Genomic DNA, 56,109 nt, shown 5'->3' with positions numbered 1-56,109 from the left:
AAAGCTCGCTTTGCGAAAGACCGGCCTGGTACAGGTCGTTGAGCCCCACCAGCGCCGCAGCTGCGTCCGAGCTGCCGCCGCCCAATCCCGCCTGCATGGGAATGTTTTTGATGATCTCAATATGGACCGCGGGGTTCTTTATTCCCGTGTGCTCGAAAAAGAGCTGGGCCGCGCGGTAGGCGGTGTTGGTGGTGTCGCAGATCAGCTGCTCCCGGTCGCAGTCAATGAAAATTCCCGGAAACTCGCCGGGGCCCAGAATCAGATAATCGAACAGATCCACCGTCTGCATAACCGAGCGCAGCAGGTGATAGCCATCCTCCCGCACCCCGGTAATGTCCAGCGAAAGGTTGACCTTGCAGGGCGCGCCCACAATGACTGTCTTTTTCATCCGCTCTCGTTCCCTCCACCTCTTTTGTCTGTCTATATATCGAACAGTTTCAGCCTCTTGATCCCGATCGCCCTGGGCGGGCACATCTCGTGGCAGCAGTAGCAGCGAATACAGTTTTTGTAGTCGATGACCGCCTTGCCATGATCAATTTTTATCGTGTGCGCCGGACAGGACTGCGCACAGCGCCCGCAGCCGATGCACTGCTTCATTTCGACCTTCGGGCTGGGCTTGGCAAAACGCCCGGCGAGGCTGCGCACCACGGGGCGCAGCGGGGCCGGGACCGAACCGAGGAAGTCCAGCGACTTGGAGCGCGGGCGGCGAAAGTCCTTGATCACCGCGGGCGGCTCCCCCGCCCTTTCAATCAAATCCTCCGGCGGCGCAAGGGAGCGGACGGCGGCCAGGGAGAGCATCTTGACCTCCCCAAGATTCAGCACCCGTGCAAGCTCCACATCCAGCGCGAAGAGGTCCCTGCTCCCGGCGAGGAAGCCGGTCCCTCGCGGCGTGCCGCCCGAGGGGCCGTCTCCCTCCATCGCGACGATCCCGTCCACCAGGGTGATGGCGGGACTGACGGTCTGCGCAAGGTCGAGGAGCATCTGGCAGAAGCGCTCCTCCTCCACAAAGCGGTAGTGCAGCTCCGGCTTTTGCAGCCCCGGCACGCAGCCAAACAGGTTCTTGATCCCGCCCGAAAGGGTGGTCATACAGTGCGTTTTGAGCTTGGGCAGGTTCACCACCAGATCGGCCCCTGCCACGGGGTCAATGATATTGAAACCCGAGCAGACCCGGTAATCCTCGCATTTGATCTCCCGCCATCCGGTGTCGAAATTGAGCTTCGCCCCGGTGAGGGAGGCCGCCTCTTTCATCCCGCTGGCCGAATAAATGCCCTCGAGCGCGCCCTTGGTATAAGGTCCGCCCGGGCTGTCGGCAATGGTGATCTCCCCGGCCCCCAGCTCCTGCAGCGCCTCTATCACGCAGCGCACCACCATCGGGTGGGTGGTGGTGTGCTGCTGCGGCTCCCGCTTCATCAAAAGATTCGGCTTGACGGTGACCCTTATGCCGGGCTTCACCAGCTCGGCCGCGCCGAGCAGCCGGAACTGGCGGCGCACCGCGTGGAGCACCGCCTGGTATTCATAATCCTCCACCCGGGTGAAGGCGACCAGGTTCTTCACTGACATGGGCTATCCTTTTCTCTCCTGCAAAAATTCTTCGATCCGCTTGATGGCGTTGACCAAATAGCTCACCGAATAGGAATAGGATACCCGCACATATCCCTCGCCCGCCGCCCCGAAGGCGGTGCCGGGCACCACTGCCACCCGCTTGGAATAGAGCAGTTCCTGGCAGAACTCGTCGCTGCTCATCCCGGTGGATTTGATCGAGGGGAAGACGTAAAACGCCCCCTCGGCCGGGAAGCAGTGCAGGCCGATCCGGTTAAACTCCCCCACGCAGAGCCGGCGGCGCACGTCGTACTCGTCCGCCATTTTGCGGATTTCGTCGTCGCAGCTGCGCATGGCCGTGACGGCGGCGTATTGGCTGGTGGTGGGCGAGCACATGATGGCGTACTGGTGGACCTTGAGCATCTGAGCGGTGATCGGCGCGGGGGCACAGACATAGCCGATCCGCCAGCCGGTCATGGCATAGGCCTTGGAAAACCCGCTGACCAGGATGGTCCGCTCGCGCATCCCCTCGATCGAGGCGATCGAGACATGCCGCCGCTCGCCATAGGTCAGCTCGGCGTAGATCTCGTCCGAAAGCACGATGATGTTGGTGTCCCGCAGTACCCCGGCGATCTCCTCGAGCTCCTTTTGACGCATGACAGCGCCGGTCGGGTTGTTGGGGTACGGGAAGATCAGCAGCTTGCTCTTATCGGTGATCCGCTCCTTGAGTGCGGCGGCGCACAGCTTGAAGTCGTCCTCCTCCCGGGTTGGGATCGGGACCACCTTGGCGCCGGTGAGCAAGGCGATCGGCGCATAGGCGACGAAGCAGGGCTCGGGTACGAGCACCTCGTCGCCGGGGTTAATCAGGGAACGGATGGCAAGGTCGATGGCTTCCGACCCGCCGACGGTGACGATGACCTCATCGACCGGGTTATAATCGAGCTCGAAGCGGCGGCGCAGGTAGTTTGTGATCTCCACCTTGAGCTCTTTGAGCCCGGCGTTGGCGGTGTACCAGGTGCGGCCCTTTTCCAGGGATTCGATCCCCGCGCGCCGGATGGAATAAGGGGTCTTGAAATCCGGCTCCCCCACCCCGAGGGAGATCACACCCTCCATCTCGCTGGCGAGGTCAAAAAATTTTCTTATTCCCGAGGGGCTCAGCTCCTGAACCCGTTCGGAGAGGACAGACGAGTAATCGATCACAGTACCGTTACCTCCCTCTCGTCCCCTTCCTCCCCGCAGAGAACCACGCCCCGTTCCTTATAGCGGCGCAGGACGAAGTGTGTCGCGGTGGAGAGCACCGAATCCAAAGGAGAGAGGCGGTAGGCGACAAACATGGCGATGTCCTTAAAGGATTCGCCCGAAACGGTCACCGCCAGATCATAGCCCCCGCTCATCAAATAGACCGACTCCACCTCGGGAAATTCCATGATGGTCTTGGCAATCTCTTCAAAGCCGCAGTCCCTTTTCGGGGAAACCCGAAGCTCGATAAGCGCGCTGACATAATGCCTCTCGGTCTTGTCCCAGTCGATGATTGCCCCGTAAGAGCGGATAATCCCCTCCCGCTCATAGCGCTCCAGCTCGGCCGCCACTTCCTCGGCCTTCATCCCGGTCATGGTCGCCAGCTGTTCGAGAGAGAGTCTGGAATTCTCCTCCAAGAGACGTAAAAGCTTCATCGAGCACAGCTCCTTTTCATTTTGATTTCTCTCATTATAGCCCATCCGTTTTGGGAAGTAAACCGTTAATTTCCCGATGCGCCTTTTGACCTTTTATGATATAATATATTTTTAAAGCAACTATTTACATCATCTTGGAGGTTCTTCCATGGCCTATAAGCTGGATTTCGGCATCTGGGGAAATATTTTCGCGGTCCCCACCCAGATCGTGGACAAGCATATCAAGACCTGCGGCTCCGCCTCGCTCAAGGTTCTGCTGGTGCTGCTGCGCCACAATGAACAGTCCCTGTCCCTGGCAGAGCTCGCCGCCCTCGTCGGCCTCTCCACGGCGGACGCACAGGACGCTCTCAACTACTGGATCGCTTCGGGCGTTCTCATGGAGGAGACGCTTGGAGGGGACAGCCTGCTGCAGCCCGCGAGAGCGGGCCAGGAACCGCAGACGCCCGCTCCCGCGCCTGATACCGTCCCCCTCAAGGCCGGAGAGCCGCAAACGCCGGAGCAGAAGATCGTAAAACCCCCAGTCCGCGGACGGCTGGCACCCGAGGAAATTTCCTCGTTGGCGGCCAAAGACCAGCAGGTCTCCACCCTGCTGCAGGAGGCGCAGGAAATTCTGGGCAAGACCATCTCCCCCTCTGGGATGGAAGCGCTCGTTTCGCTCTACAGCTACGGCGGGATGGAGGTCGAGCTGATCCTGATGGTGATCCAGTACTGCGTTTCGATCGGCAAAAGCAGCCTGCGCTACATCGAAAAGACCGCCTACGACTGGATCGACCGGGGAATCGACACCTTTGACAAGGCGGAACAGCACATCCTCTCCCTCACCCGCAAAAACGACTATGAGGGCAAGATCAAATCGGCCTTTGGGATCTTTTCGCGCAACCTGACCGCCAAGGAAATGGACTATGTGACCAAATGGTTCGACCAGTACGGCTTTGAGCTGCCGCTCATCCAGCTGGCCTACGAGCGCACGGTGGACAACACCGGCAAGCTCTCCTTCCCCTACTGCGACTCGATCCTCTCCCGCTGGCACGAAAAGGGGATCAAGACCCCCCGCCAGGCGGTGGACGAAATGAACGCGCCCCAAAGGGCGGCGCAGAGCGAATATCAGCCAAAGGCGCGCACCTTTGGGAGCGGCCCCCTCGCCCCGCCCTCCCCGCAAAAGGAGCGGTACGACAAGGCCCACGCCGAGCTTCAGCAGCGGCGCAACGCCGCGCGGGAGATCGCGGCCAAGCGTAAGGAGGAGGTCTATGGGAAGCTGCCGCGCCTCAAACAGATCGACACGGCGCTGGCCAAGACCGGGTTCGAGGTCTCCAAGGCGGTGCTGCTGGGCGGAAACACCGGCGACCTGATCGCCCGCCTGCGGGAAGAGAACCTTACACTGCAGCAGGAAAAGGAAGCGCTTCTGGTACATAACGGCTATGCGCCCGATTATCTGGAAATCCCCTATCGCTGCAAGAAATGCGAGGACAAGGGCTACCGGCCCGACGGAGAAGCCTGCGACTGCCTCAAGGAATTGGTGAGATAAATTGAACCTGCTGACTGCACAACAGATTACGAAAAGCTACGGCGTGACCCCGCTGCTCGATGGGGTTACGCTGGGGATCGGCGACAATGAAAAGATCGGAGTGATCGGGCAAAACGGCGCGGGCAAGAGCACCCTGCTCAAAATCATTGCCGGGGTGGAGGAACCCGACGCGGGCGAGATCACAAAAATGAACGGCCTGCATATAGGGTACCTGCCGCAGAACCCCGACTTTCGCGGGGAGCGAAGCGTCCTTTTGCAGGCCATGGCCGGGATCGAACAGCAAAACCGGGAGGCCGCCGAATATGAATGCAAGGCCATCCTCACCCGGTTGGGGGTAAACGATCTCGGCCAAAAGGTCGGCGAGCTTTCGGGCGGGCAGAAAAAGCGGGTGGCGTTGGCCGCCGCGCTGGTCACGCAGGTGGACCTGCTGATCCTCGACGAGCCGACCAACCATATCGACAACGAGATGATCGAGTGGCTGGAGGACTACCTGCGGCGCTACAAGGGAGCGCTGCTGATGATTACCCATGACCGGTACTTTCTGGACCGGGTGACAAACAGGATCGTGGAGGTCGCGGGCGGCAGCCTTTACTCCTATGAGGCCAATTACTCCGGCTTTCTCTCGCTCAAGGCACAGCGGGAGGAGAGCCTTGCCGCCAGCGCGCGCAAGCGCCAGGCCCTGCTGCGCAAGGAGCTCGCCTGGATCCAGCGGGGCGCGAAAGCCCGCGGAACCAAGGCGCGCTTTCGGGTTGAGCGCTTCGAGGAGCTCAGCGCCCAGCCTGCCCAAAAGAAAGCACAAGGGTTGGAGCTTCGCTCCCTCTCCTCGAGACTGGGGAAAAAGATCATTGAAATCGAAGGCATCTTTAAAAGCTACGGGGAACGAACCCTGATCAAGGATTTTTCCTATAACCTGCTGCGGGACGACCGGCTCGGCCTTATCGGTCCGAACGGTTGCGGGAAGAGCACCCTGCTGAAAATCATCCTCGGGCTGGTATCCCCCGACAGCGGCCAGGTGGAAAAAGGGGCCACGGTGAAGATCGGATACTTCTCACAGGAGTGCGGGGAGATGGATCCCTCCCAGCGCGTGATCGATTACATCAAGGACACCGCGCTCAACATCCAGACCCCGGACGGGGTGTTGAGCGCCTCGCAGATGCTCGAAACCTTTCTCTTCACCCCCGATATGCAGTATACCGCCGTCGGCAAGCTGTCGGGCGGTGAGCGCCGGCGGCTCTATCTGCTGCGCATCCTGATGGACGCGCCGAACGTGCTGCTGCTCGACGAGCCCACCAACGACCTGGACATCGAAACACTGACGGTGCTGGAGGACTATCTGGACACCTTCCCCGGCGCCGTGATCGCCGTCTCCCATGACCGGTACTTCCTGGACCGGGTGGCGAGGCAGGTCTTCGTCTTCGAGGACGGCAGCGTCCTCACCGGCTATGTCGGCGGTTACAGCGACTACCTGAGCTGCCGCAAGGAGGAGGAGCCCGAGCGCGGCGCGCCTGCGAGAAAGGTCCCCGCCGCCGGGCGCCAGCGCGAGAGGAAGCTGCGCCTGAGCTTTAAGGAGCAGCGGGAGCTGGAAACGATCGACGGAGAGATTGCGGCGCTCGAAGAGGCGCTGCAAGAAAACGAACGGCAGCTGGCCGAGCAGGCAAGCAACTATGCCGCGCTGCAGGGGCTGACCGCCGAAAAGGAGGGTCTGCAAGCGCAGCTCGATGAAAAAATGGAGCGGTGGGTCTATCTAAACGACCTGGCGCAGCGGATCGCCGAGCAGGACTCCTAGCATTAAAGCGGCCGGATGATTACAATCATCCGGCCGCTCTTCTTTTAATGAGCAGGACCATGGCAAGGGAGGAGAGCAGTGCGCCGCCGGCCGCCTTCCCCCATTCCTTCCAGTAGAGCAGGTCGGGGATCAGCTTTTCACTGCGCAAAAGCTCCACAAGGCTCTCCCCCCAAGAGGAAAAGAGCCGCTGCCAAAACTCGAAGTCCGACCAGCGGGTGGGCACCATGCTCTGGGGAAAGCTGATCCGCACCCCGGAAAGCCAGAAGGCCAGAACCAGGATCAGGACCAGGGCGCCAAGATCGAGCGCAAAGAGGAAGGGCGTGTGGCGCAACCGCCAGAGGGCTTGCAGCAGCAGCCAGAGCAGCACGCACGCCAGGATCAAAAACGGCAGAAAGAGCAAAAACCGACCCAGGGAGTTAAAACCGCCCAGCAGCAGGATTGCGTCCGCCTCTTCGAGGGCATGGCGCACCCGAAATTCCTCGGCCGCCGCGCGCCGGTCCTTCCCGGGCGGCGGCTCCAGCGCCAGGGTGGAGAGTACCCGCTGCTCCGCCGCGGCCGGGAGGAGCACCACCCCGCCCGCCGCCTCGCTCACCCCACGCACGGTATAGTCCTTTCCATCGTAGCGAAGGGTTTCCCCCGTCACCTGGCGGCTGCCCCAAAGTCGATAAGCCGCGCTCTCATCCACCACGCACCCGTCGCCCCCGGCGGCCGGGTAATACCCTGACAGCAGGGGGGCGGACATCGCCCGGTCCATCCGGCCCCAGGTCCAAAGCAATGTCAGCTGCGCCTCCCGCACAGGCGCCTCTGTGGACACCTTCTTTTGCTCCTGCTGCCCAAAGGCCGTCAGGGGCAGGGCACCGCTCCCCTGTTGCGCCTCGCTCCCGGCGATCTCGTCAAGCTCCCGGGGAGAAAAGGCCTCCTCCCGATAACGCAGCTGTACGGTGGCGGGCACGCGTTCCAGCCGCCCGACGCTTTGCAGGGTGATGAGCCAGCCCGCCGCCAAGGAAAGAAGCAGCAGCGTGCCAAGGCAGAGCTCTTTTATCCGCCCGCTCATGGCTGCGGCTCCTCTAAGCGCACACGGTCCCCGTCATAGATGCTCTTGCTGGAGGAGACGATGATCTCGTCCTGGCCGCTCAGCGCGCCGCTGACGGCTGCGCGGGTATCATTGCTGTCCTCCAGCGTGACGCTCACCCGTTCGGCCGTCTTGACCCGGCCAAGCACGGTTTCGCTTTCCGTGAGGCGCAGCACGTATTGGTCGCCCTCGGCGCCGTGCAGCGCCCCGATGGGCACGCAGACCGGGTAATTGTCCCCCTTCTTGCTGATCTGCATGGTTGCCGACTGCCCAAGCTCCCCCTCGGGCACCAGGGCGACCACCTCCACCGCGCCCGGCTCCTGCGAGGAGGGGGCAATGGTCTCGATGACGCTCTGTATCTCCTTTTGCTTGCCGGGCAGGAAAACCGACACCCGGTCCCCGCGCGCGGCGTATTTGGCTTCGTCGCTGTCCAGCGTCACGCCCAGCCGCCAGCCCTGTGAACTCTCGGCGATGACGACGCTCGCTTCCCCGGTGGTCTTTTTCCCGGTGCTGATCCCGAGCTCGGTCACCACCCCGTCGAGCTCGCTGAGCACCTGCCCTTCCTGGGCAAGTACGGTCTGCAAATCGGCGATCTGTAAATCCAGAAGCTGGATGTCTAGCGCGAGCACCTGCGCCTCAGCCCCCTCCGGGTCGGTGAGCGCGGCGTCCTCGATGGCCCGCTTGGCCGCCAGGACCGCCTCGTCCCGCGCGCGCAGGGCGTCGTTATAAGCGCGCTTCTTTTCCTTGGCGCGCTCCTCGAGGGTGTCCAGCTCGCTGCGGGAGGAGCCGATGGACCAGTCGTCGTCATCGTCCCTGTCGTGGTCGTCCCAGAATTCATCGACCCGGTCCTCAGCGTCTTTCCAGTCGCTTTTCGCTCGGCGCATCTCGGACTGCGCCTTTTCCAGGGCGTATTCATAGTCCTCCTCGGCGCGCTCCTGCGCGCGCTCGGCGGCCGTTTCCTCCTTCTGCTGCGCACGCTGAGCCGCCGCCAGCTGAAGCTGGTATTTCTGCCGCTCCAGCCGTTTTTCGGCCAGCTGGCGCTGCACGTCGGCGGTGTCCAGGGTAAAGAGCAGGTCCCCTTCCTTGACCAGGCTCCCAAGGTGTACCTCCACGCTTCGTACCAGGATTCCTCCCACTGCCACCGCGGCCGACTCATGGTTGGCGCCTAAGATTCCGTCCTTGCGCACCTGGTGCTCAATGGCGGCGTTTTTGGGTCGCTCGGTCGTCACCCGCGCCACCGTCAGGGAATCCGCCGCCCGGGACAGGAGGGTCAGCAGCAGCATAAGCAGGAGAAAGCCGAGCAGCAGCCGCACCAGTTTTTGCTGGCGGGAGAGCGGCTTCCCCGTATCCAATTGATACTTTATCAGTTCCCGAAATTTCATCTTGCTCCTACTCCTTTAGCCCCGCGGCCTTAATCCCGGCCTCCAGATAGCGCTGGCCGAGCATGAATATGAGGATGGCCGGCAGCAGGGTGATCACCGAGGCCGCCAGGGACAGCCCCGCCTTGTCCGCCACGATGGTGGGCAGGAAAAGGGAGAGCGGCCAGAGGGTACGCTCATGCAGGAAGGTCAGCGGCTGCTCGATCATGTTCCAGTACTCCAGAAAGCCGAGCACCATCGCCGACATGATCCCCGCCCCGCCCAAAGGGACCCCGATGTATAGGAATACCTGCAGCTCGTTGGCCCCGTCGAGCGATGCCGACTCGAGCACCGCGCCCGGTATCCCGCAGAAAAAGCGGTACATGATAAAAACCGGAAAGGTGGAAAAGGCCGCCGGCAGGATGATCCCCAGATGGGTATCCAGGAGGCTCAGGCCGTCCAGTACCAGGTAATTTGAAACCATCGTCACCTGGAAGGGCATGAGCATGAGCACGATGTAGACGGTGAAGAGCAGGTTTTGCAGCTTCCCCTTCCACCTCGCAAAGCCCCAGGCGGCGGGCGCGCCCACCAGCAGTTGTCCGAGCAGGATGCCGCCCGCCAGCTTGACCGAATTCCAGAACATCACAAAAAATTGGGGCGAGTCGAGCAGCAGCTCGACATAGGGCCGCAGGGTCGGGTACTGGGGCAGCAGGCTCCAGCGGGCGAACCCCTCTTCTCCGGCGAGCACCGGCCCCAAATCCTCGAGCAGCTCGGCCACCCCCATGAAGGAGCCGCCCACGATCAGCAGGATCGGCAGCCAGACCGTGAGGGAAAGCAGGGTGGGAAAAAGCAGCGCCAGCGCCTTTCTGAGCGTTTTCACAGCTCGCCCTCCCCCTCCCAGGCGCGGCGCAGCAGCAGGATCAGCCCAAAGATGATCAGTCCCACCAGCACCGCCGCCGCACACAGCTTATCCATGTCTAGGTCAGCGAACCAGTTGTTGAAGAGATGCTGCAGCAGATACATGCTGCTGTGCGGATAGTCCCCCGCCACCAGGTAGGCCTCGCGGAATACCTTAAAGGAATTGAGAAAGGAAAGCACCGTGATGGTGTAAAGGGTCGGAAGCAGATTGGGCAAGGTTATCGCTGTAAAGCATTTTAGCTTTCCAGCTCCATCCACTGCCGCGGCCTCATAAAGGCTGGGGGAAATCCCCGACAGCCCGGCCAGCCAGAGGATCATGTCGTAGCCGAGGTTTTTCCAGATATAGCTGACCACCAGCACCCAGAAGGAAAACCCGGTCTTCATCCAGTCCATCCCCTGCAGCCCCAGCCCGTCGAGGAAGGCGCTGAGCAGGCCGTTTTGATGAAACAGCACCTTCCAGAGCAGCACCACCGAGGCGACCGGGATCGCCATCGGGATCAAAAAGGTGGTCTTAAAGACCCCCGCCTGCTGCGGGTGGCCGTAAAGCGCCAGCGCGACGAGCAGCGAGAGGACGATCAGGGCGGGGATACAGATCAGCACAAAGCGCACTGTGTTGCCGCCCGCCTGTAAGAACGCCCCGTTGTGCAGTACGGTATCGTAGTTTTGCAGCCCGACGAATACGCCGTTCATGGTCTGTGAAAAGGAACGGCGCACCACGTCCGTGAACGGAAGGAGGACGAACCATGCCACTCCCAAAAGGCTTGGCAGCACGAACCAAAACCAGGTCCATTTCCTCCTGCCGCTTCTTTTGCTGCCAAGCATGGCGCTCCTCCCTTCCCTGTTTTCGCAAGGTAGCCGCCCGCCCCGATGGACGGACGGCTGCCTCGCTCATAATTAATTTTGCTTTCTTACTCCGCCAGATAAGCCTGGGTGCGCTGCACCAGGGCTGCGGTGGCCTCCCCGGCCGTCTTGGCGCCGGCAAAGAAATCCTTTGTCTCATCCAGGATCATCTGCAGCAGCACCGGATCGGCCGTGGAGGGGGTGGAAAGGCCCTTGATCTTCTCCATGATCCCGGCCATCGTCTCGTCGCTCGGCCAGATAATCTGGAAAATTTTCTCTTCCCCATCGATGTAAAGCGGGGCCTGCATCCCGTCGTCCCCTTCTTCATACGGGGTCAGCGCGCTTTCGTCGAGCGCCTTGATATTCAGGCAGTAGCCGTCCTCGAAGTCGTTCTTCTGCACTTCGTAGGAAAGGACGGTCTCGATCAGCCCAAGAGCGTTTTCCTGCTGGGTGGAATTCTGGTTGATCCCCAGCAAGGTCTGCGGCACATAGACGTTCTGCGCCTGCCCGGGCAGGATGGCAAATTTTCCGTCGCCGCGGTAGGTCGCCGCCGCATCGGGCGAGGCGAGGTCTTCGGTGGTCTGGGAAAGGCCCAGCACGGTGTTGACCAGCCCATTGGCCCAGTAGACCCCTCCCCAAAGGAAGTTGGTGCCCTCGTCGTCAAAGGGATACGGATAGTCGGCGGGGATCTCCTGCACGGCGTCGGCGATCCGCTTGATATCGGTCAAAAACTTCTCAAACTCGGCTTCCTTGATGCTCCCGTCCTCGTCCCGCCAGGCCGGCGCGCAGGTATAGTAAAAGTCGGAAATCAGCTGCTCGGGCTTCATGCGGATAAGCGCTCTCGCTTGCGGATTCCTCTCATGCTCGGCGACGACCCAATCGGCGAAGCTGCTTAGATCCTTCGCACTGTCGATCAGCTCGCTCGGGCCCCAGAGCTCGGGCACCCCGAAGCGGGCAGGCACGGCAAAGAGCTTGCCGTCCTTACTGTAGGTATTCGCAATGTTTTCGAGCAGCTCGCCGCTCTGCGCCAGCGGCGAGACGGCGGAGGACAGGTCGCTGAGGACCCCCTTCTCGATATAGCTGTCGATCGGCAGAGAGTCGAGTACCAGCAGGTCGGGGCCCTTGCCCGCGAGCAGTTCGGTGTTCAGCGAGCGGATGGCGTCCGAGGCGGTGATGGCGGTGTCCGGATCGAGCGCGACGGTAAAGTTGATCCGAAGCTCCGGGTGCTCACGCTGATAAAGCCCGATGGCCTGGCGCAGGGTGCTGCTGTCGCTGAGGGAATAGACGTTCATCTCCTCGGTGGGCACCGCGGGGGTGTCGGCCGAGAAGGTATAATGGAGCAGCTGGTAGCCGTCGTCCCCGGAGGAGCGCACCAGGAAGTCCCCGTTTTCCATCTCGAAGATACTGCCGATATGGACCGAAGGCATACCCAGCGAGGTGAGGGAGCCTTCGACGATCTGTTCCCAGACGCTGCCGTCGAGCAGATAGCGGTAAATGCCGGTGCTGTCCGCCCGCACGATCGACTTCTGGTCCTCCCCGACACTCAGCGCGCCGCCGCCGGAATACCCTTCCATCGGGATGGTCTCGCCGGTGGCCTCCCCGCTCTCCAGATCGTACAGCACGATCTCATTGCCGCTGACGATATAGACGGTGCCACCGATGAGCAGGTAGTCGTCCACTCCGTTTTGGGGGACAAAGGAATTTTTCTTCTTCCCGCTTGCCAGGTCATAGGATGCGAGGGTGCCGTAATTCTCCACCACCATGTCGCCATTGTCCGCGATCTGATAGCCGGTGAAGGCATCGCGCCCCATACTGTCCTTGTCCATCTCGATAGAAAGCTCGGTCATCGTGCCGTCGGGCGCGACCTTCATATGGTGGTCCGGCGGATAGGTCAAATCCTCGGGAATCTCGCCGGTGCTCATCGCTTCGTTGAGAATATCCTGGAACTCCTGGGAGTAGACGGTGTAGGTAAAATAGAAATTTCCCTCTCTGTCATAGGTTGCCGCCTGGATAAAGGCGTCGCTGTCAAGGTTGGAAAGCGGGCTTTCCTCCTCCTTCTGCCAGCTCTTCCCGCCGTCCTTCGAGCTGTAGAAATACCAGGGGTGGAAGGTTCCGGGATCGAAAATGCTCCCCAGCACTCTCAGCGAGCCGTCCGAAAGACGGAACATGCCCGCCGAACGGGTGACCTCCTGCGGCCAGGCGTATTCTTCCTCTATGTATCTGCCCATCGCGGTATTCCCGGCCTTCGGGACATCCCCAGAGCTCGACTGCGCCGGCGTATCCGAGCCGGAGCAGGCGCTGAGCAGCCCCAAACTTCCGGCCAGCAGAAACGCAAGCAGACGTTTTCCAAACTTTTTCATGCCGTTTCCTCCAAAAAAATGTTATGATGTACTCTGGAACACATGGTATCATCCCAATCTCTAAATTTTCTCCAAAGGCTCAATCGTCTCGATATTGAAAAGCCGTTCAACGTGTCTTTTTTCAAGGAAGGTTAGAGGAAAGGGTGGTAGAGTAAGGATCAGAACAGACAAAGGAGGATAAGCGCCATGCGAATCCTGATGATCGAGGATGACGAAGCGCTCTGTGAGGCGGTCATCTTTCAGCTCCGGCAGGAGGGCTATACCGTGGACGCTTGCAGCGACGGGGACGACGGGCTGCGCTACATACTCGAAGGGGCGTACGACCTGGTAATTTTAGACCGCATGCTCCCCCGCCTAGGCGGGCTCGAAATCCTGCGCCGGGCACGCCGGGCGGGAAACACCACCCCGGTGCTGATGGTGACTGCGCTCGACGGGATCGGGGACCGGGTGGACGGGCTGGATGCGGGAGCAGACGACTATCTGGTCAAGCCCTTCGCCATCGAGGAGCTGCTTGCGCGCATCCGGGCGATGGGCCGCCGGCCCCGCGCCTGGGAGAGCAGCCAGGTTATGAGCTTCGGGGACGTCTCCTTCGACGGGATGGAAAAGAAGCTCATGCGCGGCGGGAAGGAGTGCTCCCTCTCCAAGCGGGAGGCGGACCTTTTTGAAATGTTCTTCAAAAACCCCAGCCAGACCCTCCCGCGGCAGACCCTGCTCTCCCGCGTATGGGGCCCGGACGCCATGGTGGAGGACGGGAACCTCGACAACTACATCCACTTTTTGCGGCGCAGGCTGCGCGCGGTCGGCAGCGCCTTGCAGATCAAGACGGTGCGCGGCACCGGCTACCGGCTGGAGAAGAGCGATGTTTAAAAAGCTGCATTTGCGCCTGACCCTGCTGTGCACCCTGATTACAGCCGTCATTCTGACCTCGATGGCGGCCGGAGTGCTCTATATCGCCCAGCGCCAGCAGGAGGAGAGCGACGCCGTCGCACTGCGCAGCGACCTCAACTCCATCCTGTACCATCTGCAGTTCCAGTCGGTGATCGACCGCTCCTGGCTGGCGCAGACCGAAAACGGAAACCGTCTGCTCATCCATATCGAGGACAAGGGCTCCCCCCTGCGCTTCGAGGGCAGCTACCCCACCTCCACCGACCGCGCGCAGCTGATCGCGCTCGGCAAGGAGGCAGCCGCGGCAAAGGGGTTTCACTGGTCAGAGCCGCCCTCCTCGACCATCGAGGCGGACGTCGTCACCTTCTCGCTGTCAGGAGAGGCGGGCGAGCCCTATCTCGGAGCCGCTGCGGCCACCTCCACCCCGATGGGCTGGCTCAACCTCATCGTGCTCAAAGATATGCGCCTCCCCTATCTCCAAGGGATCTGCCGGCTGGAGCTCTTCGCCGCATTGGTGCTGATGGGAACCTTGCTGCTCGCCCTTTTCAGCTGGTGGTTCACCGGCCGGGCCCTGCGCCCGGTGGAGGAGAGCCGGGTGCGCCAGACCCGCTTCATCGCCGCCGCCTCGCATGAGCTGCGCAGCCCGCTTGCCGTGATCGGCACCAGCGCCTCGGCCATCCCGAAGGCCGCGCCCGAGCAGGCGAAGCGCTTCGCCGCCGCCATCGGGACCGAATGCCGCAGGATGTCCCGGCTGGTGGACGACCTGCTGCTTTTGGCCGGCCGGGATGCCAAGACCTGGAGTGTGAGCTTTCAGCCGCTGGAGGTCGAAACCCTGCTGCTGGACACCTGCGAGCTCTATGAGAGTCTGGCCGCCGAGCGGGGAATCTCGCTGCGGCTGCTCCTGGAGGACGAAGAGCCGCTGCCCAAAATCCAGGGGGACCGGCAGCGCCTGGGGCAGGTGCTCTCGGTGCTGCTGGACAACGCGCTGTGCTATACCCCCAGAGGCGGCAGGATCACTCTATGCGTCAAGGTACCCCACAACGCTTTGCAAATCCTGGTTTCGGACACCGGAAACGGAATCCCGGACGAGCACAAGGCGCATATCTTCGAGCGCTTTTACCGGGTCGAAAGCTCCCGCTCGAACAAGGAGCACTACGGTTTGGGACTCTCGATCGCGAAAGAAATCGTCGAGCTGCACAGAGGCCATATCTTTGTGCGGGATACTCCGGGCGGCGGCGCCACCTTCGTGGTGGAGCTGCCTTCTGAACGGCATTAAAAGAGCCCCTCCGGCTTCGTTTTACGAAGCCGGAGGGGCTCTTTTCAGCGGTCTTCTTCATCGAAATCCCGCTCAAAGCCCCGGATCCAATCCAACAGGGTGTGCGCCACCGCAACCTGCTGGCCGAGCACCGCGCGGCCCACCAGGGGAATATGCTCACGCTGCGCGGCCATCTCCTCCATAAAATCCCTCGTGCCTGCGATGTTTTCCTTGATCTCCCCGATCAACCGCCGGGACTGCGCGGGCGGAAGCTTATTGAGGTTGGCCACCACAGCGTTGAAATCGAAAAGGATGGACACCGACTGCCGGGCGATCCCCTCCATCAGCTCGGCAAAATATTCCCGTCCCAGCGGGGTGATGGAATAGACTGTCTTTGCCGGCTGGCTGCCGCCCGGCTGGCTTTCGCAGGAGAGGAAACCCCGCTGTGCGAGGCTCTGCACCTTCTTATAAATCGAGGGGGTGCTCACCTTGACCCAGCGGTCGAGGTTGCGGTAATTGACCGCCTTCTGGATGTCATAGGCGCTCAGCGGCTGCTCATGCACCAGCCCCAGGATGATGAGATCGACGGTGGACATCAAAGCGGTTCACCCGCCTCGTCAAAGGCCTTCAGCGCCGGGGCGAGCGACCCGGTGATCACCAGCCCGACCGCGGGCAACCCCGCGAGGATGGCGCTTTTCACTTCGTCCCGGGTGGCGCCCAGCGCCTTTGCATGGCGCACATGGAAGTCCATGCCGCTCCTTAGCCCCACCGCTGCGAGCACCGAAAGGTAGCACAGCTCCTGCACCTTCGGCCCGAGCGCGCTGGCGGATGATATCTTCATCACCGACTCCATGTAAGCCTTGCCTACCTCGCCCGATTCATCCATAAAAACCTGGAAATCATTGCTGACATGCTCCATAAAATAACCATTCCTTTCTGGACGTTTCGTGCCGGTTTCGCCGTGCGAAATTGCCGCTACCGGCGGTATAGGCACAAAACTCTGCGTTTGAAATACCCTCTGTATAGCAGTATAAACTATAGTACTATATTTTATAGTTCAAGTCAATTGGGCGTATAAACTTTCAATGCCGGCCAGGAACCGAAACAGAGAAAAAGAATGCCGTGAGGTTTCCTTACGGCATTCTTTTTCAGATACGATATAGGTCACAGCACCTTGGAAAGGAAGTCCCTGAGGCGCGGATTCTTCGGATTGCTGAAGAACTCCTGCGGCGGGGCCTGCTCGACGATCTGCCCCTCGTCCATGAAGAGCACCCGGGTGGCCACCTCGCGGGCGAAGCCCATCTCATGGGTGACCACCACCATGGTCATCCCCTCCAGCGCCAGCTCCTTCATCAGCTCGAGCACCTCCCCCACCATCTCGGGGTCGAGCGCGGAGGTGGGCTCGTCGAAGAGCATGACGTCCGGGTTCATGGCCAGGCTGCGCACGATGGCGATCCGCTGCTTCTGCCCGCCCGAGAGCTGGGGCGGATAGGCCTCTGCCTTATCGCTTAGCCCGATCCGCTCGAGCAGCTTCATCGCGTTTTTGTCGGCCTCTTTCTGGCTTTGCAGCCCGAGCTGGACCGGCGCTAAAGTAATATTGCGCAGAACCGTCAGATGGGGAAAGAGGTTGAAGTGCTGGAAGACCATCCCCATCTTCTGGCGCATCTTGTTGATGTCGCACTTCTTGTCGGTGATGTTGACCCCCTCGAAGGTAATCTCCCCCGAGGTGGGCTCCTCAAGCAGGTTGAGGCAACGAAGGAAGGTGGACTTGCCCGAGCCGGAGGGACCGATCACCACGACCTTTTCCCCCTGTGCGATCTGCTCGTCGATCCCCCTGAGGACCTTGTTGTCGCCGAAGGACTTATGTAGGTTATGAACGGAGATCACCCTTCTTCAGCCTCCTTTCCAGCAGCCCCAGGAGCTTGGTCATGCCCACAACCAGCACCAGGTAGATAATCGCGACCACGAAAAGCGCGGTCCCGTCAAAGGTATTGTTCTTGATCATTTCCCCCGCCTTGGTCAAATCGTGCATGGCGATGTAGCCCGCGACCGAGGTCTCCTTAAGCAGGGCGATGAATTCGTTGGCCAGCGCAGGCAGAATGTTCTTGACCGCCTGCGGCATAACGATCAGGCGCATGGTCTGGATCCGGTTGAGCCCGAGCGAGCGTCCCGCCTCGGTCTGCCCTTTGTCGATCGAGTCGATCCCGGCGCGGATGATCTCGGCGACATAGGCACCCGAATTGATCCCGAAGCCGATGATCGCGATTGGCAGCGCCTCCCGAATTCCGGTCAGGATGACGGTGGACCAGATCAGCAGCTGGACCACCACCGGCGTGCCCCTGATCACAGTGGTATACAGGTCGCACACCCATCCCAGGGGCGTCAGCTTTTTATTCCCCTGTGCGAAGTATTTGATCACCGCCACGATCACGCCGATCAGCGTGCCGATGATGGTGGCGAACACCGCCATGAGCAGCGTGTTCTTGAGACCCGTCAGGATCAGCTTGTACCGGTCCTGTACGAGCAGCGCGGTGTTCAGCTTATCCAGAATATCGCCGAATAGGCTGAGCGTCATTGCGTTCATACTCTTCCCCTTCCCTTGCAAAACAGGGCAGACAGCAGGATATTCTGCTGTCTGCCGAGGATTCGCATTCGGTTTTATCCCGTTTTACTGGTTGGACGTGTGCTTGACGATCATCTCTTCGATCTTGCCCTCGTCGGCCAGCTTCTGCAGGACGCTGTCCACCACCTGCTTGAGGGAATCGTTGCCCTTCATCATGGCGATGGAGTAGCTCTCCTTGTCATAGCCGGGGTCGTAAGCCTGCATCTTGTCAGGGTTGTTGGCGACGATCGCCTTGGCGGGCATCTCGTCGATAATCACGCAGTCCACACGCCCGAGCGCCATGTCGGCGGCGGCGTCAACCGCGCTCTTGTAGCGCTTGACCTCCTTGGGCTGCATGACCTCCGGATCGGAAGCGTAGTAATTGTCGCCCGTGGTGCCCTGCTGCACGCCGATGATCTTCCCGTTCGGGTCGAAGGTGGCGCCGTCCACGCCGGTGGGCAGGATCATGTACTGGGTGGTGGTGATGTAGGAGGTCGAGAAATCGACCGCCTTCTCGCGCTCCTCGTTGGCGGTGATGCCCGCGATCCCGAGGTCGCCCTTCCCGGTCTTGATGTAGTCGATGATCGGGTCGAAGTCCATGTTGGTGACGGACAGCTTGACGCCCAGCTCGTCAGCGATTGCCTGGGCGATCTCGACGTCCACGCCGGTGATCTCAGAGCCGTCGACATACTCGAACGGCGGGAAGGCGGCGTTGGTCAGCATGACAAGCTCGCCCTTCTCCTTGATCTTCTCAACGGTCGGCATGTTGCCGGTGTCGGCCGGAGCCTCGGATTCTTCGGAAGAAGCCTCCGAGCTTTCGGGAGCTTCGGCCTCGGAGCTCTCGGGCGCCGCCTCAGAGCTTGCGGGCTCGCTCGTCTCGGACGAAGTGGCGCCGCCGCCCGACGAGCAGGCGCCGAACACGGCCGTCATCGAAACGGCCAACAGGACTGCCAGAATCTTTTTCATATAAACTCCTCCAGTAATTGTTCGTTGTTTTATGTACCTCGTTTGAGGCTATGCATTTATTATACACTCAACGCCAGTAAAATCAAGAGTTTTTTGAAAAAATATTTATATTTATTCATCTTTATACAGTTATATCAGTTTTTTCTCCCCGTCCGGGCGTTATTTTTGTATCAAATGGCCGAGCTTTTCCCATCCTTTTCATATTGATGTATAAGACAAGAGAAAAAGATTGTGTTATAAGCGCGAATGTGGTAGAATAAATAGTTGTAAAAAATGAGTCGGAAAGCCCGCCGGAAGCGGGCAAACATTGGAGGAATCAGTTTTGATGAGAGAGGATTTGCGCAACGTCGCGATCATCGCGCACGTCGACCACGGCAAAACCACCCTGGTGGATGAAATGCTCAAGCAGGGCGGCGTGTTTCGGGAAAACCAGGTGGTCGAGGACCGCGTGATGGACAGCAACGACCTTGAGCGCGAGCGCGGAATCACCATTCTGGCCAAGAACACGTCCACCTATTATAAGGATGTCAAGATCAACATCATCGACACCCCCGGGCATGCCGACTTCGGCGGAGAGGTGGAGCGGGTGCTCAAGATGGTCAACGGCGTCATCCTGCTGGTGGATGCCTCGGAGGGCCCCATGCCCCAGACCCGGTTCGTGTTGCAGAAGGCGCTGGAGCTCGGACACCGGGTGATCGTGGTGATCAACAAGATCGACAAGCCGGACGCCCGGCTCAAGGAGGTGCCCGACGAGGTGCTCGAGCTGCTGCTCGATCTGGACGCCTCGGAGGAACAGCTCGATTCCCCCGTCATCTTCTGCTCGGGGCGGGACGGCACCGCCTCCTATTCCCCCGAGTTCCCGGGGAGCGATCTGTGTCCCCTCTTCGACAAGATTCTCGAGCAGATTCCGGCGCCCGAAGGCGATCTGGAAGGGCCGTTTCAGATGCTCGTCTCCTCGATCGACTACAATTCCTTTGTCGGCCGGATCGCCATCGGCCGGATCGAACGCGGGCAGGTCAAGCAGAATCAGGAGATCGTCGTCTGCGACTACCACGACCCGGAAAAGAAATTCAAGAGCAAGGTCGTCAACATCTATCAGTTCGACGGGCTCAAGCGGGTCCCCTGCACCGAAGCCAAGATGGGCGACATCGTGTGCATCTCGGGGATCGAAAATATCAGCATAGGCGACACCCTGTGCGCGACCGACGCGGTGGAGGCACTCCCCTTCGTCAAGATTTCCGAGCCCACCATGGAGATGACCTTCTCGGTCAACGACAGCCCCTTCGCCGGGCGCGAGGGCAAGTTCGTCACCTCCCGCCATCTGCGCGAGCGGCTCTACCGCGAGCTGCTCAAGGACGTGTCGTTGCGGGTGGAGGACACCGAGACCACCGAGAGCTTCAGGGTCTGCGGCCGGGGCGAAATGCACCTGTCCATCCTGATCGAAACCATGCGCCGCGAGGGGTACGAGTTCCAGGTCAGCACCCCGAAGGTGCTCACCAAGACCGAAAACGGCCAGCTGATGGAGCCGATGGAGGAGCTGGTGATCGACGTGCCCGAGGAATACATGGGCTCGGTCATGGAGAAGATGGGCCAGCGCAAGGGTGAGCTCACCCATATGACCCCCCAGGGCAGCCGGATGCGGATCGAATTCAAAATCCCTTCCCGGGGCCTGTTCGGCTACCGCAGCCAGTTCATGACCGATACCAAGGGCGAGGGGATCCTCAACACCATCTTTGCCGGATATGAGCCCCACAAGGGGGATATCCCCCGGCGCAACTACGGTTCACTCATCGCCTTTGAGACGGGCGAGTCGATCACTTACGGGCTTTACAACGCCCAGGAGCGCGGAGAGCTCTTCATTGGCGCGGGCGTGCCGGTCTACGAGGGGATGGTCGTCGGCCGCTCCCCCAAGGCGGAGGACATCGCGGTGAACGTCTGTAAGAAGAAGCAGTTGACCAACACCCGTGCCTCCGGCTCGGACGACGCGTTGCGCCTGGTTCCGCCCAAGCGCATGAGCCTGGAGGAATCGCTCGAATTTATCGGGGAGGACGAACTGCTCGAGATTACTCCGGAGAACATCCGCATCCGCAAGCGAATTCTCAATAACGCCCTGCGCATGAAGGCAAACTCCAAGAAATAATATAAGTTAAAAAACGGATGGGCCCGACGGGCCCATCCGTTTTTTTGGTTTCTCCGGCCTATTTTGCCTCTTCGCTTTCAGCCGGTGCGCCGGGGAACCATTTGGCGATCAGCGTCCCGGTAAAGCCGTCGGCCTCCATCTCGTCCATCGCCGCCTCGACCTGCCCAAGCAGCTTGTCGTTTCCCGACTTGAGAGCGATGACATACTGCTCACCGGAAAATTCCTCGGGCAGTATCAAATATCCCGGCTCCTCCTTTGCGAGGTAGCGGGCCGTGTCCCCGTCCACCAGGACCGCGTCCACCCGGCCTTCCCGCAGCCCCGCAAGCGCGGCGGCGCTGTCGGAATACTGCATGAGCTCGCCGATCTGCGACGCCGCCTCGTCTGCGCCGAGCGCGCCCTCGCCGGCGCTCCCAACGCAGAGACCCAAGCGCTTGCCTGCCAGGTCCTTCTTGCGGGTGATCCCACTGTAATCGGTGGTCATAATTACTTGAGAGCCGGAGCGGTAGGGCTTCGTGAGGAGCAGATCGCCCCCCTGCGAGGCGGTCAGGCCCCCGATGAGCAGCTCCACCTTGCCTTCCCCGAGCGCTTGCGCCTTACCCTGCCAATCCACCGTCTCGATTTTAGCTTCCATCCCCATGCGGGAGGCAAGCTCTCTGACGTATTCCACGTCGAAGCCGGTGGCCTCGCCATTTTCCTCGAAGCTCAGCGGCGGCAGTGAGGCGTTCACCCCGACCGTCAGCTTCTTTGACCCGAAGAGCCCTCCCCCACCGGCCTGCTGCGAGCCCTGGCAGCCTGCCAGCAGCCCTGCGGCGGCGACAGCCGCGAGCAGGAGCACCGTCCATTTTTTCATTGAAATCCCCCACTTGTAATTTTTATCCAATCTGGTGGCGAATCCACCTCGCCTGTGTTAAGCTATATTATAACAAAATAATCTGTAATTTGCTACCAATTCGCCGAAAAACCTGATTCGGGGGATATTTGATGTCCTATTCGGTCAAACGCGACAAGCTGGAGCCCTTCCCGGGCCTTTCAAGCTATCCGCACAGGGCCTATCTTGAGCGGATCCTGGTGGTGATCCTGCTGATCTTTAAACGGAAAAAGTGGTTTTAAAAAAACCGGCTACTACCAAGGAGCGCCCTTCTTTTCTTCCGGACAGGGGTGGCGTTGCGCCCCTCCCAAAGTATGGCAGACTTTGCCTGCCATACTTCCTTATGCGTGCTCGCGTAAAAGGGCGCATTTTTTCTTCAGGGCGGAGATTGAAGCTGCGCCCTTTCCAAAGTATTGAAAGCAAGGCTTTCAATACTTCCATACGAGTGGTTCCGGAATGGCTGCAGCCGGTTTCTCAATTTTTGATGAAACGGTAGTGTAAGGAATCGAATACTCCCTTGTCGGTAATCCGGATTTCTGGAATGACCGGCAGCGCCAAAAAGGACATGGTGATGAAGGGCTCGAATCCCTCGGGGACGCCCATCCGGTGCGCCTCGAGCGTCATATCTGCAATGCGCTCCTTGACCGCCGCGGGCTCCTCATCACTAATCAGCCCGCAGATGGGAAGCGGCAGGGTATCGACCACCCGGCCGTCCTGTACCAGGGTATAGCCGCCCTCGCAGCGGCACAGCTCCCGGATGGCGCAGAGCATGTCACGGTCGTTGTCCCCGATCACGATCAGGTTGTGCGAGTCGTGGGCCACAGTCGTGGCGATCGCTCCGTGCACCGAGAAGCCCTTGACGATCCCGACCCCGACCCGGCCGCTGGCGTGGTGCCGCTCGACGACCGCAATTTTCTGATACACCCGGTCCGCCTGGAAGCAGTCCCCCTCCTGCCCGACCTCTTCAAGCAGACAGGAGGTGCCAATCTGTCCCGGGATCAGCCCGATCACCGGGGTGGGATTCCGGCCCAGCGGCAGGCGCAGGTCCTGCTCATTCACGGGCGCGACCTTGACCGTGTCCAAAAGGGCGGCGGGGCAGGGTGCGCCGGTGAGGCGCTCCGCGCTCCCCCGCTCGCTGACCAGCTTTCCGCCGCAGTAGACCGAATGGATTTTGACCCGCTCCAGATCATCCAGCACCACCAGGTCGGCCCGACAGCCCGGGGCGATTGCGCCCAGCTGGCGCAGGCCATAAATCTGCGCGGGGTTTAAGGTTGCCATCCGGTAGGCCTGCACCGCCGGTACCCCGAACCCGATGGCACGGCGGATGTTGTGGCTGATATGCCCCTCGCGGCTGATGTCCTCGAGATGCTTGTCGTCGGTGCAAAACGCGAGGCGGTCGTAGCCCAGGCCGTTCTTCTGCACGGCGCGCAGGATCGCCTCCAGATTCTTTGCCGCCGACCCCTCCCGCACCAGGAGATAGAACCCTGCGCGCAGCTTTTCGAGGACCTCGTCCTCCCGCGAGCACTCATGGTCGGTGGCTATGCCGCTCAGCCGGTAGGCCTGCACCGCATTGCCCGTCAGCAGCGGAGCGTGCCCGTCGATGATCCCGTCCCGGAAAGCCGCGAGCTTCCTATGGACCTCCTCGTCGCATTGCACCACCCCAACGTAGTCCATCATCTCGCCCAGGCCCAGCACGCCTTCCTGCCCCTTGAGGCGCAGCAGCTCCTCGGCCCCCAGCACGGCCCCGCTGGTTTCAAAGGGGGTGCAGGGCACACAGGAGGGCAGCATGATATAAATATGCAGCGGCAGTCCCTCGGCCTCATCGAGGAAGTATTCGATCCCCGTAAGCCCGCTGACGTTGGCCACCTCGTGCGGGTCGGCGATCACGGTGGTTGTGCCCCAGGGAAGGATCTCTCCTGCCAAGCGGGCGGGAGTGGTCATCGAGGACTCGATATGCATGTGCGCATCGAGGAAGCCGGGCACCAGGTACCTGCCCGAAAGATCGACTTCCCGTTCTCCCTGATAGCGGCCAACCCCGAGGATGATCCCATCCCGGATGGCGACGTCCGACTCTAAGAGCTCGCCGGTATAGACGTTGAGCACCGTCGCATTCTTCAAAACGAGCGGCGCCAAGGCCTCCCCCATCGCCGCGGCAATGCTTTCCCGATCAATCGTCACAGGCACACCCCTCCCATTATTTTTAAACACTATTGTAATATACTCCTGCAGGGAAATCAAGTAAAAAGGCAATCGCTCCGTTTAAAATAAATAAAATCCAAAGAAATAATTGATAAAATTTGTCAATGCTGCTATAATATAACAAACGTGTTTTGAAAGGGAGGGTTCTCATGAACGAAAACGGTGTAACCATTTATTACCAGGGGAATACCAATATCTCGATCGATGCGATCCCGGGCCACTTTGTGACCAGCCATTCGCACATCAATTATTACATCGACATCACCAGCATGAAGCATCGCCACATGATGGCGATGGATGCGGCGGCTGAGATGGCCAAGCGGTATGAGATGAATACGCTGGTCAACACCATCGTCTGCATGGACGGAAGCGAAACCATCGGCAGCTATCTCGCGCAGGAGCTCTCCAAACCCAACGTCCACTCGGTCAACAGCAATAAAAATATCTATCTTGTCACGCCAGAGTACAACTCGAACGGACAGATGCTCTTCCGCGATAACCTGCAGCCGATGATCTCCGGCAAGAACGTGCTGATCCTGATCGCTTCGATCACCACCGGTAAGACGATGCACCGCACTCTGGAGTGCGTCCGGTACTACGATGGCAGGGTTGCGGGCATCTCCGCGATCTTCAGCGCCATCCCCGAGATCGAAGGGGTCGAAATCCATCCCCTCTTCACCCGCGAAGATATCCCCGGCTACAGCACCTATTCCTTCCGGGACTGCCCAAAATGCAAGGCGGGTGAAAAAATCGACGCGCTGGCCAACAGCTTTGGCTACTCCAAAATTTGACCTTAACCGGAATATTCTAAATGGCCCGCCGGCAATTGCCGGCGGGCCGTTTCTTTTGGATGGTTCTGATGATTTGATTATTATTCCGCGGCGGAAGTGAGCGCGCCGGCCATCTGCTCCATCATCTCGGCCATACCGCTTACCAGGCCGCCCATGACGGCATCCAGGAGATTTTCGTCCATTTCGACCTTCCAGACGCCGTTCGCCTTTGTGAGCCTGACGTCCACTTCGGCGGTGACGGGGTTCTCCTTCGCAGTGCCGACCAGCTCGATCACTTTGTCCTCGACAGCCTGGTTGATCTTTGCCTCGTCGGTCTCACCCGTAACGGCCTGCTCCATGGCGAAAGCCATCAGGTCGTTGAAGAGGGTGGACATGTTCGCATTGGTGACCTTGGTCTTGATGACGGCGCTGTCCCCGTCCTCGGTGATCTCGCCCAGCTCATAGCTGAAGTTCTCGACAAACAGCTTGCTCAGTTTTTCCCCATCGGCAACCGGGCTCATATTGCTGAGATTGACGTTCTCGCCGCCGATAAAGTACTGGGCAATTTTCTCCTGGTCGAGCGCTTTGAACGCATCAAACGCCGCAGCAGCGGCCTGCTCGGGAGTCGTGTCGCCGGCGGGCGCCTCGGATTGCTCCGAAGAGGTCTCCTCGGAAGAGGCCTCAGAGGAGCTTTCGGAAACGGCGGAGCTCGCCTCTCCCGCCGAGGAGGTCTCCTGCTCGGCCGGTTTGCTGCCCGAGCAGGCGGTCATGGAAAGTGCAGTGGTCAGAGCCAATATCGCGACTAAAATCTTCTTCATATGAATCTCCTTATCATCGAACATAATTTTTGCCGGCCTGCCGGGGCCGGACAGTTGCTTTTCGATTATAGCACAGTTTCCGCCGAATCACAGCTGTAATTTACAAAATCATCCTATTTTTATAGATATTTCCAGATTTAACTGCCTATCTTAATAATTTCTGGTTGTTTTATTACGGCATTGGAGCATCTGTCAAAAAAAGAAAGCTGTGGGTTTATCCACAGCTTTCATATGGCGCTTATTGCGCTGTGCATGCCGCGAAAAGTTAGGCAGCGACAGAAGAGGTCTCGGCCTCAGAGGAAGCCTCGCTGCTCTCCTCGGAGGAAGCCTCGCTGGACTCCTCAGAAGAAGCCTCACTGCTCTCCTCGGAGGAAACCTCGCTGGACTCCTCAGAAGAAGCCTCGCTGCTCTCCTCAGAAGAAGCCTCACTGCTCTCCTCGGAAGAAGCCTCGCTGGACTCCTCAGAGGAAGCCTCGCTGGACTCCTCAGAGGAAGCCTCGCTGCTCTCCTCAGAAACGGAGCTGGTGGGCTCGCTCGCGGAGGAAGACTCCGAAGCGGTGGAGCCGCAAGCAACCATGGAAAGAGCAACAACTGCAGATAACATGCAAACTAAAATCTTTTTCATTTTGATTTGACACTCCTTGTTTTTGATGGATTGCTCACTCATTATAGCATATTTTACGAGAAACGCTAGTTAAAATTGCAGTTTCTTGCTTGATTTTGCAATCTTCATTGCAACCTCCTGCATTTTTTTCAGAATGTAAAAAAATAATAGTCAAAACGACGAAAGATTTTCAACACTCTTCCTTTATACTTATAGTAATTTTTCCTGTCATCCTTTTTCTACAATTTGGAATAACAATTTGTTCACAAGACGGAAAAATATCGTTCACGAATTCTTTTGTTTTGAACAATGCTTGCAATCACTTTTCATTTGCGCTATCATATATATAACGCGTATCAGCCGCATGCTGCCGATTTTTTCGATCGGCAGCATGTATTTCTTTTGCATTTGAATCTGGAAGGAGACGTTAAAATGGCCGATGTGGCGAAAAAACAAGCTGGTATGACCGACATGACCACCGGAAATCCCGCCAAGCTGATCTTTTTCTTTTCGGTTCCGCTCCTGATCGGGAACATGTTCCAGCAGCTTTACAACATGGTGGACAGCCTGGTCGTGGGACGCTTTGCCGGCGAGATCGCGCTCGCGGCGGTCGGTACCGGTTTCCCGGTCGTTTTCATGATGACCTCATTCTTCATGGGAATCGGCATGGGCGCGTTGGTGATGATCTCCCAATATTACGGCGCCAAGGACTTCGAGCAGGTCTCAAACACGGTGAATACCATGTATACCACCGTGATCGTGGGAGTGGTCCCGCTGACCATCCTCTCCCTGCTGATCGCCGACCCGCTGCTGCGCTTCATCAAGGTGCCGGAAAATACCATGGCAGACGCCAAGACCTACCTGATCATCCTCTTCCTCGGCATGATCGGCACGCTCGGCTTCAACATCAATTCGGGGATCATGCAGGGGCTGGGCGATTCCAAGACCCCGCTGCTCTTCCTGACCATCGCCTGTTTTATCAACATCGTGCTGGACCTGGTCTTCGTCATCAACTTCCATTGGGGTGTCGCCGGGGTGGCGATCGCCACCGTGATCGCCCAGATCTTCTCATGGGTGTTCGGCATCTTCTATATCAATAGGAAGTACGACTTCATCCACATCTCCCCCTTCAAGCTGCGCTTCGTCAAGCCACTCTTTGTACAGATTATCCGCCTGGGGATCCCTTCCGGAATCCAGCAGGCACTCTTCTCGGTGGGCAGTATCGCGGTGCAGTCGCTGGTCAATTCCTTCGGCCCCGCTTTCATGGCCGGCTTCAACGTGGCGAACAAGCTGGATACCTTCGCCTTCCTCCCCATCCAGAGCATCACCAACGCCGTCACCACCTATGTGGGGCAGAACATCGGCGCGGGCAAGCTTAAAAGGGTACACCGCGGGACCATCTCGGCTTTGGTGATGTGTGTTTTGGTGAGCATAGTCCTCGGCGGCGGGGTAATCCTTTTCGGCTCCCAGCTGATGGGGCTCTTCACCACCTCGCAGGAGGTTATCGCCTCGGGCTGCGCCTACCTCAACCGGGTCCTTCCCTTCTATGTTCTGCTTGCGCTTCTCTTTGTCTTCAACTCGGTCATGCGCGGCGCGGGCGAGATGGTGGTCCCCATGGCCTCCTCGATCCTTTCCCTCTGGGCGGCGCGCGTGCCCGCCTCCTACCTGATTACCCATTTCTTCGGGCGGGACAACATGTTCTTCAGCTATGCGTTCGGTTGGGCAATCGGCGCGGCTCTCACCATGTTCTTTTACTTCAAGGGCGGCTGGAAGCACAAGGCCATCACCTATTCCCAGTACGATGAGGCCGCCGACACCGACAACTAATATGCGAAAGCGGGCCGTTGAAAGAATCAACGGCCCGCTATTATTTTTTATAAAACAAAGCGGCGGAAGGAATGTGACCGTAGATCGGCCGTCTAAATCCTTTGGCTGAATTCAATTTGCTCCCCCGAGGGACCGACAAGCGTAAAGTAGCGCACCTTGCGCTCGAACATGTTGAGAGTCCGGATCCGCGGCTCAAGCATCGGCAGCTTCTTCTCTTTCACCCGCTCGAACGCCTCCTCGATGTCCGCCACGCTGAGCGCAAGGTGATCGATCGCCCCGCTCTTCCCGGCGATCGGGCCTCCCTGGTAAACCCCGATCTCCACATTCCTGAGGCGCAGATACGCCATACGGATCAACTTGCCGTCCTCCTGCGGAAGCTCGGTAAAATACTCCAGCCCAAAGCCGATCGCCTCGTAAAACTGGATGGTGTGCTCGATGTCCATCGTCGGGATGCCAATATGCTCTATCCCGATGATATTCTCTTCCAGCGTCATAACCGGCCCTCCTCTCCCCACATTCCAACTTCATTATAGCACTGCAGGCCAGGGAGAAAAAGTCCTTTTTGGTTGACAGGCCAAAAGAATTGCAGTAAGATATACGCGAGTGACAAAAAAGTGAACATCAGGGGTGCTGAAAGGATTTATTGATAAATCCCGGTTCGGCTGAGAATGGAGGGACGTTCCCCTCCTAAACCCTTTAACCTGATCCGGATAATGCCGGCGTAGGAAGAAATGGTTGCTGTATATCTGCCAATTTCTGCGCAAGGCTTTCCTTGCGCTTTTTTGTTTGCTTAAATTTTCGGGCAAAGCCCGGCAAAAGAAAGGAAGTTTCATCATGCAAAAACCAGAAGCAAGCATTGCCATCCAGGTGGTGCCGAAGGCCCCGAACAACGAGGAGGCCGTGCGGATTATCGATGCTGTGATCGCCCACCTCAAGGGCAGCGGGCTGCCCACCTATGTCGGCCCGTTCGAAACCTCGGTGGAGGGGGACTACGACACCCTCATGCAGCTGGTCAAGGACTGCCAGCTCATCTGTACCCGCGAGGGTGCGCCGAGCGTCGCCGCCTATGTCAAAATCTCCTACAACCCGAACGCCGGGGTGATGACCATTGATGAAAAAGTCACCAAGCATCATCAGTGAGCTCTACCCGCTGAGCTTTCTCGCCCTGCTTTTGCTGCTGTGGTGGCTGGCCTGCGCGCTTGGGCTGATCCCCGCATTCATGCTCCCTTCGCCCGGCAGGGTGCTGGCGGCCTTCATCGGGGATTTTCCCCTGCTCATGCAAAACGCCGCCGTCTCACTGACGGAATCCGCCATCGGGCTGTCGACGAGCATCGCCGCCGCCTTTTTTCTGGCGGTGGCGATGGACCGCTTTGCGTTCCTGCGCCGGGCCGTCTATCCGGTGATTGTACTCACCCAGACGGTGCCCACCATTGCCGTCGCGCCGCTGCTGGTGCTCTGGCTGGGGTATGGGCTGCTGCCCAAGATCACCTTGATTTTCATCACCTGCTTCTTCCCGCTGGTGGTCAGCATCCTCAGCGGCTTCGCCGCAGTGGACCCGGATACCGTCCGCCTCTTTCAGTCGATGGGCGCCTCCCGCCGTCAGATTCTTTGGCAGCTCAAGCTTCCCTCGTCGCTGGAAAGCTTCTTTTCCGGGCTGCGGGTGAGCACGGCCTATTCCATCGTCGGAGCGGTGGTGGCCGAATGGCTGGGCGGCAACGGCGGGCTCGGGGTCTATATGACCCGGGTGCGCAAGGCCTATGCCTTCGACAAGATGTTCGCGGTGATCTTCCTGATCAGCGGGATCAGCCTGCTGGCGATGTGGCTGGTCTCCCTGCTCCAGCGCGGGGCCATGCCCTGGAAGCACAGGCAGGACACCCGCGCAATACTGAAATAAAAGGAGAACCTGACATGCCGATAAGAAAACTGCTCAGCCTGGCGCTGAGCCTTTCCCTCTGTATGGGCGTGCTGAGCGCCTGTGCGGGCCCAACCTCCACGGAACAGCCGCAGGAAGCCGGACAGAAGGCCCTTACCGTGGTGCTCGACTGGACGCCCAACACCAATCATACCGGGCTCTATGTCGCACTGGAAAACGGCTATTATCAGGATGCCGGACTGGATGTAACGATCGTCCAGCCGCCCGAGGACGGCTCGATCGCGCTGGTCGCCTCGGGCAAGGCGCAGTTCGGAGTAAGCATCCAGGAAAACCTCGGAACCGCACTGAGCGCCGATCCGCCCCTGCCGGTGACCGCCGTGGCCGGGATCATCCAACACAACACCTCGGGGATCATCTCCTTGAAGAGTGCCAGGATCGACAGCTTCAAGTCCCTGGAAGGGAAAAAATACGCCACCTGGGACGATCCCTTCGAGCAGTCGATGATCCGGGATTCGATGAAGGCGCAGGGCGGCGACTTTGGCAAAGTGGAACTGATCCCCAGCACGGTCTCCGACGCGATCTCCGCCATCCAGACCAATGTGGACGCCGTTTGGGTCTATGAGGCGTGGGACGTTGTGGCCGCGCAGCTCGCCGGAGTGGACTATAACTTCATCAAATTTAGCGACTCCGACCCGACTTTCGACTATTACACCCCCATCCTGATCGCCCAGGATGAATTCCTGGAAAACAACCGCGAGACAGCCAGGCGTTTCCTGGAGGCGACCAGCAAGGGATATGAATTCGCCATTCAAAATCCCAAGGAGGCGGCCGGCCTGCTGCTGAAATCGGTGCCCGAGCTCTCCCCCGATCTGGTCTATGCCAGCCAGGAATTCCTCGCCGGGCAGTACAAGGCCGAGTATCCGCGCTGGGGCGAGATCGATGAAAGCCGCTGGAAGGCCTTCTACGACTGGATGTACCAGGTCGGGGTCATCCAGAAGGAGCTGGGAGCCGGCGGCTTCACCAACGAATACCTCCCTGCAGCACAATCATGAGTGTGCTGCAAGCCGAGGGGCTTTGTAAAAGCTACGACGGGCGGTGCGTGGTACAGGACATCAGCCTTGCCCTCGAGCGCGGCGAGCTCGTTTCACTGCTTGGGGTCAGCGGGATCGGCAAGACCACCCTCTTCAACCTCCTCTCCGGGCTCGAATGCCCGGACAGCGGGCGGGTGCTGCTCGAAGGGGAGGATGTGACCGGGCGCTCGGGCAGGGTCAGTTACATGCAGCAAAAGGACCTTCTTCTCCCCTTTCGCACCGTGCTGGACAACGTCTGCCTCCCGCTGCGCCTTGCAGGCGCGGCAAAGCGGGAGGCGCACCGGCGCGCCGGGGAGCTGATGGAGGAATTCGGCCTTGGCGGCAGCGAAAGGCGTTATCCCAGCGAGCTTTCCGGCGGGATGCGCCAGCGCGCCGCACTGCTGCGGGCTTATCTCTTTTCTGAGCGGGTGATGCTGCTCGACGAGCCGTTTTCCGCCCTGGACGCCATCACCAAGTCCTCGCTGCACCGCTGGTTCCAATCGGTGCGCAAGAAGCACGGCACCTCCTCGATCTTCATCACCCACGACATCGACGAGGCGATCTTCCTCTCGGACCGGGTTTACATCATGTCCGGCGCGCCGGGAAGGATCACCGCCGAGCTTCAAATTGAACTGCCGGGAGAGCGGGACGAGGATATTTCGATGAGCGACGCGTTCATCCATTATAAAAAGCAGATCCTGCAAGAAATCCGCAGTTAAAAACAGGGCTCCTATTCCAGGAGCACGTATAAAGGGCACAGCGTCAACCCCCGCCCTGAAGAAAAGAAATGCGCCCTTCCGGGAGCACCCATATAAAAGTATTGGAAGCGCAGCTTTCAATACTTTGAGAAGGGCGCAGCGTCAACCCCCGCCCTGAAGAAAAAAGGCGCGCCCTTAAGCGCGTTGTTTTAAGAAAACACAGAGGGACGGCTGCCGCCGTCCCTCTGAAATATTTCTTATCTCACCGCCCCATTTGGGGCCCTGTTTTTAATACTCGTTTGCCGCTTTGAGCAGCAGGTGCAATGCGTGGGAAGAGGCGATTGTACGGATATATTCCCTCGCATCGTCGTCCTCCCGGGAAATTTGCAGCTCGAGCACTTCCCGGCAGCGCCCGCTGTCTACCGCGACGTAGACGAGCCCCACCGGTTTCTCCTCCGAAGCCTTCGGCCCCGCATTGCCGGTCACCGCAACGCCGATATCTGCCCCCGAGAGGCGGCGCACCCCGGCGGCCATCTCCCGCGCACATTCGCGCGAGACGGCGCCAAAGTGCGCGAGCGTCTCGTGGCGCACCCCCAATAGCTGCTCCTTCATCTCGCAGGAATAGCTGCAAACCCCACATTCAAACACCCTGGACGCGCCGTCCACCTCGGTCAGCCGCTTGGAGACGAGCCCGCCGGTGCAGCTCTCGGCCGTCGCGGCGTGCAGTCCCTTCTGCATCAGGGCCCGGACCGCTGCGGTTTGCAAGTCTCCAACGTCGATCCCGTAGAGGTATTCCCCGGCCAGCTCCTTGATCTGTCCGATCACGGGTTCAATCAGGGCGGGCGCGTCCTCCTCCCGCCTGACGCTGGCGGTCACCCGCAGCATGACCTCCCCCGTCTTGGCGTAGGGGGCGACGGTCGGGTTGGTGCTTCCTGTCATCAACCCGTAGAGCCGCGCCTCCAGCGCCGACTCCCCGATCCCGAAGAAATGCAGGTTGCGCGATACCAGCACGGTATCCTGAAAACGGGAGAGATAGGGCAGCACGCAGTGTTCAAACATCGGCCCCATCTCGCGCGGCGGGCCGGGCAGCAGGATGGCGATCTTCCCATCCTGTTCGATGGCGCAGCCCGGGGCGGTGCCGTTTTTGTTTTCAAAGATGGTGCAGTCCTTTGGCATATAAGCCTGCTTTTTGTTGTTCTCGGTCATCTGCCGGCCAGAGCGCCGAAAGTACCCCTCGATCTTTTCGAGCGATTCGGGGTCCAGCACCAGCTGGCGGCCGAAGTATCCGGCGATCGTTTCCTTGGACAGGTCGTCGTAGGTCGGCCCGAGCCCACCGGTGGTGATCACGATGTCCGCCCGCGAAAAGGCAAGGCGCAGGCTGTCACGCAGCCGCTCGGGGTTGTCCCCCACCACCGATTGGTGATAGACGTTGATCCCCAAATTCGCCAGCCCGCGCGCGATGTAGGTCGCATTGGTGTTGACGATGTTCCCCATCAGGATTTCGGTCCCAATGCAGAGAATTTCAGCACTTTTGTTTGCCAAACTGTTTGCCCCCTTTGATATGGCCTAGCCTAAAATTTCCCGGGCAATGTCCACCGACTGCTTGGCGTCCCGGGCGTAGAAGTCGGCCCCGATCTTCCCGGCATAATCCGCGGTGAGCACCGCGCCGCCCACAAACACCTTGCAGCCGGGCAGCCTCTCGTGCAGCGCCTTTATGGTCGCCTCCATGCTCGGCAAAGTGGTGGTCATCAGGGCGCTGAGCCCCACCAGGCGCACCTCCTGGCGCACGGCTTCGTCCACCACCCGCGCGACCGGGACATCCCGCCCCAGGTCGATAATCTGATAGCCGTAGTTTTCCAAAATCGCCTTGACGATGTTTTTCCCGATGTCGTGGATGTCCCCCTTCACGGTGGCGAGCAGGATCTTCCCCTTGCTCACCGAGGGTTTCCCGGCGGCGGCAATCCTCTCCTTGACCACCTCGAAGGCGGCCTGCGCCGCCCCCGCAGCCTGCAACAGCTGCGGCAGGAAGAGCTTGCCCTGCTCAAACCGGGAGCCGACCTCGTCGAGTGCAGGAATCAGCCGATCATTGACCAGCTCCATCTCGCCCATATCCGAGAGCAGCGCTTTCGCCAGCTCGCGGCTCTCCTTTGCAAGTCCGCGCAGGATCGCGTGCTCAATGGTCATCCCCTGCACAGAGACGACAGGCGCCGCCCCCTTCTCCTGCGCATATTTTGTGATAAAGTCCTTGGCTCCCTCATCCTGGTTATACAGCACCCTGAAAGCGGCCACGGCCCCCATCATCGAGGGGATGTTCGGGTTGATGATCGGCAGGTCCAGCCCGTGCGCCAGCGCCAGGGTGAGAAAGCTCTGGTTGATCAGCTCCCGCCCCGGCAGGCCGAACGAGATATTCGACACCCCCAACACCGTTTTGAGCCCTAGGCGTTCCTTGACCATCTGTACCGCTTTGAGGGTTTCCATCACTTCTTTTTGCTGCACCGAGGCGGTCAGCGTCAGGCAGTCGATGTAGACATCCTCCCGGCGTATCCCGTACCGAAGGGCGGCATCCAGAATACGCTGTGCGATGGCAAAGCGCTCCCCGGCCTTTGGCGGGATCCCGTTTTCATCCAGCGTCAGCCCCACCACGGCGGCCCCATATTTTTTGACCAACGGCAGGATCCTCTCAAGCACCGCCGCCTCGCCGTTGACCGAATTGACCACCGGCTTGCCGTTATAAAGGCGCAGCGCGTTTTCCAAGGCCTTTGCATTCGAGGAATCGAGCTGCAACGGCGCGTCGATTACTGCCTGCAGCCGGCAGACCACCTCGGGGAGCATGACCGTCTCGTCGATCTCGGGCAGGCCGACGTTAACATCCAGAATGTCCGCATCCGCTTCGATCTGGGCAATGGCTTGGGAGAGGATATAATCCATGTTGTGCTCGATCAAGGCCTGTTTAAAGAGCTTCTTCCCCGTCGGGTTGATCCGCTCGCCGATGACGGCCACCCCGTCGATGGCCACCGTTTTGGTCGGGGTGCAGATGGCCGCGCGCGCCGGATATTCCCGCTTGGCTGGGCGCTTGCCGGAGAGCGTCTCGCGCATGCGGGCGATGTATTCGGGGGTGGTGCCGCAGCAGCCGCCTATGGCCGAAACCCCGATTTCCATAAACTGCAAGGCGCTCCCGACGAACGCCTCGGGCGTAACGTCATATTTCCCGGTCTGCGGGTCGGGCAGCCCCGCGTTTGCCTTGACGATCAATGGCAGCCGGGTCCAGACGGAGAGCTCCTTCGCGATCGGATAAATCTCTTTGGGGCCGAGCGAGCAGTTGATCCCGATCGCGTCGGCACCCAACCCCTCCAACGTCAGAGCCATCGCGCTGACGCTGCACCCGGTGAAGGTGCGCCCGCCCCGCTCAAAGGTCATGGTCACGAAGACCGGCAGCTCGCTGTTTTCTTTGGCCGCGAGCAGCGCCGCCTTGACCTCATAAAGATCGGTCATGGTTTCGATCACGATCAGGTCGGCCCCGCAGCGCACCCCGGCGTCGATCTGCTCCTTGAAAAGCGCATAGGCCTCGTCAAAGCCAAGGCTTCCGGCCGGGGCGAGCAGCTCCCCGATCGGCCCGACATCAAGCGCCACTTTAGTGGCGTTCGTCCCGGCGCAGGCCGCCTTTGCCGCGCGCACCGATGCTTCGATGACCTCAGCTGGCGTATGGCCGGTCCCCGCCAGCTTATGGGCGTTCGCCCCGAAGGTATTGGCATAGACTACCTGGGCCCCCGCCTCGATATATTCACGATGGATCCCTTCCACCACCTGCGGGTGGGTAATCGAAAAGAGCTCCGGGCGCTCCCCCAGCCGCAGGCCGCGGCTTTGCAGCATGGTTCCCATCGCCCCGTCGAGGAGAAGCAGGCCATCATGCAGCGCTTCAAGAATCTCCACAGTGTCTTCCTCCCCGTCTGTAATTGCAGCTTTGACGCAGGCCGCAGCTCTCGCAGCTGCGCCGCCGCGCCGGCAAAGGTCTTTTTGAAATTCCAATGATGGCGGTCACCGATTTGCGCGGGGTGAGGATATTTTCCCGCGTCGCACACAGCCCGATCTTGCGGGAGGTATCCAGCAGGGCCGTCAGCTCCCGCTGGCAGGTGATGGGCAGATCCCCGTACCCCGGGCTGTACCGGGTGGTGGCGTACCGGCCTTCCGCTTGCAGCGTTTCCTCCAGCTCCCGTTGGAGCTTGTCGCAAACCTCCTCGATCGCCGCGGTGGCGCAGCAGTCGAGCACCAGGGCTTTGGCCATCTGCCGCACCTGCAGCGCGGCGACGGCGCGGTCCACCCCGCCGCCCAGGGTCGCCGCCAGCAAAATGCAGGCCGCGCACCCATCGAGGTGCCGTCTAATATCCTCTCCCGGCAGCAGAAGCCCGCTCCCTCCCAGCCGCACGCCCCCTTCTTCAAAGCGCACATCCAGCTCGCGATAAACTGTGCGCGGCCGCGCCAGGGAGGCCATCTCCTCCCGGCACTCCCCGATCAGCGCGCGGGTGCCCTCGTCGGGCGGCGCTGAGCGAAGCCCGAGGTATCGCAGCACCTCATCGGGATCAATAAAGAGTCTGCCCTCATTCATTCTCGCACTCCAGGATCGAGGCGATACTCCCGCTGACCTTGCGGGCAACGTAGGGATTGTTCATGGTGTAAAGGTGTATCCCTTCCACCGAATTCGAGAGCAGATCGATGATCTGGCTGATGGCGTAATTGATCCCCGCGTCGCGCAGCGCCTCGGGGCTTGCGCCGTAACGGTTCATGATCTTGGACAAGGAAGCCGGGATGCTTGCGCCGCACATCGAGACCATGCGCTCGATCTGTTTTTTGTTGACCACCGGCATAATCCCGGCCTGGATGGGGACATCGATCCCCTTCTTGCGCACCAGCTCCAGAAAACGGTAGAAATCCGCGTTGTCAAAAAAGAGCTGGGTGATCAAATGGGTCGCGCCCATCTCCACCTTTTGACGCAGATGCTCCACATCCTGCTCGAGGCTGTCGCATTCGGGGTGCCCCTCGGGATAGCAGGCGGCGGCAATGTCGAAACCACCGTGCGCGCGGATGGTGCCGATCAACTCGCTGGCATAGTGGAATTCGAGCCTTGGAGGCAGTTCAGGATTCATATCACCGCGCAGGGCGAGGATATTCTCGATCCCGGCTTTTTCAAGCCTGTCGAGGGACTTTTGCACCTGCTCGCGGCTGGAGTTGACGCAGGTCAGATGGGCCAGCGGCTCAATATGATAACGGTTTTTGATCTTTTGAGCGATTTCCAGCGTCGAGTTGTCCGCCAGGTTTCCGCCCGCGCCGTAGGTCACGCTGATGTAATCGGGACGCAGTCCCTCGAGCGCCTCGAGGGTGTCATAGATCGTCTCGATGGAGCCGCTCTTCTTGGGCGGGAACACCTCCAGCGAAAAGACGGCCTTTCGTTTTGTAAACAGGTCCGCGAGCTTCATATACTTTCTTCCTTTCGGCAGGGAAATCGCAAGTATGTTTTAATCAGATGCCTATAGTCATGAGGGCCGGCTGCAAAAACAGCAAGCCAGCTTTTATTATAATCAGTTTTTGGAGGAATGTAAAGCGACTGGAACGGGACAGGCTTGACAATTCGCCGCCTTCCTTTTATACTGATTGGGTAACTCGGAGGGTATCCCGAAACGGGCAATGCTGGATAAGAGAATTAACATTGGTTAATTTTCTTATCCTTTTTTCATGGAATGAGGAGGATTAAACTTGCAGATTGCCGCCAGAGACCTGACCAAAGGAAGCATCTATCAAAGCCTGCTGCTCTTTGCCGCGCCCTTTTTGCTGGCCAACTTCATCCAGGCGCTGTACGGGACGGTGGATATGATCGTGGTGGGCTGGTTCACCGATGCCGCCGGCATCACCGCCGTCTCGATCGGCAGCCAGATCATGGTGCTGGTCAACAGCATGGTCACCGGGATCACCATGGGCGGCACCATCCTGATCGCCCAGTACATGGGCGCCGGGCAGGAGCACGAAATCAGCCGCACCATCGGCACGATGTTCACCCTGTTTTTCTTAATCGGACTGGCGCTCACGGTTCTGCTTTTCGGCGGAGCTTCCCCGCTGCTGATCGCCCTGCAGACCCCGGCCGAAGCCTTCCCGGACACCATGGCCTACACCAGGATCGCCGCCTGCGGCGTGATCTTCACCCTGCTCTACAACGGGGTCAGCGCCATCCTGCGCGGGATGGGCGACTCGGTGCGCCCGCTGCTATTCATCTCGGTGGCCTGTGTCTGCAACGTCCTGCTCGATTTGCTGTTTGTCGGCGTGTTCCATTGGGGTCCGGGCGGTGCGGCAGCGGCCACCATCCTCTCCCAGGCGCTGAGCATGGTGCTCTCCATCCTCTATCTCAGGCGCAGGGATTTCGTCTTCGACTTTAAACTGCAGAGCTTCCGCCTCTCGGGTTCCAAGGCCCGCAAAATCATCCATCTGGGGTTGCCGATCTCGCTGCAGTCCACCATGGTGGACATCTCGTTTCTCATCATCGCGGCGGTGGTCAACACCTTTGGCGTCACTGCGGCGGCCGCGGTGGGGATCGCGGAAAAGTTCAACAGCTTCGCCATGCTGCCGGCGAGCGCATTGTCTGGGGCCATCGCCTCGATGGTGGGGCAGAACATCGGCTCCGGCCAGCCCGAGCGGGCGCGCAAGGTGCTGCGCATCGGGATTGTCTTTTCGCTCATCGGGGCGCTCGGCTTCTTTTTGTGGGTCCAGCTCTCCCCTGAATCGGTCATGCTCCTCTTCAAGGCCGACCGGGAGGTCATCGAGGCGGGTCTGGATTATATCCGGGCGTTCAGCTTCGACTTTTTGCTGGTGGCCTTCGTCTTCTGCATGAACGGCTTTTATAACGGCTGCGGCTGCACCGTCTTTTCAATGGTCAACGGCCTGCTCGCCACCTTCCTGGTGCGCATCCCGCTGGTATTCTTGCTGGGGAACATGCTCGGCATGTTCGGCGTGGGGCTGGCGGCCCCCCTGGCCTCCTTTGCCTCGATCGTTTTGGGGTACTGGTATCTCTTTACCGGGCGCTGGAAGCAGCAGGGGCTGATTTCCCCCGAGGCCGCTCCCGCAGCATAACAGGGTAACAGAAAGGCCGCCGGCAATAGCCGGCGGCCTTTCGTTTTCACTCCCCTTGCAGAGGGGTATCCTTCATAAAGTTTTCCACTGTGGCAAGGTCGGGCATGGCGGGGATTGCCCCCTTGCGGGTGGTCACATACGAACCGACGCCGTTGCCGAAGCGCACAACCTCCTCGAATGCCTCCCGGGAATAACCGCAGACGTTTTCAAACCCGGCCGCGGAAATCTTTGAGAGCACCCCGCCGAAGAAGGCATCCCCCGCACCGGTGGTGTCCACCGCCTTGACCGCAAAGGTCGGCAGTGTGCCGCACCCGCCGGGATACCGGTAAAAGCACCCCTGCGCCCCCAGTGTGACGAAAACGATCTTCGGCCCCCAGCCACTGAGCAGCTGCGAGCCCGCCTCGAAATCGCTGGTCCCGGTGAGGAACAAAAGCTCCTCCTCCGAGATTTTCAGGATGTCCGCAAGCCCCATGGCTGAGAGGATGACCTCCTTCGCCTCGTCCAGCCCCTTCCAGAGCAGCGGGCGCAGGTTGGGGTCATAGGATACGGTGATCCCGTGCTCCTTGGCCCAACGCGCGGCGTAGAGGGTCGCCCCCCGCGCCGGCCCGCCGGTCAGCGAGACCGAGCCGAAATGAAAGATCTTCGCCTGCCCGATCAGCGAAAGATCGACATCCTCTTCGCGCAGCAGCAAATCCGCTCCAGGATTGCGGATGAAGGTGAAGGAACGGTCCCCCCGCTCATCCAGGTTTACAAAGGCCAGGGTCGTTGGCGCCTCACGGGTTGCCTTGAGGCCCCGCGCGTCGATCCCGGCGCGCTCGATGTCCGCGCGCAGCATGGCGCCGAAGTCGTCCTTACCCACCATCCCGATGAAGGCGGTCCTGCCGCCCAGGCGGGAGAGCGCGGCCAGGACGTTGGCCGGCGCGCCGCCCGCATTGGCCTGATAGCTGCGCTCCCCCACCGGGGCAAAGTCGATCAGCAGCTCGCCCAGTGCAACCAGATCATACATTTTATCGCCATCCCTCTCTCAGCGGTCGAATTCCTGCTCGCAGTAGATGCACCGGTAAAGATGCCGCTCCCGGTCAGCCAGCCGGAAGATGTGCTCGACATCGGTCTCCACGGCCGTGATGCACCGCGGATTCTTGCACCGGATCACCCCGCGCACCTGCTCGGGCAGGGTCAGCTTCTTTTTCTCCACGATCCGGCCGCTTTCGATGATGTTGACGGTAATGTTGTTGTCGATGAAGCCGAGCACATCCAGGTTGATGTCGGTCAGCTCCTCGATCTTGATGATGTCCTTGCGCCCCATCTTGGCGCTCTTGGCGTTCTTGATGATCGCCACGCTGCAGTCCAGCTCGTCTAGGCGCAGGTAGTGATAAATATCCATACTGCTGCCCGCCTTAATATGGTCGATCACCACGCCCTTTTGCAGGCTGTCCACGTTCAGCATTCGCCCACCTCCAACAGTTTCATGATCAGCGCCATGCGCACATAGACTCCGTTTTGCGCCTGTGTAAAATAGGCGGCGCGCGGGTCGTCGTCCACCTCGACGGCGATCTCGTTGACGCGAGGCAGCGGGTGGAGCACCGCCATGTCGGGTTTGGCGCCCTGCATCTTGTGGGCGGTCAGGATGTAGCTGTCCTTGAGGCGGATGTAGTCCTCCTCGTTGAAGAAGCGCTCCCGCTGCACCCGGGTCATATAGAGGATGTCCAACTTGCCGATCACCGTTTCGAGATCCTCGACCTCCTCATAGGGAATTCCCTTCGCCCGCAGCACCTCTCCCACAATGTAATCCGGCACCCGCAGCTCGCCCGGGGAGATCAGTACAAAACGAATCCCCTCGTACCGCGAGAGGGATTTGATCAGCGAATGAACCGTCCTCCCAAACTTGAGATCGCCGCAAAGCCCGATGGTCAGCCCGCCGAGCCGCCCCTTGATTGAACGGATGGTCATCAGGTCGGTGAGCGTCTGGGTCGGGTGCTGGTGTCCTCCGTCCCCGGCGTTGATGACCGGGATTTTGGAGAAGCGGGACGCCACCATCGGCGCGCCCTCCTTGGGGTGGCGCATGGCGCAGATGTCCGCATAGCAGGAAATGACCCGGATGGTATCCGCCACGCTCTCGCCCTTGGCCGCCGAGGAGCTGTCTGCCGAGGCGAAGCCCAGCACGCTGCCGCCTAGGTTGAGCATGGCCGCCTCAAAGCTCAGGCGGGTGCGAGTGCTCGGCTCGTAAAAAAGCGTGGCAAGCTTCTTTCCTTTACAGACTTCCGAATAGCGTTTGGGGTCTTTTGCAATTCGGTCCGCGAGGTTTAAAAGCTCGTCCACCTCCTGCACCGATAGGTCGGACGGGTCGATCAAATGCCTCATGTTCTAACCTCCCGAAATCTTCTTTTTTTACTTATTTATTATAGCAGGATGGCGGCTTTTTGCCGAGAGCAATCCTAAAATTCATAGTTTATTCATATTTCAACAAACAGAAAGCCGCAGCGATTGCTGCGGCTTTCCTCTGCGGTTTCCCGCGATTTATTTGCTCTCCACCAGCGAGAGGCCCATGAGCTTCTCAAGCGACTCCATGCTGATGTTTTCAGCCAGGGTCCCGGCCTTCTGCCCGTCACGAATGCAGACGGCGCAAGGGGTCTCGCTGATGCCCAGCCGATTGGCGATACCCTCGGATTTATAGACATCCACCCGGGTGACCTTGACGCGTCCGGCATGGGTCTCCTCGAACTGCTCGATCACCGGCATGAGCGCGCGCGCCTTGGGATCGACCGCATTATAGACGAAGACCAGCCCCGGCAGATCACCCGCCATGATCTGGTTCTCGAACTGCTCGCTCTCGGCGATGTACTTCTCACACGCATACCCCGCGATCGCACCGTCGCCCACCGCGGTGGAAACCTGCTTGAGCCACTTGTCCCGCACATCGCCCGCGGCGTAAACGCCGGGGATATTGGTCTCCATCTTCTCGTTGGTGATCAGGTAGCCCGCGCGGTTCATGTCGACGATCCCCTTGAAGATCTCGGTGTTCGGCAGATAGCCGATAAAGATGAAGCAGGTGTCCACCTTCACGTCGTCCAGCTCACCGGTCTTGAGGTTCTTGAGCACCACGCTTTCCAGCCGCTCGCCGCCCTTAAACTCCTCGGTGACGGTATTCCACTTGAATTCCATCTTGGGGTTCTGCAGCGCCTCTTCCCGGGCGATCTCGTTGCAGTCCATCTTCCCCTCTTCGTGCATCACCGAGACGATGACCTTGCTGGCAAACTTGGTCAGGAACATCCCTTCCTCGATCGCCGCGTCGCCGCTACCGATGACCATGACGGTCTTGCCGGTGTTGGCCGCCGCATCGCAGGTGGCGCAGAAGGAAATCCCCTTGTCATACAGGTACTTGTCCTCGCCCTTCGAGCCGGTGAGCCGGGGCTTGCCGCCCGAGGCGAGCACCACAGCCTTACACTCGTAGTTGGTGCGGAAGGTCTCCACGACCTTGACGTCCCCCTCGAGCTGCACGCCGCGCACGTCGGTGAGCTTAAACTTGACTCCGAACTTTTTAGCCTGCTTATGGAAGAGCTCCATCAGCCCCAAACCGGTCTCCCCCTCGGGGAAGCCGGGATAGTTTTCGATTTCATTGGTATAGGTCGCCAAGCCCCCGACCAGCGCTTTTTCGATAATCAAGGTCTTCAGGCGGGCCCGCCCGCAATAGATTCCGGCGGTCAGACCCGCTGCCCCGCCGCCGATAATTACGACGTCATATTGTTCCGTCTTCTTTTCCATATCGAAAGGGTTCCTCCTTCATCTCATTTCAGACCGCAGCGGTCTGTCCCAAAAGTGAGCCATAACAGTTGGAGGCCTTTTTCTGCAAAAGACCTCCAACCCGTATGACCCTATCTCTCTCGCAAAGAGATTTCACATAAAGAATTTTGCCAGCAGCTTGCTTCCGAAGAACGCCCCCACGAAGAGGAAGAGCGCGAAGACCCAACCCGACAGGGACAGCGAGGCAATTCCGCTGAAGAGCGCGCCGATGTTGCAGCCGCCCGCCAGTCTCGCACCGTAACCCATCAGCAATCCGCCCAGCACCGCCGCGACGACCTGCTTGAGGTTTTTGATCTTCTTGAATTTCCACTGGGAAGCCAGCAGCGCCGCCAGCAGGGCACCGAAGATGATGCCGATGTCGAGCATACTGCCCGTATGACTTAAAAATCCGCTTTCCAGGGTTGCCTGCGCGCCGGAGGAGGAGAAGTAATACCACTTATCCACATTGCCGCCGACGAGCTCATACAGCCACGCGCCCCAGTTGGCGAAGGTCCCCGAAACGCCCCACGGGTTGCCGGAGTAGGCGAAGATCGCAATCTGGAAAATCGCCAGCAGCACCGCGCCCGTCACATATGTAAAGGGGTTCTTAAAGACCATTTTATAATATCTGTTTTTGGTGATTTTCGTCCAAAACTCGTTCAAACGAACCGACACCTGCCTTTCCGTATCACCTTTCAAAGCTCAGAAAGTAAAGGTTATTTCGTTTTTTCGATCACGATTTCCCACTCGCCGTCGTCGACCTCTTCGATCTCGACGTTGTGGCCCTGGTTGCGCGCCCACTCGGGGATGTTCTTCATCGCGCAGCTGTGGTCAATCTGGGCAACCAGAACGTCGCCCACGGCCATGGTCTCCATCTTCTTCTGTACCTTCATCAGCGGTACGGGGCAAGCCTCGCCTAAGCAATCAACAGTGTATTCAGCCATTGTCATTTCCTCCTGTAAAATAATATTATTTTGGTTTATGTACTGACTCTTCTTGGATTAATCCTCGTCGGTGATTCCCATTTTCTTACGCTCAAACTTGTCCGCCGCAACATACAGCAGGGCAATGATGAGCAACTGGATCACCACTGCGCCGAACCAGCCGAAGACATCCGGCAGGAAGACGCGCGGGCCGTTTGCCACAAAGTTGACGGTCCACCAGCCCATATCGTGCGCTCCCCAGAGGGAACCGACCACGAAAAATAAAAGGGAGAGCATCTGCATGCCAAAGCCTTCACCGACACGCATGAGCGTCCCGGAGGCACACCCGCCCGCGATGACCATGCCGACGCCGAACATGATGCCTCCCACGACGGTGGCGAGACTGATCGGCTGGACATAGCTCTGTCCCGGGATGGGCAGGCCGTTGGCAAAGGCATTGTACTTGATCGCCGCGAAGCCGATGGTCGAAATCGCGAAGGCAATCAGCACCGCCCGGGTGATCGAGGTGCTTCCGGTGATACAGGGGTCGCGCAGTGAGGCGGTAAAACAGAAGCGCGACTTCTGCAAAATAAACCCGAAACAGCCGCCGAAAACCCAAAACATGGCAAGATCGCTAGAACGAAAACTGAGCAGCACGCCGATGACGATCATCACGGCAAAAACCAGCAGCGCAAAAGGGAGCTGGCTCTTCTTGGGCTTCCTGGGCGCCCGCGAAGAAGCCCGGCGAATGGTCGAAGCGCCTGCCGCCGGCGTGGTGTTGTTGTTTTCCTCTGACATTCCTGCACCTCCTACGTTTGAAATTTTAGATTAACGGTTTACTACGTCTTTCATTATAGCATATTGTTAATAATTTCACTACTCGATGTCGTTATGCTGCATAAAATCTTATTATAATATGGTGGGATTTTATTGGGTGCGCTGCAATCGAAAATTCTTTTGCACCATGCAATATTTAGGTGGCGCTCTCCCCCTTCTTTCCCTATTTTATGCCCTTTTCTCTCCTGCCTTTCCATCCCTTTTATAGCCGTTTTTCCCTGCCGGCCTCCCTTTGGCCTACCATAATGTACCTTTATGGCAAAGGGCTTGCCAATTGAATTATTTATGAAAGCTGGTATAATAACATTCAATAGCAGTGAGGAGGTCTTTGTGTGCATCTGGAGCATATCATTCTATTCAGCAAGATCGCCAACGAGAAGAGCATCTCCCGCGTGGCCGCCCAAAACCACATTTCGCAGCCCGCGCTCAGCCAGCAGATGCAGCGCCTCGAGGACGAGGTGGGCTTCAAGCTTTTCGAGCGCAGCAACCGCGGGATCGAGCTGACCGAGGCGGGCAAGATCATGCAAAAATATGCCGTGCAGTTCATGCGGGTCTACGAAAACTTCCGCGAGGACATCGAGAGCCTGCAGAACAACAGCGGCATCGTGCGCATCTGCGCCACCCCGGTGGCGGGAAACTATGCCATCCCCTGCACCCTTTTTAAGCTGAAAACCCAATATCCGCAGTACAATTTCCTGCTTTCCTCCATGCCCTCGAGCGAGGTGCTGCACCAGGTGCTGGACGACGAAGCCGACATCGGCTTTATCGTGGGCAGCACCGGCGAGAGCGGGCTGGTCTGCAAGAAGAGCTTTTCGGACAAGATCTGCCTGGTCGCCGCGGAGGATTACCACGTCGGCGAACATATCTCGCTTCGGGAGCTTCAAAAGTTCCCGCTGATCATGCTCAATGAAAACTTCAGTTCCTACCGGCTGCTGCTCGAGCAGATCAAAACGCTGGGCTACGATTTCGGCGATTTCAATATCATGTGCCACCTCGACTCCACCGAGTCGGTCAAGGCCTCGGTGATCGCAAGGCACGGCCTCGCCTTCCTCCCCTATATGGCAATCAAAAAAGAGGTCTATCTCAAGCAGCTCAAAATCCTTGATGCCGATGGGATCAACCTCAGTTATGACGTCTATATTATTTATAAGCACAAGAAGCAGATTTCCAACCTCGGCATCACCGAGGTCACCCGCTACGTCGAGCACATTGTAAGCACTTCTATTTGCTGAGCGCACAGACGGTGATCTCCCACACGCCGTTGATCGGTTCGAGGATGCTCATCTTCAGCCTGCGCTGCCTGCAGTAGTTGGTGATCGACTCGCAGACGCAGCTGTGATCGGTGATCAGCCGGATCTGACTGTGGGTTTTGAGCTCCTTTTGCAGCTTCATCAGCGGAACCGGGCAGATATCCCCCAGGCAATTGATTTCGTACATATACGCTCCCTCCTCTCGCTTCTTTATTATAACACATTGCGAGAGATAATTCTTCATCCTTTGATGAAAGGACTTCGTACTATGCCCATCTCCTTTTACAGCCGTTTTCGCTCCCCCCATGAACGGGAGCTGATCGAGGACTGCCTTATGGGGCCCATGGCCTCGGACGGCGACTGTGCCGCCCGGGTACAGGGCCTCTTTCAAAGCCGTCTCCACACAAACTTACCCTTTCTGACCCCCTCGTGCACCCATGCGCTCGAGCTGGCGCTGGGCGTGCTCCATCTGAAATCCGGGGACGAGGTGATCCTCCCCTCCTATAATTTCCCCTCCGCGGGGAATGCGGTCCTCCTCGCCGGGGGGACCCCGGTGCTCTGCGACGTGGACCCGGATACCCAAAACCTGGACATCGACGATATGCAGCGGCGGATCACCCCCCGCACCAGGGCGGTGATCACCGTGCACTACGGCGCGGTCTCCTGCGACATGGACCGCCTGGTCCGTTTGGCAAACGAGGCGGGGCTGATCCTGATCGAGGACGCCGCCCAAGCGGTGGGAGCCTTCTACAAAGGGCGGCACCTCGGGACCATCGGGGATTTTGGCGCTTACAGCTTTCACAGCACCAAGAACATTTCCTGCGGCGAGGGCGGGGCGCTCACCTGCGCCGAAAAGTACCGTCAGCAGGCCGAACTTTACCGCGAATGCGGCACCAACCGCAGCGGCTACCTGCGCGGGGAGAGCGGGCGGTACGCCTGGACTTCGCGCGGATCGAGCCTGATTTTAAGCGAATGGTGCGCCTGCCTGCTCTACGCCCAGCTGCTTTCCCTCGAAGAGATTACCTCCCGAAGGCTCGAGCTCTGCGAAGCCTACCGTCAGGCCCTTCTGCCGCTGGAGGAAAGCGGGCGGCTGCGGCTGATGTCAGTGCCGCCGGACTGCTCGTCCAACGGGCATTTGTTCTATGTCCGGTTCGACGGGCCAGGTACCCTCGGGCGGGTACAAAATCGGCTGCATTCCCAGGGGATCGACGCGCGCACCCACTATGTCCCCTTACATATGTCCCCGATGGGCCACGCGCTGGGCTACCGGGACGACGACCTGCCGGCGAGCAGGCGCGCCTATGAGACGCTTCTGCGCCTGCCGGTCCATCCCAACCTGAGCGTCGGGGAGGCGCAGCAGGTGGCACAGGTGCTGGCCCATGCGCTCTGACTTAGGGCCGGCGGGCGAGCTCGCCGTGGTGGTGGCGGTCTACAACAGCGCCTCCTCTTTGCAGGAGCTGGCAGAGCGCCTGCTCGCCTACTGGCAAGGACGCGATATATCGGTGCATCTCGTCCTGGTGGACGACGGGAGCACCGACAACAGCTGGCAGGTGCTGTGCCGTCTGGCAGAGGATAACTCCGCCATTCTTGCCGTGCGGCTGCGGCGCAACTTCGGGCAGCAAAATGCCCTGCTGTGCGGGCTGCAGCTCGCCGGGGGGCACCGCTATTTGATCACCATGGACGACGATCTGCAGCACCCGCCCGAGCTCGGCGGAGCGCTCTATGACCGGGCGAAAGAGGGATACGACCTGGTCTACGCCATCCCGAATATCCGGCACCGGCCCCTTTACCGCCGGCTCGGGGCTGCGCTGCGCGACGGGCTGTTCGCCCTTTGCACTCACAAGCCGAAAGGGATCAAGGTGAGCGCCTACCGGATCATGACCGGCGAGCTGGCGAAGAAAATCTGCGCCGGCGCGCGGGAGTTCGTCTATCTCTCCGCCGCTTCCTTTCTACATAGCCCCAGGGTGGACAACCTCCCCTTTTCCCAGCCGCCCCGCCGGTACGGCCGTTCGGGCTATACCCTGCGCCGGCTGACGGAGCTTTACTGGAAGCTGTTTGTCTATTATACCGCGCCCGGCTCCCTCTTTCGCCCCAGGGAGCGGGGCGTCCCCTACGAAATCGATAGCAGGATGGGAGGCTGGGAGGACGATGAGTAAGATTCTAATCCTCGGTGGGGGCAACTGCCAGCTGAGCGCTGTGAAGCTGGCGAAACGCCTCGGACATACCGTGGTGCTGGCCGACTACTACGAGTGTCCGCCCGCCGCCGCATATGCCGACCTCCATAGGCGGGTGAGCACCTTTGACATTCCCGGCTGCATTGCCCTCGCCCGCCGGGAGCAAGTGGACGGGGTGATGACCATCGGCACCGACCAGCCGGTTTATACCGCCGCCGCGGTGGCGAAGGCCTGCTCCCTGCCGAGCCCTATTGATGCAGAGACTGCCCTGGCCGTCACCAACAAGCGGGTGATGAAGCAAATCCTCACCGATCACCATATCCCCACCGTGCGCTGGAAACTCTTCGACGAGGACATAGGTGAGCGGGAGCTCTCCGAACTTTGCCCGCCGCTGGTCATCAAGCCGCTCGACTCCCAGGGGCAGCGGGGAGTCTATAAGATGGACTCCCCCGCCGAAATTTTATGCGCCCTGCCGCAGACCCTCTCCTTTTCCCGCGAGCGGCAGGCACTGGTGGAGGAATACTATCCCAGCGACGAGGTCACCCTCTCGGGCTGGATACAAAACGGCAGGCTCTACATCCTGGCGCTGACCGACCGGCAGTGCCACCCCGACCCGGTGCACATCGGGGTCTGCGCCGCGCACCGCTTCCCGAGCGTACACATGGACCGCTATCCCGAGATTCGGGAAATGTCGGAGCATATCGTGGCCGCCTTCGGAATTCCGGAGGGGCCGCTTTATATCCAGTTCCTGATCGGGGAGCAGGGAGTTTTGGTCAACGAGCTCGCCTGCCGGATCGGCGGGGCCTTCGAGGATGTGTTCATCCCCTACCTCAGCGGGTTCGACATCCTGCACGCCGCCCTCTGCCGCGCACTGGGCCTCCCGGTGGACTGCTCGGTACTGGAAGGGTACGATCCGCAAAGCTGCAGCCGCCAGGTGTCGGTCCAGCTGCTCTTCTGCCGCAGCGGCCAAATCTCCTCCATCACCCCTTTGTCCGAGCTTCTTATGCTCCCCTTCGTCCTTTCGGCCGGCTATAACTACCAGGAAGGGGAGGCCATCCCCCCGCTTGAAAACGCGACCGCCCGCTTCGGGCACTGCGTGCTGGCAAGCGAGGATGGCCGTATGCCGGAGCACATCGCAGAGCTCTACCGCACGCTGCAGGTGCTGGACCCGCACGGGCAGAACCTCGTCTTGAAACGGGACATATTCTAGATATCACAGGAGATTTACCCACTATGAAAAAAGGATTTATTCTACTTCTTTCCGCCCTCTCTTTGCTCCTGCCGCTGAGCGGCTGCTCCGGTAAGGCGGACACGGGGGTGCTGAACATTGCCGAACAGTTCGGGATCGCCTATGCCCCCTTGCAGATCATGAAGGAACAACACCTTTTGGAAGAGCGCCTGCCCGGCGTACAGATCAACTGGAAGCAGTTCGGCGGCCCCACCGCAATTCGGGAGGGGATGCTCGCCGGGGAGGTCGATTTCGGCTTCATGGGCCCGGCCCCCGTCCTGATGGGGATCGACAACGGAATGGAGTGGAAATATGCCACCGGGATTTCCTTCAACGAGATGGCCATCGTGGTCAACCGCCCCGAAATCCAGTCTTTGCGGGATTTTACCCCGGAGGACCGGATCGCCGTCCTCTCCCCGGCCTGCACCCAGCATGTGCTGCTTTGCATGGCGGCCGAGCAGGAGTTCGGGGACCCGGGCTACTTCGACAACCAGCTCGTCTCCCTCTCCCACCCCGACGCAATGAACGCCCTCATGTCCGGCACCGAGGTCAGCGCCCATGTGGCGACCCCGCCCTACATCGGAATGGAGCTTGACGAAGGCATGCACGCCATCCTCACCGGGGAGGAGATTATGGGCGGGCCCTTCACCTTCATCACCGGGGTGGCGATGGAGCGCTTTTATGACGAGCGGCCCGAGCAATATAAGGCCTTTATCGCGGCGCTTGACGAGGCAATCGCTTTCATCAACGACAACATGGACGAAGCGGTGCGCCTGCTCGCTCCGGTCTATGGCATCCCGGAAGACGAGCTAAAGGCGCAGATGACCTACAACGGCACCATCTACTCCAACCGGCTCGAGGGGATCGAAAAGCTCTCGGACGCCATGCAGCGCATGGGCTTCACCAAGGAGAGCCCCCGCTTTGAGGACATCGTCTTCCCCAACGTCAACCGCTAAAGGGAGGTTCCTATGAAAGCTGGTAATTGGATGGGCCGCCATCGCTCGCTGGCCCGGGCCTTCTGGATCGGGGCGCTGCTGCTGTGCTGGGAGCTCTCGGTCAAGTTGTTGCATGTTTCCCCCTTGCTCTTCCCGCCCATCGAGGAGGTGCTGCGGGTGATGGGCGAGTCCTTCCTGCGCGGGGACCTTTTCTATCAGACCTTCTTTTCCCTTGGCGTCATCCTCTGGGGGCTGCTGATCGGGGTGGTGCTGGCCTTCCTGCTCGCGCTGCTCTCGGTGCGCTCACAGGTAATGGAGAGCCTGACCGACGCGCTGACCGCTATCGCGCATCCGCTGCCGGGGATCGCCATCCTGCCGCTGATCATCATGTGGTTCGGCACCGGCACCGGGGCGATCGTGGCCATCATCGTGCACTCGGCGCTCTGGCCGGTGCTGCTCAACCTGACCGCCGGCTTCCGCGCGGTTCCGAAAATCTATCTCGATGTGGGGCACAACCTGTCGCTGCGCCCCTTGGCGATCACCTGGGAAATCCGGGTGCGCGCCTCCTTTTCCTATCTGCTCTCCGGGCTCAAGATCGGCTGGGCGCGCGCCTGGCGGGCGCTGATCAGCGCCGAGATGGTCTTCGGGGCGATCGGCTCGAAGGGCGGACTCGGATGGTACATCTTCAAGCAGCGCACCTTTATGAATACCGCCGGGCTGTTCGCCGGGATCATCCTGGTGATCGCAATCGGCATGGCGGTGGAGGAGCTCGTCTTCAATCGTTTGGAGCGGTGCACCATCCAGAAATGGGGGATGAGCGCACAATGAGAAATGATCGGCTGACCCTGCGGGGCGAGCATCTGGATAAAAGCTTTCCGCCCCTGGCGGGGCAAACCGAGGGGCACGTCGTACTTTCCGACCTCTCGCTCGAGGTGCGGCAGGGGGAATTTCTCTCGATCCTGGGCAAATCGGGCTGCGGCAAGAGCACCCTGCTGCGCATCCTCGGCGGGTTCGACCCGCCGGACAGAGGAAAAATCACCCTGGGGGAGCAGCCGGTGCTGCATCCGGACAGCCGGATGATTATGATCTTTCAGGAGCCGGGGCAGCTCTTCCCCTGGATGACGCTTTGGGGCAACATTGTCTATGCCATCAAAAAGACCGCCCGCCCCTTTCATAAGGAACAGGCGGCTGAACGCGCCGAGGCGTGCCTTTCCGAGGTCGGGCTCACGGGGTATGAGGAAAGCTATCCGCACGAGCTCTCGGGCGGTATGAAGCAGCGTGCCGCCCTGGCAAGAGCCTTGGCGCTGGAGCCCTTGGCGCTTCTGATGGATGAGCCCTTTTCCAGCCTCGATTACCTCACCCGCCGCAGCGCGCAGGATACCCTGCTGCGGCTCTGGCGCGAGCGCGGGGTGACGGTGATATTCGTCACCCACGACATCGACGAGGCGCTCACCCTCTCACAGCGGATCGCGGTCTTTGACAGCGCTGCCCACCGGCTGGGGGAATGCTTTCAAAACGACGGCTCCCCCGCCCTCAAGGGGCGACTGGAAGCACTCTTGCGATAAACAAAGGAGACCACATGGAACTGATCAGCGGATACTTAAACGATCCCGCCCTGCGCCAAAGTTTTAACCGGCTCGCCATCGAAACCTTCTCGCTGGACTTTGAACCCTGGTACCAAGGCGGCATGCTGCCGCACGGTCGGTATATCCCCCATTCGCTGGTGCAGGACGGCGAGGTGATCGCAAACTGCTCGGCCAACCTGTTCGACCTTATTGTCGAAGGGCGGGAGGTTCCCGCCGTCCAGCTCGGCACGGTGATGACCGCAAAAGAGCACCGCGGCCGCGGGCTGATGTCCGGGCTGATGGAGCGGGTGCTGGCGCATTATAAGGACCGGGAGCTCATCTACCTCTTCGCCAACGACCAGGCGCTGGGCTTCTACCCGAAGTTCGGTTTTCGCCGTATTCCTCAGACCACCTATTCCCTCGACGTGAGCGCGCTAAAACGGCAGGACGCGTCTCCGCACCAGCTCAATACGGATGATCCGCAGGACAGAGTACTCCTGCTGCGCCTGTGCGAGCGGCGGGTTCCAGTGTCCCAGACCCTCGGGGTCCACCGCGACTGCTGGCCGCTGCGCGCCGCCTGCTCCCTGGTACCCCGGCGCCTTTGGCGGCTGGAAGAACGGATCATTGTAATGGAGCGCACCGATGATACCCTCTACATCGACGACATTTTGAGCGAGCAGCCCTTTGCACTCGACGAGCTGCTCCCCTCCCTGGTGCCGCCCGGCTGCCGGAGGCTGTGCCTGGGCTTCTGCCCCGACCAAAGCGCCCTCCCCTTTTCGCGTGAGCCGCTCTGGGAGGACGACAACGCCCTCTTCGTGCGCGGGGACGCCCTGCCAAAGGAATTCTGCTTCCCCGAGACCTCGCACACCTGAAAACCGGGCTGCCAGTGTATCTGGCAGCCCGGTTCAGCTTTTGACCCGGTAGACTGTGACAGAAAAGTCCTGCCCGGTATGGACCAGCTCGGAGATGCGTACGGCATAGGTATCGTCGTAAAAGTGGTCCGCCTCCTCACAATGCTCGTCCAGGAAGGCTTTCAGCTCCTCCCAGTAGTCGAGCGGGCCGTAGAGAATGTTCCACTGGGGCCGGCGCCGGTAGATATAATCGAGCTCGCTCGAGAGGAGGATATACTGGATTTTATTCTGTTCGACGTATTCCTCCACACTGAGGCCGCTCTGGCGGATCTTGCTCAGGTTGCGGTAGTCGCGCAGGCAGCCGTTTTCAAAGTAGAAATCGGCGTTGAGGTTGGCGATCACCCGTGCGTCGGCCGGAACGCTCTGTGCGATCCTGGCGAGGTAGTCTTCATAGCGCACGTCCAGCCAGGGGCGCACGCAGCTTATACTGACACAAACCGTCGCCGCCGCCAGCAGTAAGCAGAGCACCCGTCCCAGAATTCTTCCAAAGAGCCCCGCCACAAAGGGGCAAAGAAGCCAGCAAAGCGGCATGAAAAAGACGATCCCCGTCTGGTTGTAGCGTCCGATGAGCATCATGCTCCCCAGCACTCCGCAGACGGCCGCCAGCACGCTCAGCAGCCGCTGGCTTGCTTCGGGCTCCTCTTTTCGCTGCACCAGCGCATAGAGCAGCGCCATCCCCAGCAGCATGGGGAACAGGACGAACTGCAGCCTGATGTCCGGCAGGTAATAGGTCCCGCTCACCCGGTGAAAGAGCTTTTGCAGAAAGTATCCGAGCTCCCCCATCCGCCCGGCAACGGAGGGGTCGATCCCGTATTCCATCTGCCCGCTTTGAAAGTAATGGGTCAAAAACTGCGGATCAAAATAAAAGCTCAGCCCGACGAATACCGCCGCGATCGCGCCGGTCACGGCGACATACCAGATCATATCCCGCCCGCTCGCCGTGTGGAAGAGCAGCCAGCGCAAGGCCAGCACCGCCCCGCAGAGCGCCGCCACCAGGAAGCTGTTGGGGTGCAGCCCGACCGAAAGGCCGGTGACAAGGGCGAGCAGGAGCGTCTCCCGGCGGGAAAGACGCTGCGGAGAGCGCAAAAGAAGGTACAGACAAAGAACCATCGCCAGGGTGATCAGGATTTCCTGCCGTGCAAAGTGGGAGGCGGTGACGAACTGCACATCGCACGCCAAGAGCGCCATCGCGCCCAGCGCCGGCAAGGGGTGTCCGGGATAAAAGCGGCGCGCCGCCTTGTAAAATACCCAGAGGGTCAGGCACCCGCCCAGCAGGGACAGCAGGCGCACCGAAAAAATATGATGGCCCAGCAGCCGCAAAAAAGGCATCTGCAGCAGGTGGAACAGGGACTTGACCGCGTGCGGATAACGCGCCTTGAGGTCGAAAAACGGCTCGGTCACCCCGAGGGAGCGCTGCTCCATCATGTTGCGGCTCAGCCCTGCCAGCCAGCTTTCATCCGAGTGGACGAAGGGGAAGCGGGTCAAAAAGCAGAGATTGAGGAGGAAAAAAAGCAGGATGAGCAGCAGCGCGGCGAGATCCGCACGCCTGCCAGTATCCAATTTTTTTATGGCACAGTCCTCCCTTCATTGCCTCACAGGCCGCATGATAGTCCCATTGTAGCACAAATTCCACAAAAAGTCTGGCATTAAATAGTCATATATAACATAACAAATCCTTATAGCTCTGCCACGGCAGAATGAAGTATAATAAAATCAGGATCGTTTGTGACGGATTTGAGGCATCCGCCATGAACGGACATTAACGGGTTTACTATCATTCCAGCGGCAAATTCACGAGTTTATCACAAGTAAGGAGGATGCGCATGAGGACGATTGCTAAAAAATTAACGATTCTTTTAGCTCTCATCATGGTGCTCATGTCTTTCACCGCCTGTAACCCCTCCAAGTACGCCGAGAGCGATCAGAAGATCATCAGCGTCAAGGAGCTGGAAGGCTACATAGGCGGCGAGAACGTCGCAATCATCGACATGCAAAGCCCGGAGGACTACGCGTCCGGACATGTCAAGGGCGCAGTCAACATCACGAAGGACGACATCGTGATCAACGTTCCGGTGGACAACATGCTCACGTCCAAGAACAAGATCGACAAGCTGATGAGCGAAAAGGGCATCTCAAATGATACCACCATCCTCATCTATGATTCCGACAAGATGAGCGCCGCCCGCCTGTTCTGGACCCTGCTCGTCTACGGCAATGAGAACGCCAAGGTGGTCAGCGGCGGTATCGGCGCGATCAAGGAGGCCGGGCTTGAAATGAGCACCGAAACCCCTTCCCCGGCGCCCGGAAACTTCACCGCGAGCGAGAAGAACACCCAGTGGATCGCCACCAAGGACGACGTCATGAAGCAGGTGGAGAATCCCGACCCGAACGTGGCGCTGCTCGATGTGCGCACCGATGCGGAGTATGCCGAGGTCGGCAAGGTTCCCGGCTCGATCATGTGGGATTACGCCGACAATTTCTATGCCGACGGCACCTTTAAGGACACCCAGACCACCCGGATCAACTACATCAATAAGGACCTGCGCCCCGAGAAGGAGATCATCACCTACTGCAAAACCTCGATGCGCGCGGCTCCGGTTTTCCTGAGACTGTACGACGCGGGCTACCGCAACATCAAAATCTACGACGGGGCCTATTCGGAGTGGTCCGCCAATCCGAACAACCCGGTCGAGATGCCCGCCGGCGCCGCCCTGGCTCCCAGCCAGAAGGATGCTTCTTAAGTATAGGTTTGCGGGAAACATAAAATGATGACTTTAGGAGAGTAAGAATCAATGAAAAAAACGTTTGCCATTATCCTGTCGTTCGTGCTGGCGGCTTCCGCCTTTGCGGGATGCTCCTCCAGCAGTACGCCTGCCGAGTCCTCCGCCGCCCCGGCAGAGAGCTCTTCCGCCACCGAGTCCTCCGAGGCCTCTTCTTCTGAGGCCGAGAGCACTCCCGAAGCGGAAGCCCCTGCCGCCGATGCGGTCACCGAAAAGGCGATGGATTACTTCGCCTCCTTCCCGGAGGACAAGAACGTCATCCAGCCTGAGGACCTCTTTGCGAAGATCGACGCGGGCGAGGACATGTTCATCATGGACATCCGCCAGCCCGACGTCTATGCTGAAAGTCACATCAAGGGCGCGGTAAACATCCCGTTTGGCAAGAGCATTGCCGAGAGCCTGTCCATCATCCCGGACGACAAGCCGGTCATGGTTTACTGCTATACCGGCCAGACCTCCTCCCAGACCGCCGCGCTGCTGAACGTCGTCGGCAAGTATGCCAAGACGGTGCAGTCCGGCTTCAACAACGGCATCTCCAAGGTCGAGGGGTATGAAGCCTACATCGACACCGAGGCCGTCGCGTTGCCGACCGACAGCTATCCGGTCGAGGAGGCCTTCCAGGCCGCCGCGGACAAGTACTACTCCGACCTCGAGGCCGCCAAGGGCAGCACCTTCGAGAACTTCAACTTCAAGCCCGAGAGCCTCAAGGAGATCATCGACGCCGAGGACGACAGTTACCTCGTCTACTCGGTGCGCCAGGCCGAGGACTATGCCAAGGGCCACATCCCGGGGGCTGTCAACAACCCGTTCGGCCTGGGCATGCAGGAGAAATTCTCCGAGCTGCCGAATGATAAGACCATCATCGTGCAGTGCTACAGCGGCCAGACCTCCTCGCAGGTCATGGCGATCCTGCGCCTGCTGGGCTACAACGCCTACTCCCTGAGCGGCGGCATGGGCTCGGCGGATG

The 56,109-nt window shown here is 59.7% G+C and carries 55 protein-coding genes and 1 riboswitch (2 of these 56 only partly in view); of the genes, 23 read left to right on the top strand and 32 right to left on the bottom strand.

Annotation, left to right across the window (positions count from 1 at the left end; genetic code table 11):
- The 4 genes in view from ispE to EDD78_RS03675 are tightly spaced (at most 32 nt apart) and all read right to left on the bottom strand, a layout consistent with a single transcriptional unit that may run on beyond the window.
- Window positions 1–388, bottom strand: partial view of a 4-(cytidine 5'-diphospho)-2-C-methyl-D-erythritol kinase gene (ispE, locus tag EDD78_RS03690; protein ID WP_079699350.1) — the 5' portion only. Its footprint begins 500 nt before the window's first position; the window shows 388 of its 888 coding nt (coding positions 1–388); the start codon lies at window positions 386–388; its stop codon lies beyond the left edge, outside the window.
- A gap of 32 nt (window positions 389–420) precedes the next feature.
- Window positions 421–1,560 carry a DUF362 domain-containing protein gene (locus EDD78_RS03685; protein ID WP_132084003.1) on the bottom strand — a complete coding sequence of 380 codons (1,140 nt, stop codon included), beginning with the start codon at window positions 1,558–1,560 and terminating at the stop codon, window positions 421–423.
- A 3-nt stretch (window positions 1,561–1,563) separates the two neighbouring features.
- Window positions 1,564–2,736, bottom strand: a complete 1,173-nt coding sequence (locus EDD78_RS03680; RefSeq protein WP_132084126.1) for an aminotransferase class I/II-fold pyridoxal phosphate-dependent enzyme — start codon at window positions 2,734–2,736, stop codon at window positions 1,564–1,566.
- Window positions 2,736–3,212, bottom strand: coding sequence for an Lrp/AsnC family transcriptional regulator (locus EDD78_RS03675; RefSeq protein WP_079699352.1), 477 nt, complete (start codon window positions 3,210–3,212; stop codon window positions 2,736–2,738). Before EDD78_RS03675 ends, EDD78_RS03680 begins: the two co-directional genes overlap by 1 nt.
- Before the next feature lie 148 nt (window positions 3,213–3,360).
- On the opposite strand from EDD78_RS03675, the gene EDD78_RS03670 reads away from it, so the two are divergent.
- A complete protein-coding gene (locus EDD78_RS03670; RefSeq protein WP_132084001.1) occupies window positions 3,361–4,737 on the top strand; it encodes a DnaD domain protein in 1,377 nt (458 codons plus the stop codon).
- A gap of 1 nt (window position 4,738) precedes the next feature.
- Window positions 4,739–6,523, top strand: a complete 1,785-nt coding sequence (locus EDD78_RS03665; protein ID WP_132083999.1) for an ABC-F family ATP-binding cassette domain-containing protein — start codon at window positions 4,739–4,741, stop codon at window positions 6,521–6,523.
- Between the two features lie 25 nt (window positions 6,524–6,548).
- On the opposite strand, the gene EDD78_RS03660 is transcribed toward EDD78_RS03665, so the two are convergent.
- The 5 genes from EDD78_RS03660 to EDD78_RS03640 form a co-directional block, all read right to left on the bottom strand.
- Entirely contained in the window at window positions 6,549–7,577 is a 1,029-nt protein-coding gene (locus tag EDD78_RS03660; protein WP_132083998.1) for an ABC transporter permease, read from the bottom strand.
- Window positions 7,574–8,977, bottom strand: coding sequence for an efflux RND transporter periplasmic adaptor subunit (locus EDD78_RS03655; protein WP_079699357.1), 1,404 nt, complete (start codon window positions 8,975–8,977; stop codon window positions 7,574–7,576). The genes EDD78_RS03660 and EDD78_RS03655 overlap by 4 nt, the downstream gene beginning before the upstream one ends.
- A gap of 7 nt (window positions 8,978–8,984) precedes the next feature.
- On the bottom strand, window positions 8,985–9,833 hold the full coding sequence (locus tag EDD78_RS03650) for a carbohydrate ABC transporter permease (RefSeq protein WP_242942161.1): 849 nt from the start codon (window positions 9,831–9,833) through the stop codon (window positions 8,985–8,987).
- On the bottom strand, window positions 9,830–10,693 hold the full coding sequence (locus tag EDD78_RS03645; protein WP_132083996.1) for a carbohydrate ABC transporter permease: 864 nt from the start codon (window positions 10,691–10,693) through the stop codon (window positions 9,830–9,832). The genes EDD78_RS03650 and EDD78_RS03645 overlap by 4 nt, the downstream gene beginning before the upstream one ends.
- Window positions 10,694–10,779: 86 nt before the next feature.
- Window positions 10,780–13,071: an ABC transporter substrate-binding protein gene (locus EDD78_RS03640; RefSeq protein WP_132083995.1), complete on the bottom strand. Its 2,292-nt coding sequence runs from the start codon at window positions 13,069–13,071 to the stop codon at window positions 10,780–10,782.
- Window positions 13,072–13,257: 186 nt separating this feature from the next.
- Here EDD78_RS03640 and EDD78_RS03635 point away from each other — a divergent pair, with 186 nt between their 5' ends.
- Together EDD78_RS03635 and EDD78_RS03630 are read left to right on the top strand one after the other, a co-directional pair.
- Window positions 13,258–13,938, top strand: coding sequence for a response regulator transcription factor (locus EDD78_RS03635; protein WP_132083994.1), 681 nt, complete (start codon window positions 13,258–13,260; stop codon window positions 13,936–13,938).
- Window positions 13,931–15,232 (top strand): sensor histidine kinase, encoded by a 1,302-nt coding sequence (locus EDD78_RS03630; protein WP_132083993.1) that lies wholly within the window; start codon window positions 13,931–13,933, stop codon window positions 15,230–15,232. The genes EDD78_RS03635 and EDD78_RS03630 overlap by 8 nt, the downstream gene beginning before the upstream one ends.
- A gap of 44 nt (window positions 15,233–15,276) precedes the next feature.
- Here EDD78_RS03630 and EDD78_RS03625 read toward each other — a convergent pair whose 3' ends face one another.
- The 5 genes from EDD78_RS03625 to EDD78_RS03605 all read right to left on the bottom strand — a co-directional run bounded on the left by EDD78_RS03625 (window position 15,277) and on the right by EDD78_RS03605 (window position 18,779).
- The gene (locus tag EDD78_RS03625) at window positions 15,277–15,807 is read right to left on the bottom strand and encodes a PadR family transcriptional regulator (protein WP_132083992.1); all 531 of its coding nucleotides are present in this window, start codon (window positions 15,805–15,807) and stop codon (window positions 15,277–15,279) included.
- Window positions 15,807–16,130 carry a carboxymuconolactone decarboxylase family protein gene (locus tag EDD78_RS03620; RefSeq protein WP_079699363.1) on the bottom strand — a complete coding sequence of 108 codons (324 nt, stop codon included), beginning with the start codon at window positions 16,128–16,130 and terminating at the stop codon, window positions 15,807–15,809. Before EDD78_RS03620 ends, EDD78_RS03625 begins: the two co-directional genes overlap by 1 nt.
- 245 nt (window positions 16,131–16,375) lie before the next feature.
- Window positions 16,376–17,098 (bottom strand): amino acid ABC transporter ATP-binding protein, encoded by a 723-nt coding sequence (locus EDD78_RS03615; RefSeq protein WP_132083991.1) that lies wholly within the window; start codon window positions 17,096–17,098, stop codon window positions 16,376–16,378.
- Window positions 17,082–17,795, bottom strand: a complete 714-nt coding sequence (locus EDD78_RS03610) for an amino acid ABC transporter permease (RefSeq protein WP_350308573.1) — start codon at window positions 17,793–17,795, stop codon at window positions 17,082–17,084. Before EDD78_RS03610 ends, EDD78_RS03615 begins: the two co-directional genes overlap by 17 nt.
- 84 nt (window positions 17,796–17,879) lie before the next feature.
- A complete protein-coding gene (locus EDD78_RS03605) occupies window positions 17,880–18,779 on the bottom strand; it encodes an ABC transporter substrate-binding protein (protein WP_132083990.1) in 900 nt (299 codons plus the stop codon).
- 322 nt (window positions 18,780–19,101) lie between these two features.
- On the opposite strand from EDD78_RS03605, the gene typA reads away from it, so the two are divergent.
- On the top strand, window positions 19,102–20,919 hold the full coding sequence (typA, locus tag EDD78_RS03600; protein WP_079699366.1) for a translational GTPase TypA: 1,818 nt from the start codon (window positions 19,102–19,104) through the stop codon (window positions 20,917–20,919).
- A gap of 58 nt (window positions 20,920–20,977) precedes the next feature.
- On the opposite strand, the gene EDD78_RS03595 is transcribed toward typA, so the two are convergent.
- Window positions 20,978–21,769 carry a substrate-binding periplasmic protein gene (locus EDD78_RS03595; RefSeq protein ID WP_132083989.1) on the bottom strand — a complete coding sequence of 264 codons (792 nt, stop codon included), beginning with the start codon at window positions 21,767–21,769 and terminating at the stop codon, window positions 20,978–20,980.
- A gap of 131 nt (window positions 21,770–21,900) precedes the next feature.
- Here EDD78_RS03595 and EDD78_RS14170 point away from each other — a divergent pair, with 131 nt between their 5' ends.
- Window positions 21,901–22,029, top strand: a complete 129-nt coding sequence (locus EDD78_RS14170) for a hypothetical protein (protein WP_286170702.1) — start codon at window positions 21,901–21,903, stop codon at window positions 22,027–22,029.
- A 232-nt stretch (window positions 22,030–22,261) separates the two neighbouring features.
- On the opposite strand, the gene ade is transcribed toward EDD78_RS14170, so the two are convergent.
- Window positions 22,262–23,965 (bottom strand): adenine deaminase, encoded by a 1,704-nt coding sequence (gene ade, locus EDD78_RS03590; RefSeq protein ID WP_286170701.1) that lies wholly within the window; start codon window positions 23,963–23,965, stop codon window positions 22,262–22,264.
- A 170-nt stretch (window positions 23,966–24,135) separates the two neighbouring features.
- Here ade and EDD78_RS03585 point away from each other — a divergent pair, with 170 nt between their 5' ends.
- Window positions 24,136–24,777 (top strand): type I phosphoribosyltransferase, encoded by a 642-nt coding sequence (locus EDD78_RS03585; RefSeq protein WP_079699368.1) that lies wholly within the window; start codon window positions 24,136–24,138, stop codon window positions 24,775–24,777.
- An 80-nt stretch (window positions 24,778–24,857) separates the two neighbouring features.
- Here the strand turns inward: EDD78_RS03585 and EDD78_RS03580 are convergent, their stop codons facing one another.
- Window positions 24,858–25,574 (bottom strand): hypothetical protein, encoded by a 717-nt coding sequence (locus tag EDD78_RS03580; RefSeq protein ID WP_132083988.1) that lies wholly within the window; start codon window positions 25,572–25,574, stop codon window positions 24,858–24,860.
- 265 nt (window positions 25,575–25,839) lie between these two features.
- A complete protein-coding gene (locus EDD78_RS14090) occupies window positions 25,840–26,199 on the bottom strand; it encodes a hypothetical protein (RefSeq protein WP_207668647.1) in 360 nt (119 codons plus the stop codon).
- A 411-nt stretch (window positions 26,200–26,610) separates the two neighbouring features.
- On the opposite strand from EDD78_RS14090, the gene EDD78_RS03570 reads away from it, so the two are divergent.
- Complete coding sequence (locus EDD78_RS03570; RefSeq protein ID WP_132083987.1) at window positions 26,611–28,005, top strand: MATE family efflux transporter; 1,395 nt, start codon at window positions 26,611–26,613, stop codon at window positions 28,003–28,005.
- 92 nt (window positions 28,006–28,097) lie between these two features.
- On the opposite strand, the gene EDD78_RS03565 is transcribed toward EDD78_RS03570, so the two are convergent.
- Complete coding sequence (locus tag EDD78_RS03565) at window positions 28,098–28,499, bottom strand: VOC family protein (protein WP_132083986.1); 402 nt, start codon at window positions 28,497–28,499, stop codon at window positions 28,098–28,100.
- A 119-nt stretch (window positions 28,500–28,618) separates the two neighbouring features.
- Window positions 28,619–28,750: riboswitch (TPP riboswitch) on the top strand.
- Window positions 28,751–28,839: 89 nt separating this feature from the next.
- Here EDD78_RS03565 and EDD78_RS03560 point away from each other — a divergent pair.
- The 4 genes from EDD78_RS03560 to EDD78_RS03545 are packed head-to-tail and all read left to right on the top strand — an operon-like array spanning window position 28,840 to window position 31,667.
- On the top strand, window positions 28,840–29,145 hold the full coding sequence (locus EDD78_RS03560; RefSeq protein WP_079700445.1) for a thiamine-binding protein: 306 nt from the start codon (window positions 28,840–28,842) through the stop codon (window positions 29,143–29,145).
- Entirely contained in the window at window positions 29,117–29,899 is a 783-nt protein-coding gene (locus EDD78_RS03555; RefSeq protein ID WP_350308572.1) for an ABC transporter permease, read from the top strand. Before EDD78_RS03560 ends, EDD78_RS03555 begins: the two co-directional genes overlap by 29 nt.
- 14 nt (window positions 29,900–29,913) lie before the next feature.
- Window positions 29,914–30,930, top strand: coding sequence for an ABC transporter substrate-binding protein (locus EDD78_RS03550; RefSeq protein WP_132083984.1), 1,017 nt, complete (start codon window positions 29,914–29,916; stop codon window positions 30,928–30,930).
- Entirely contained in the window at window positions 30,927–31,667 is a 741-nt protein-coding gene (locus EDD78_RS03545) for an ABC transporter ATP-binding protein (protein WP_132083983.1), read from the top strand. The genes EDD78_RS03550 and EDD78_RS03545 overlap by 4 nt, the downstream gene beginning before the upstream one ends.
- A gap of 267 nt (window positions 31,668–31,934) precedes the next feature.
- On the opposite strand, the gene EDD78_RS03540 is transcribed toward EDD78_RS03545, so the two are convergent.
- The 4 genes from EDD78_RS03540 to metF are packed head-to-tail and all read right to left on the bottom strand — an operon-like array spanning window position 31,935 to window position 37,117.
- Complete coding sequence (locus tag EDD78_RS03540; protein ID WP_286170699.1) at window positions 31,935–33,188, bottom strand: competence/damage-inducible protein A; 1,254 nt, start codon at window positions 33,186–33,188, stop codon at window positions 31,935–31,937.
- Window positions 33,189–33,212: 24 nt separating this feature from the next.
- Window positions 33,213–35,576, bottom strand: a complete 2,364-nt coding sequence (locus EDD78_RS03535) for a homocysteine S-methyltransferase family protein (protein ID WP_132083982.1) — start codon at window positions 35,574–35,576, stop codon at window positions 33,213–33,215.
- Entirely contained in the window at window positions 35,563–36,249 is a 687-nt protein-coding gene (locus EDD78_RS03530) for a vitamin B12 dependent-methionine synthase activation domain-containing protein (protein WP_132083981.1), read from the bottom strand. Before EDD78_RS03530 ends, EDD78_RS03535 begins: the two co-directional genes overlap by 14 nt.
- Entirely contained in the window at window positions 36,242–37,117 is an 876-nt protein-coding gene (gene metF, locus EDD78_RS03525; protein ID WP_132083980.1) for a methylenetetrahydrofolate reductase [NAD(P)H], read from the bottom strand. The genes EDD78_RS03530 and metF overlap by 8 nt, the downstream gene beginning before the upstream one ends.
- 277 nt (window positions 37,118–37,394) lie before the next feature.
- On the opposite strand from metF, the gene EDD78_RS03520 reads away from it, so the two are divergent.
- Window positions 37,395–38,759: an MATE family efflux transporter gene (locus EDD78_RS03520; RefSeq protein WP_132083979.1), complete on the top strand. Its 1,365-nt coding sequence runs from the start codon at window positions 37,395–37,397 to the stop codon at window positions 38,757–38,759.
- A gap of 46 nt (window positions 38,760–38,805) precedes the next feature.
- Here the strand turns inward: EDD78_RS03520 and EDD78_RS03515 are convergent, their stop codons facing one another.
- The 7 genes from EDD78_RS03515 to EDD78_RS03485 all read right to left on the bottom strand — a co-directional run bounded on the left by EDD78_RS03515 (window position 38,806) and on the right by EDD78_RS03485 (window position 44,260).
- Window positions 38,806–39,765, bottom strand: a complete 960-nt coding sequence (locus EDD78_RS03515) for a carbohydrate kinase family protein (RefSeq protein WP_132083978.1) — start codon at window positions 39,763–39,765, stop codon at window positions 38,806–38,808.
- A gap of 18 nt (window positions 39,766–39,783) precedes the next feature.
- Window positions 39,784–40,206 (bottom strand): aspartate carbamoyltransferase regulatory subunit, encoded by a 423-nt coding sequence (locus EDD78_RS03510; RefSeq protein WP_079699381.1) that lies wholly within the window; start codon window positions 40,204–40,206, stop codon window positions 39,784–39,786.
- Window positions 40,200–41,120 carry an aspartate carbamoyltransferase gene (gene pyrB, locus EDD78_RS03505; protein WP_132083977.1) on the bottom strand — a complete coding sequence of 307 codons (921 nt, stop codon included), beginning with the start codon at window positions 41,118–41,120 and terminating at the stop codon, window positions 40,200–40,202. Before pyrB ends, EDD78_RS03510 begins: the two co-directional genes overlap by 7 nt.
- A gap of 156 nt (window positions 41,121–41,276) precedes the next feature.
- On the bottom strand, window positions 41,277–42,521 hold the full coding sequence (locus EDD78_RS03500; protein ID WP_079699383.1) for an FAD-dependent oxidoreductase: 1,245 nt from the start codon (window positions 42,519–42,521) through the stop codon (window positions 41,277–41,279).
- A 132-nt stretch (window positions 42,522–42,653) separates the two neighbouring features.
- On the bottom strand, window positions 42,654–43,202 hold the full coding sequence (locus EDD78_RS03495; RefSeq protein ID WP_079699384.1) for a YeeE/YedE thiosulfate transporter family protein: 549 nt from the start codon (window positions 43,200–43,202) through the stop codon (window positions 42,654–42,656).
- 53 nt (window positions 43,203–43,255) lie between these two features.
- Window positions 43,256–43,483: a sulfurtransferase TusA family protein gene (locus tag EDD78_RS03490; protein ID WP_079699385.1), complete on the bottom strand. Its 228-nt coding sequence runs from the start codon at window positions 43,481–43,483 to the stop codon at window positions 43,256–43,258.
- 57 nt (window positions 43,484–43,540) lie between these two features.
- Window positions 43,541–44,260, bottom strand: a complete 720-nt coding sequence (locus EDD78_RS03485; RefSeq protein WP_132083976.1) for a YeeE/YedE thiosulfate transporter family protein — start codon at window positions 44,258–44,260, stop codon at window positions 43,541–43,543.
- Between the two features lie 371 nt (window positions 44,261–44,631).
- Here EDD78_RS03485 and EDD78_RS03480 point away from each other — a divergent pair, with 371 nt between their 5' ends.
- Entirely contained in the window at window positions 44,632–45,531 is a 900-nt protein-coding gene (locus EDD78_RS03480; RefSeq protein ID WP_079699387.1) for a LysR family transcriptional regulator, read from the top strand.
- On the opposite strand, the gene EDD78_RS03475 is transcribed toward EDD78_RS03480, so the two are convergent.
- Window positions 45,521–45,736 (bottom strand): sulfurtransferase TusA family protein, encoded by a 216-nt coding sequence (locus EDD78_RS03475; protein WP_132083975.1) that lies wholly within the window; start codon window positions 45,734–45,736, stop codon window positions 45,521–45,523. The two genes, EDD78_RS03480 and EDD78_RS03475, sit on opposite strands and share 11 nt — an antisense overlap.
- Window positions 45,737–45,817: 81 nt before the next feature.
- Between EDD78_RS03475 and rffA the strand changes: the two genes are divergently transcribed.
- Genes rffA through EDD78_RS03440 form a run of 7 tightly spaced genes read left to right on the top strand, consistent with a single transcriptional unit; the run spans window position 45,818 to window position 52,323 of the window.
- Window positions 45,818–46,939, top strand: coding sequence for a dTDP-4-amino-4,6-dideoxygalactose transaminase (rffA, locus tag EDD78_RS03470; RefSeq protein WP_132084122.1), 1,122 nt, complete (start codon window positions 45,818–45,820; stop codon window positions 46,937–46,939).
- A complete protein-coding gene (locus EDD78_RS03465; RefSeq protein ID WP_132083974.1) occupies window positions 46,929–47,705 on the top strand; it encodes a glycosyltransferase family 2 protein in 777 nt (258 codons plus the stop codon). Before rffA ends, EDD78_RS03465 begins: the two co-directional genes overlap by 11 nt.
- Entirely contained in the window at window positions 47,698–48,933 is a 1,236-nt protein-coding gene (locus tag EDD78_RS03460) for an ATP-grasp domain-containing protein (RefSeq protein ID WP_132083973.1), read from the top strand. Before EDD78_RS03465 ends, EDD78_RS03460 begins: the two co-directional genes overlap by 8 nt.
- Before the next feature lie 23 nt (window positions 48,934–48,956).
- Window positions 48,957–49,907, top strand: coding sequence for an ABC transporter substrate-binding protein (locus EDD78_RS03455; protein WP_132083972.1), 951 nt, complete (start codon window positions 48,957–48,959; stop codon window positions 49,905–49,907).
- Between the two features lie 12 nt (window positions 49,908–49,919).
- The gene (locus EDD78_RS03450; RefSeq protein WP_132083971.1) at window positions 49,920–50,714 is read left to right on the top strand and encodes an ABC transporter permease; all 795 of its coding nucleotides are present in this window, start codon (window positions 49,920–49,922) and stop codon (window positions 50,712–50,714) included.
- Complete coding sequence (locus tag EDD78_RS03445; RefSeq protein ID WP_165873096.1) at window positions 50,711–51,451, top strand: ABC transporter ATP-binding protein; 741 nt, start codon at window positions 50,711–50,713, stop codon at window positions 51,449–51,451. Before EDD78_RS03450 ends, EDD78_RS03445 begins: the two co-directional genes overlap by 4 nt.
- Window positions 51,452–51,465: 14 nt before the next feature.
- Complete coding sequence (locus EDD78_RS03440; protein ID WP_165873095.1) at window positions 51,466–52,323, top strand: GNAT family N-acetyltransferase; 858 nt, start codon at window positions 51,466–51,468, stop codon at window positions 52,321–52,323.
- A gap of 33 nt (window positions 52,324–52,356) precedes the next feature.
- On the opposite strand, the gene EDD78_RS03435 is transcribed toward EDD78_RS03440, so the two are convergent.
- Window positions 52,357–53,922 carry an ArnT family glycosyltransferase gene (locus EDD78_RS03435; protein WP_132083968.1) on the bottom strand — a complete coding sequence of 522 codons (1,566 nt, stop codon included), beginning with the start codon at window positions 53,920–53,922 and terminating at the stop codon, window positions 52,357–52,359.
- Between the two features lie 263 nt (window positions 53,923–54,185).
- Between EDD78_RS03435 and EDD78_RS03430 the strand changes: the two genes are divergently transcribed.
- Both EDD78_RS03430 and EDD78_RS03425 read left to right on the top strand, forming a co-directional pair.
- A complete protein-coding gene (locus EDD78_RS03430) occupies window positions 54,186–55,103 on the top strand; it encodes a sulfurtransferase (protein WP_079699397.1) in 918 nt (305 codons plus the stop codon).
- 51 nt (window positions 55,104–55,154) lie between these two features.
- On the top strand, window positions 55,155–56,109 hold the 5' portion of the coding sequence (locus EDD78_RS03425) for a rhodanese-like domain-containing protein (protein ID WP_132083967.1). It continues 47 nt past the right edge of the window; only the first 955 of its 1,002 coding nucleotides appear in the window; the start codon lies at window positions 55,155–55,157; the stop codon falls past the right edge of the window.

The organism is Harryflintia acetispora (assembly GCA_004340125.1).
Lineage (GTDB): Bacteria > Bacillota > Clostridia > Oscillospirales > Ruminococcaceae > Harryflintia > Harryflintia acetispora.
The sequence above is the reverse complement of the archived record's forward strand: the minus strand, read 5'-3'. Positions and strand labels throughout refer to the sequence as shown.

Excerpts from the sequence above, each read along its gene's own strand:
- EDD78_RS03560 (WP_079700445.1), top strand. The coding sequence starts at position 28,840 with ATGCAAAAACCAGAAGCAAGCATTGCCATCCAGGTGGTGCCGAAGGCC.
- EDD78_RS03515 (WP_132083978.1), bottom strand. The coding sequence starts at position 39,765 with ATGTATGATCTGGTTGCACTGGGCGAGCTGCTGATCGACTTTGCCCCG.
- EDD78_RS03555 (WP_350308572.1), top strand. The coding sequence starts at position 29,117 with ATGAAAAAGTCACCAAGCATCATCAGTGAGCTCTACCCGCTGAGCTTT.
- EDD78_RS03670 (WP_132084001.1), top strand. The coding sequence starts at position 3,361 with ATGGCCTATAAGCTGGATTTCGGCATCTGGGGAAATATTTTCGCGGTC.
- EDD78_RS03610 (WP_350308573.1), bottom strand. The coding sequence starts at position 17,795 with ATGAACGCAATGACGCTCAGCCTATTCGGCGATATTCTGGATAAGCTG.
- EDD78_RS03605 (WP_132083990.1), bottom strand. The coding sequence starts at position 18,779 with ATGAAAAAGATTCTGGCAGTCCTGTTGGCCGTTTCGATGACGGCCGTG.
- EDD78_RS03655 (WP_079699357.1), bottom strand. The coding sequence starts at position 8,977 with ATGAAATTTCGGGAACTGATAAAGTATCAATTGGATACGGGGAAGCCG.
- EDD78_RS03570 (WP_132083987.1), top strand. The coding sequence starts at position 26,611 with ATGGCCGATGTGGCGAAAAAACAAGCTGGTATGACCGACATGACCACC.
- EDD78_RS14090 (WP_207668647.1), bottom strand. The coding sequence starts at position 26,199 with ATGAAAAAGATTTTAGTTTGCATGTTATCTGCAGTTGTTGCTCTTTCC.
- EDD78_RS14170 (WP_286170702.1), top strand. The coding sequence starts at position 21,901 with ATGTCCTATTCGGTCAAACGCGACAAGCTGGAGCCCTTCCCGGGCCTT.
- EDD78_RS03465 (WP_132083974.1), top strand. The coding sequence starts at position 46,929 with ATGCGCTCTGACTTAGGGCCGGCGGGCGAGCTCGCCGTGGTGGTGGCG.
- pyrB (WP_132083977.1), bottom strand. The coding sequence starts at position 41,120 with ATGAGGCATTTGATCGACCCGTCCGACCTATCGGTGCAGGAGGTGGAC.
- EDD78_RS03585 (WP_079699368.1), top strand. The coding sequence starts at position 24,136 with ATGAACGAAAACGGTGTAACCATTTATTACCAGGGGAATACCAATATC.
- EDD78_RS03630 (WP_132083993.1), top strand. The coding sequence starts at position 13,931 with ATGTTTAAAAAGCTGCATTTGCGCCTGACCCTGCTGTGCACCCTGATT.
- EDD78_RS03455 (WP_132083972.1), top strand. The coding sequence starts at position 48,957 with ATGAAAAAAGGATTTATTCTACTTCTTTCCGCCCTCTCTTTGCTCCTG.
- EDD78_RS03545 (WP_132083983.1), top strand. The coding sequence starts at position 30,927 with ATGAGTGTGCTGCAAGCCGAGGGGCTTTGTAAAAGCTACGACGGGCGG.
- EDD78_RS03475 (WP_132083975.1), bottom strand. The coding sequence starts at position 45,736 with ATGTACGAAATCAATTGCCTGGGGGATATCTGCCCGGTTCCGCTGATG.
- EDD78_RS03445 (WP_165873096.1), top strand. The coding sequence starts at position 50,711 with ATGAGAAATGATCGGCTGACCCTGCGGGGCGAGCATCTGGATAAAAGC.
- EDD78_RS03640 (WP_132083995.1), bottom strand. The coding sequence starts at position 13,071 with ATGAAAAAGTTTGGAAAACGTCTGCTTGCGTTTCTGCTGGCCGGAAGT.
- EDD78_RS03645 (WP_132083996.1), bottom strand. The coding sequence starts at position 10,693 with ATGCTTGGCAGCAAAAGAAGCGGCAGGAGGAAATGGACCTGGTTTTGG.
- EDD78_RS03500 (WP_079699383.1), bottom strand. The coding sequence starts at position 42,521 with ATGGAAAAGAAGACGGAACAATATGACGTCGTAATTATCGGCGGCGGG.
- EDD78_RS03580 (WP_132083988.1), bottom strand. The coding sequence starts at position 25,574 with ATGAAGAAGATTTTAGTCGCGATATTGGCTCTGACCACTGCACTTTCC.
- EDD78_RS03675 (WP_079699352.1), bottom strand. The coding sequence starts at position 3,212 with ATGAAGCTTTTACGTCTCTTGGAGGAGAATTCCAGACTCTCTCTCGAA.
- EDD78_RS03430 (WP_079699397.1), top strand. The coding sequence starts at position 54,186 with ATGAGGACGATTGCTAAAAAATTAACGATTCTTTTAGCTCTCATCATG.
- EDD78_RS03565 (WP_132083986.1), bottom strand. The coding sequence starts at position 28,499 with ATGACGCTGGAAGAGAATATCATCGGGATAGAGCATATTGGCATCCCG.
- rffA (WP_132084122.1), top strand. The coding sequence starts at position 45,818 with ATGCCCATCTCCTTTTACAGCCGTTTTCGCTCCCCCCATGAACGGGAG.
- EDD78_RS03450 (WP_132083971.1), top strand. The coding sequence starts at position 49,920 with ATGAAAGCTGGTAATTGGATGGGCCGCCATCGCTCGCTGGCCCGGGCC.
- EDD78_RS03460 (WP_132083973.1), top strand. The coding sequence starts at position 47,698 with ATGAGTAAGATTCTAATCCTCGGTGGGGGCAACTGCCAGCTGAGCGCT.
- EDD78_RS03440 (WP_165873095.1), top strand. The coding sequence starts at position 51,466 with ATGGAACTGATCAGCGGATACTTAAACGATCCCGCCCTGCGCCAAAGT.
- EDD78_RS03595 (WP_132083989.1), bottom strand. The coding sequence starts at position 21,769 with ATGAAAAAATGGACGGTGCTCCTGCTCGCGGCTGTCGCCGCCGCAGGG.
- EDD78_RS03685 (WP_132084003.1), bottom strand. The coding sequence starts at position 1,560 with ATGTCAGTGAAGAACCTGGTCGCCTTCACCCGGGTGGAGGATTATGAA.
- EDD78_RS03550 (WP_132083984.1), top strand. The coding sequence starts at position 29,914 with ATGCCGATAAGAAAACTGCTCAGCCTGGCGCTGAGCCTTTCCCTCTGT.
- EDD78_RS03530 (WP_132083981.1), bottom strand. The coding sequence starts at position 36,249 with ATGAATGAGGGCAGACTCTTTATTGATCCCGATGAGGTGCTGCGATAC.
- EDD78_RS03660 (WP_132083998.1), bottom strand. The coding sequence starts at position 7,577 with ATGAGCGGGCGGATAAAAGAGCTCTGCCTTGGCACGCTGCTGCTTCTT.
- EDD78_RS03510 (WP_079699381.1), bottom strand. The coding sequence starts at position 40,206 with ATGCTGAACGTGGACAGCCTGCAAAAGGGCGTGGTGATCGACCATATT.
- EDD78_RS03625 (WP_132083992.1), bottom strand. The coding sequence starts at position 15,807 with ATGTCCACCGTCGATCTCATCATCCTGGGGCTGGTGCATGAGCAGCCG.
- EDD78_RS03485 (WP_132083976.1), bottom strand. The coding sequence starts at position 44,260 with ATGTCAGAGGAAAACAACAACACCACGCCGGCGGCAGGCGCTTCGACC.
- metF (WP_132083980.1), bottom strand. The coding sequence starts at position 37,117 with ATGAAGCTCGCGGACCTGTTTACAAAACGAAAGGCCGTCTTTTCGCTG.
- EDD78_RS03490 (WP_079699385.1), bottom strand. The coding sequence starts at position 43,483 with ATGGCTGAATACACTGTTGATTGCTTAGGCGAGGCTTGCCCCGTACCG.
- EDD78_RS03620 (WP_079699363.1), bottom strand. The coding sequence starts at position 16,130 with ATGGAGCATGTCAGCAATGATTTCCAGGTTTTTATGGATGAATCGGGC.
- EDD78_RS03635 (WP_132083994.1), top strand. The coding sequence starts at position 13,258 with ATGCGAATCCTGATGATCGAGGATGACGAAGCGCTCTGTGAGGCGGTC.